60 protein-coding genes and 2 pseudogenes (2 of these 62 only partly in view) are annotated in these 55634 nt (G+C 59.9%); 14 read left to right on the forward strand and 48 right to left on the reverse strand.

Annotated elements, in window-relative coordinates; genetic code table 11:
• Together KZH41_RS00760 and KZH41_RS00765 are read left to right on the forward strand one after the other, a co-directional pair.
• Window positions 1-54, forward strand: partial view of a lysophospholipid acyltransferase family protein gene (locus KZH41_RS00760; RefSeq protein ID WP_094949045.1) — the final stretch only. It extends 567 nt beyond the left edge of the window; only the last 54 of its 621 coding nucleotides appear in the window; its start codon lies beyond the left edge, outside the window; its stop codon occupies window positions 52-54.
• 1 nt (window position 55) lies between these two features.
• Complete coding sequence (locus KZH41_RS00765) at window positions 56-988, forward strand: phosphatidate cytidylyltransferase (protein ID WP_094949046.1); 933 nt, start codon at window positions 56-58, stop codon at window positions 986-988.
• Between the two features lie 146 nt (window positions 989-1134).
• On the opposite strand, the gene KZH41_RS00770 is transcribed toward KZH41_RS00765, so the two are convergent.
• Window positions 1135-1617 (reverse strand): Lrp/AsnC family transcriptional regulator, encoded by a 483-nt coding sequence (locus KZH41_RS00770; RefSeq protein ID WP_016978705.1) that lies wholly within the window; start codon window positions 1615-1617, stop codon window positions 1135-1137.
• A 127-nt stretch (window positions 1618-1744) separates the two neighbouring features.
• Between KZH41_RS00770 and KZH41_RS00775 the strand changes: the two genes are divergently transcribed.
• The 3 genes from KZH41_RS00775 (at window position 1745) to pbpC (ending at window position 10537) form a co-directional block, all read left to right on the forward strand.
• Window positions 1745-2374, forward strand: coding sequence for a LysE family translocator (locus tag KZH41_RS00775; RefSeq protein WP_263274216.1), 630 nt, complete (start codon window positions 1745-1747; stop codon window positions 2372-2374).
• Window positions 2375-2451: 77 nt separating this feature from the next.
• Window positions 2452-8259, forward strand: coding sequence for an alpha-2-macroglobulin (locus tag KZH41_RS00780; protein ID WP_263274217.1), 5808 nt, complete (start codon window positions 2452-2454; stop codon window positions 8257-8259).
• On the forward strand, window positions 8240-10537 hold the full coding sequence (pbpC, locus tag KZH41_RS00785; protein ID WP_263274218.1) for a penicillin-binding protein 1C: 2298 nt from the start codon (window positions 8240-8242) through the stop codon (window positions 10535-10537). Before KZH41_RS00780 ends, pbpC begins: the two co-directional genes overlap by 20 nt.
• Window positions 10538-10897: 360 nt before the next feature.
• Here the strand turns inward: pbpC and KZH41_RS00790 are convergent, their stop codons facing one another.
• On the reverse strand, window positions 10898-12055 hold the full coding sequence (locus tag KZH41_RS00790) for a VopS family T3SS effector adenosine monophosphate-protein transferase (RefSeq protein ID WP_263274219.1): 1158 nt from the start codon (window positions 12053-12055) through the stop codon (window positions 10898-10900).
• Complete coding sequence (locus KZH41_RS00795) at window positions 12042-12488, reverse strand: CesT family type III secretion system chaperone (protein ID WP_176462887.1); 447 nt, start codon at window positions 12486-12488, stop codon at window positions 12042-12044. Before KZH41_RS00795 ends, KZH41_RS00790 begins: the two co-directional genes overlap by 14 nt.
• Window positions 12489-12706: 218 nt before the next feature.
• Between KZH41_RS00795 and KZH41_RS00800 the strand changes: the two are divergent.
• A pseudogene (locus KZH41_RS00800) lies at window positions 12707-13242 on the forward strand (IS21 family transposase); the annotation flags it as partial.
• Between the two features lie 83 nt (window positions 13243-13325).
• On the opposite strand, the gene KZH41_RS00805 reads toward KZH41_RS00800, so the two are convergent.
• The 28 genes from KZH41_RS00805 to sctW form a co-directional block, all read right to left on the reverse strand.
• Entirely contained in the window at window positions 13326-13982 is a 657-nt protein-coding gene (locus KZH41_RS00805) for an HrpE/YscL family type III secretion apparatus protein (protein WP_094949052.1), read from the reverse strand.
• Window positions 13961-14602: a Yop proteins translocation protein K gene (locus KZH41_RS00810; RefSeq protein ID WP_094949053.1), complete on the reverse strand. Its 642-nt coding sequence runs from the start codon at window positions 14600-14602 to the stop codon at window positions 13961-13963. The genes KZH41_RS00805 and KZH41_RS00810 overlap by 22 nt, the downstream gene beginning before the upstream one ends.
• Window positions 14602-15351, reverse strand: a complete 750-nt coding sequence (sctJ, locus tag KZH41_RS00815) for a type III secretion system inner membrane ring lipoprotein SctJ (protein WP_094949095.1) — start codon at window positions 15349-15351, stop codon at window positions 14602-14604. The genes KZH41_RS00810 and sctJ overlap by 1 nt, the downstream gene beginning before the upstream one ends.
• Window positions 15348-15686, reverse strand: coding sequence for a type III secretion system inner rod subunit SctI (gene sctI, locus KZH41_RS00820; RefSeq protein WP_094949054.1), 339 nt, complete (start codon window positions 15684-15686; stop codon window positions 15348-15350). Before sctI ends, sctJ begins: the two co-directional genes overlap by 4 nt.
• The gene (locus KZH41_RS00825) at window positions 15686-16267 is read right to left on the reverse strand and encodes a YopR/YscH family type III secretion effector (RefSeq protein WP_094949055.1); all 582 of its coding nucleotides are present in this window, start codon (window positions 16265-16267) and stop codon (window positions 15686-15688) included. The genes sctI and KZH41_RS00825 overlap by 1 nt, the downstream gene beginning before the upstream one ends.
• Window positions 16264-16617, reverse strand: a complete 354-nt coding sequence (locus tag KZH41_RS00830) for a YscG family type III secretion system chaperone (protein ID WP_317988375.1) — start codon at window positions 16615-16617, stop codon at window positions 16264-16266. The genes KZH41_RS00825 and KZH41_RS00830 overlap by 4 nt, the downstream gene beginning before the upstream one ends.
• The gene (gene sctF / locus KZH41_RS00835) at window positions 16617-16871 is read right to left on the reverse strand and encodes a type III secretion system needle filament subunit SctF (RefSeq protein ID WP_076963238.1); all 255 of its coding nucleotides are present in this window, start codon (window positions 16869-16871) and stop codon (window positions 16617-16619) included. Before sctF ends, KZH41_RS00830 begins: the two co-directional genes overlap by 1 nt.
• Window positions 16871-17077 carry an EscE/YscE/SsaE family type III secretion system needle protein co-chaperone gene (locus KZH41_RS00840; RefSeq protein WP_094949057.1) on the reverse strand — a complete coding sequence of 69 codons (207 nt, stop codon included), beginning with the start codon at window positions 17075-17077 and terminating at the stop codon, window positions 16871-16873. The genes sctF and KZH41_RS00840 overlap by 1 nt, the downstream gene beginning before the upstream one ends.
• A complete protein-coding gene (sctD, locus tag KZH41_RS00845; protein WP_242153624.1) occupies window positions 17040-18344 on the reverse strand; it encodes a type III secretion system inner membrane ring subunit SctD in 1305 nt (434 codons plus the stop codon). Before sctD ends, KZH41_RS00840 begins: the two co-directional genes overlap by 38 nt.
• A 1-nt stretch (window position 18345) precedes the next feature.
• A complete protein-coding gene (sctC, locus tag KZH41_RS00850; RefSeq protein ID WP_263274220.1) occupies window positions 18346-20175 on the reverse strand; it encodes a type III secretion system outer membrane ring subunit SctC in 1830 nt (609 codons plus the stop codon).
• Window positions 20163-20585 (reverse strand): YscB family type III secretion system chaperone, encoded by a 423-nt coding sequence (locus KZH41_RS00855; RefSeq protein WP_263274221.1) that lies wholly within the window; start codon window positions 20583-20585, stop codon window positions 20163-20165. Before KZH41_RS00855 ends, sctC begins: the two co-directional genes overlap by 13 nt.
• A 22-nt stretch (window positions 20586-20607) precedes the next feature.
• Entirely contained in the window at window positions 20608-21441 is an 834-nt protein-coding gene (locus KZH41_RS00860) for a T3SS regulon anti-activator ExsD domain-containing protein (protein WP_094949061.1), read from the reverse strand.
• Window positions 21442-21559: 118 nt separating this feature from the next.
• Entirely contained in the window at window positions 21560-22375 is an 816-nt protein-coding gene (locus KZH41_RS00865) for a helix-turn-helix transcriptional regulator (protein WP_094949062.1), read from the reverse strand.
• 257 nt (window positions 22376-22632) lie between these two features.
• The gene (locus tag KZH41_RS00870; protein WP_263274222.1) at window positions 22633-23049 is read right to left on the reverse strand and encodes a YscW family type III secretion system pilotin; all 417 of its coding nucleotides are present in this window, start codon (window positions 23047-23049) and stop codon (window positions 22633-22635) included.
• Complete coding sequence (locus KZH41_RS00875; RefSeq protein ID WP_094949064.1) at window positions 23046-23291, reverse strand: T3SS regulon translocated regulator ExsE family protein; 246 nt, start codon at window positions 23289-23291, stop codon at window positions 23046-23048. Before KZH41_RS00875 ends, KZH41_RS00870 begins: the two co-directional genes overlap by 4 nt.
• An 8-nt stretch (window positions 23292-23299) precedes the next feature.
• Window positions 23300-23743: a type III secretion system chaperone gene (locus KZH41_RS00880; RefSeq protein WP_242153631.1), complete on the reverse strand. Its 444-nt coding sequence runs from the start codon at window positions 23741-23743 to the stop codon at window positions 23300-23302.
• A 122-nt stretch (window positions 23744-23865) separates the two neighbouring features.
• Entirely contained in the window at window positions 23866-24756 is an 891-nt protein-coding gene (locus KZH41_RS00885) for a YopD family type III secretion system translocon subunit (RefSeq protein ID WP_318654895.1), read from the reverse strand.
• Between the two features lie 11 nt (window positions 24757-24767).
• Window positions 24768-25931, reverse strand: coding sequence for a type III secretion system translocon subunit SctE (gene sctE / locus KZH41_RS00890; protein ID WP_263274223.1), 1164 nt, complete (start codon window positions 25929-25931; stop codon window positions 24768-24770).
• A complete protein-coding gene (locus KZH41_RS00895; RefSeq protein ID WP_242153633.1) occupies window positions 25912-26418 on the reverse strand; it encodes a SycD/LcrH family type III secretion system chaperone in 507 nt (168 codons plus the stop codon). The genes sctE and KZH41_RS00895 overlap by 20 nt, the downstream gene beginning before the upstream one ends.
• Window positions 26419-26427: 9 nt before the next feature.
• Entirely contained in the window at window positions 26428-27360 is a 933-nt protein-coding gene (locus KZH41_RS00900) for a virulence-associated V antigen (RefSeq protein WP_094949068.1), read from the reverse strand.
• 9 nt (window positions 27361-27369) lie between these two features.
• Complete coding sequence (locus tag KZH41_RS00905; protein WP_094949069.1) at window positions 27370-27648, reverse strand: LcrG family type III secretion system chaperone; 279 nt, start codon at window positions 27646-27648, stop codon at window positions 27370-27372.
• Window positions 27649-27690: 42 nt separating this feature from the next.
• Window positions 27691-28125 carry an LcrR family type III secretion system chaperone gene (locus KZH41_RS00910; RefSeq protein WP_094949070.1) on the reverse strand — a complete coding sequence of 145 codons (435 nt, stop codon included), beginning with the start codon at window positions 28123-28125 and terminating at the stop codon, window positions 27691-27693.
• Window positions 28122-30248 (reverse strand): type III secretion system export apparatus subunit SctV, encoded by a 2127-nt coding sequence (gene sctV, locus KZH41_RS00915; protein WP_263274224.1) that lies wholly within the window; start codon window positions 30246-30248, stop codon window positions 28122-28124. The genes KZH41_RS00910 and sctV overlap by 4 nt, the downstream gene beginning before the upstream one ends.
• A complete protein-coding gene (locus KZH41_RS00920) occupies window positions 30232-30573 on the reverse strand; it encodes a type III secretion protein (RefSeq protein ID WP_094949072.1) in 342 nt (113 codons plus the stop codon). Before KZH41_RS00920 ends, sctV begins: the two co-directional genes overlap by 17 nt.
• Window positions 30574-30578: 5 nt before the next feature.
• Entirely contained in the window at window positions 30579-30944 is a 366-nt protein-coding gene (locus tag KZH41_RS00925) for a YscX family type III secretion protein (RefSeq protein WP_094949073.1), read from the reverse strand.
• Window positions 30941-31312: a type III secretion chaperone SycN gene (sycN, locus tag KZH41_RS00930; protein ID WP_094949074.1), complete on the reverse strand. Its 372-nt coding sequence runs from the start codon at window positions 31310-31312 to the stop codon at window positions 30941-30943. Before sycN ends, KZH41_RS00925 begins: the two co-directional genes overlap by 4 nt.
• Before the next feature lie 9 nt (window positions 31313-31321).
• Entirely contained in the window at window positions 31322-31597 is a 276-nt protein-coding gene (locus KZH41_RS00935; RefSeq protein WP_094949075.1) for a TyeA family type III secretion system gatekeeper subunit, read from the reverse strand.
• Entirely contained in the window at window positions 31578-32453 is an 876-nt protein-coding gene (gene sctW / locus KZH41_RS00940) for a type III secretion system gatekeeper subunit SctW (RefSeq protein WP_242153650.1), read from the reverse strand. Before sctW ends, KZH41_RS00935 begins: the two co-directional genes overlap by 20 nt.
• Window positions 32454-32645: 192 nt before the next feature.
• On the opposite strand from sctW, the gene sctN reads away from it, so the two are divergent.
• The 8 genes from sctN to sctU are packed head-to-tail and all read left to right on the forward strand — an operon-like array spanning window position 32646 to window position 39343.
• Window positions 32646-33968: a type III secretion system ATPase SctN gene (gene sctN / locus KZH41_RS00945; protein WP_094949077.1), complete on the forward strand. Its 1323-nt coding sequence runs from the start codon at window positions 32646-32648 to the stop codon at window positions 33966-33968.
• On the forward strand, window positions 33965-34432 hold the full coding sequence (gene sctO, locus KZH41_RS00950; protein ID WP_094949078.1) for a type III secretion system stalk subunit SctO: 468 nt from the start codon (window positions 33965-33967) through the stop codon (window positions 34430-34432). Before sctN ends, sctO begins: the two co-directional genes overlap by 4 nt.
• Window positions 34429-35655, forward strand: coding sequence for a type III secretion system needle length determinant (locus KZH41_RS00955; protein WP_263274225.1), 1227 nt, complete (start codon window positions 34429-34431; stop codon window positions 35653-35655). Before sctO ends, KZH41_RS00955 begins: the two co-directional genes overlap by 4 nt.
• Window positions 35652-36584 (forward strand): type III secretion system cytoplasmic ring protein SctQ, encoded by a 933-nt coding sequence (gene sctQ, locus KZH41_RS00960; protein WP_094949079.1) that lies wholly within the window; start codon window positions 35652-35654, stop codon window positions 36582-36584. Before KZH41_RS00955 ends, sctQ begins: the two co-directional genes overlap by 4 nt.
• Window positions 36581-37234: a type III secretion system export apparatus subunit SctR gene (gene sctR, locus KZH41_RS00965; RefSeq protein WP_094949080.1), complete on the forward strand. Its 654-nt coding sequence runs from the start codon at window positions 36581-36583 to the stop codon at window positions 37232-37234. Before sctQ ends, sctR begins: the two co-directional genes overlap by 4 nt.
• Window positions 37235-37236: 2 nt before the next feature.
• The gene (sctS, locus tag KZH41_RS00970; protein WP_076963264.1) at window positions 37237-37503 is read left to right on the forward strand and encodes a type III secretion system export apparatus subunit SctS; all 267 of its coding nucleotides are present in this window, start codon (window positions 37237-37239) and stop codon (window positions 37501-37503) included.
• Window positions 37500-38288 (forward strand): type III secretion system export apparatus subunit SctT, encoded by a 789-nt coding sequence (sctT, locus tag KZH41_RS00975; protein ID WP_094949081.1) that lies wholly within the window; start codon window positions 37500-37502, stop codon window positions 38286-38288. Before sctS ends, sctT begins: the two co-directional genes overlap by 4 nt.
• Complete coding sequence (gene sctU, locus KZH41_RS00980) at window positions 38285-39343, forward strand: type III secretion system export apparatus subunit SctU (RefSeq protein ID WP_094949082.1); 1059 nt, start codon at window positions 38285-38287, stop codon at window positions 39341-39343. The genes sctT and sctU overlap by 4 nt, the downstream gene beginning before the upstream one ends.
• 432 nt (window positions 39344-39775) lie before the next feature.
• Here the strand turns inward: sctU and KZH41_RS00985 are convergent.
• From KZH41_RS00985 to mnmG, 17 genes and pseudogenes are all read right to left on the reverse strand, one after another.
• Window positions 39776-39993 (reverse strand): annotated as a pseudogene (locus KZH41_RS00985) (transposase); the annotation flags it as partial.
• 71 nt (window positions 39994-40064) lie between these two features.
• Window positions 40065-41897, reverse strand: coding sequence for a glutamine--fructose-6-phosphate transaminase (isomerizing) (gene glmS, locus KZH41_RS00990; RefSeq protein ID WP_083356004.1), 1833 nt, complete (start codon window positions 41895-41897; stop codon window positions 40065-40067).
• Between the two features lie 10 nt (window positions 41898-41907).
• Window positions 41908-42675 carry a DeoR/GlpR family DNA-binding transcription regulator gene (locus tag KZH41_RS00995; RefSeq protein WP_049710825.1) on the reverse strand — a complete coding sequence of 256 codons (768 nt, stop codon included), beginning with the start codon at window positions 42673-42675 and terminating at the stop codon, window positions 41908-41910.
• 241 nt (window positions 42676-42916) lie between these two features.
• Window positions 42917-44284: a bifunctional UDP-N-acetylglucosamine diphosphorylase/glucosamine-1-phosphate N-acetyltransferase GlmU gene (glmU, locus tag KZH41_RS01000; protein ID WP_094949084.1), complete on the reverse strand. Its 1368-nt coding sequence runs from the start codon at window positions 44282-44284 to the stop codon at window positions 42917-42919.
• 122 nt (window positions 44285-44406) lie between these two features.
• Window positions 44407-44823, reverse strand: coding sequence for a F0F1 ATP synthase subunit epsilon (locus KZH41_RS01005; protein WP_094949085.1), 417 nt, complete (start codon window positions 44821-44823; stop codon window positions 44407-44409).
• 44 nt (window positions 44824-44867) lie between these two features.
• Window positions 44868-46247: a F0F1 ATP synthase subunit beta gene (gene atpD / locus KZH41_RS01010; protein ID WP_083356001.1), complete on the reverse strand. Its 1380-nt coding sequence runs from the start codon at window positions 46245-46247 to the stop codon at window positions 44868-44870.
• A 27-nt stretch (window positions 46248-46274) separates the two neighbouring features.
• Entirely contained in the window at window positions 46275-47135 is an 861-nt protein-coding gene (gene atpG, locus KZH41_RS01015; RefSeq protein WP_083356000.1) for a F0F1 ATP synthase subunit gamma, read from the reverse strand.
• Between the two features lie 50 nt (window positions 47136-47185).
• Entirely contained in the window at window positions 47186-48730 is a 1545-nt protein-coding gene (atpA, locus tag KZH41_RS01020; RefSeq protein WP_263274226.1) for a F0F1 ATP synthase subunit alpha, read from the reverse strand.
• A 21-nt stretch (window positions 48731-48751) separates the two neighbouring features.
• Window positions 48752-49288 carry a F0F1 ATP synthase subunit delta gene (locus tag KZH41_RS01025; RefSeq protein ID WP_003213551.1) on the reverse strand — a complete coding sequence of 179 codons (537 nt, stop codon included), beginning with the start codon at window positions 49286-49288 and terminating at the stop codon, window positions 48752-48754.
• 12 nt (window positions 49289-49300) lie between these two features.
• Window positions 49301-49771 carry a F0F1 ATP synthase subunit B gene (locus KZH41_RS01030; protein WP_017135122.1) on the reverse strand — a complete coding sequence of 157 codons (471 nt, stop codon included), beginning with the start codon at window positions 49769-49771 and terminating at the stop codon, window positions 49301-49303.
• Window positions 49772-49827: 56 nt separating this feature from the next.
• Complete coding sequence (atpE, locus tag KZH41_RS01035) at window positions 49828-50085, reverse strand: F0F1 ATP synthase subunit C (protein ID WP_002555987.1); 258 nt, start codon at window positions 50083-50085, stop codon at window positions 49828-49830.
• Between the two features lie 133 nt (window positions 50086-50218).
• Window positions 50219-51088 carry a F0F1 ATP synthase subunit A gene (gene atpB, locus KZH41_RS01040; protein WP_017736231.1) on the reverse strand — a complete coding sequence of 290 codons (870 nt, stop codon included), beginning with the start codon at window positions 51086-51088 and terminating at the stop codon, window positions 50219-50221.
• Between the two features lie 16 nt (window positions 51089-51104).
• Window positions 51105-51512, reverse strand: coding sequence for a F0F1 ATP synthase subunit I (locus KZH41_RS01045; RefSeq protein WP_010565865.1), 408 nt, complete (start codon window positions 51510-51512; stop codon window positions 51105-51107).
• A 148-nt stretch (window positions 51513-51660) separates the two neighbouring features.
• The gene (locus KZH41_RS01050; RefSeq protein WP_094949087.1) at window positions 51661-52533 is read right to left on the reverse strand and encodes a ParB/RepB/Spo0J family partition protein; all 873 of its coding nucleotides are present in this window, start codon (window positions 52531-52533) and stop codon (window positions 51661-51663) included.
• A 9-nt stretch (window positions 52534-52542) separates the two neighbouring features.
• Complete coding sequence (locus tag KZH41_RS01055; protein ID WP_094949088.1) at window positions 52543-53340, reverse strand: ParA family protein; 798 nt, start codon at window positions 53338-53340, stop codon at window positions 52543-52545.
• 18 nt (window positions 53341-53358) lie between these two features.
• Window positions 53359-54003 carry a 16S rRNA (guanine(527)-N(7))-methyltransferase RsmG gene (rsmG, locus tag KZH41_RS01060; RefSeq protein ID WP_094949089.1) on the reverse strand — a complete coding sequence of 215 codons (645 nt, stop codon included), beginning with the start codon at window positions 54001-54003 and terminating at the stop codon, window positions 53359-53361.
• A protein-coding gene (gene mnmG / locus KZH41_RS01065) for a tRNA uridine-5-carboxymethylaminomethyl(34) synthesis enzyme MnmG (protein WP_094949098.1) crosses the window boundary here: on the reverse strand, window positions 54000-55634 show its 3' portion. It continues 258 nt past the right edge of the window; 1635 of the gene's 1893 nt are visible here — the last part of the coding sequence; the start codon falls outside the window, past its right edge — the gene reads right to left on this strand; its stop codon occupies window positions 54000-54002. The genes rsmG and mnmG overlap by 4 nt, the downstream gene beginning before the upstream one ends.

Raw genomic sequence — 55634 nt, forward strand, 5'->3', positions numbered from 1 at the left:
TTCCTCGCCCGCACCCGCGACGCCCTGCTCGCCCTTGCCCCGGAGCATGTCTGACATGGATAGCCAAACCCTGATGTTGTTCGGCGGAATCGGCGCCATCCTGGTGCTCGCCTCGCTGATCGGCCTGATCCTCAAGCTGCGCACCCGTGGCACGCCGAATGCGGTAATCGACAACCTCAACGCCCGCATCAACGCCTGGTGGGTGATGGTGGTGGTGATTGGCATCGCCTTCTGGCTCGGCACCGGCGCGGTGATCCTGCTGTTCTACGCGGTGTCGTTCTACGCCCTGCGCGAGTTCCTCACCCTCACCCCAACCCGCCGCAGTGACTACCCGGCGCTGGTGGCCGCGTTCTACCTGGCGTTGCCGCTGCAATACCTGCTGATCTATGCCGACTGGTACGGGCTGTTCTCGATCTTCATCCCGGTGTACCTGTTCCTGCTGCTGCCGATCCTCGCTTCGCTGGGCGGCGACAGCACACACTTCCTGGAACGCGCATCGAAGGTGCAATGGGGCCTGATGATCGCAGTGTTCTGCGTGTCGTTCGTACCGGCCCTGCTGACCCTCGACATCCCTGGCTACGAAGGCCGCAACCTGTTGCTGATCGCCTACCTGGTGATCGTGGTGCAACTGTCGGACGTGCTGCAGTACGTGTGCGGCAAGCTGTTCGGCAAACACAAGATCGCGCCCAACCTGTCACCGTCCAAAACCGTCGAAGGCTTTGTTGGCGGGATTCTGCTGTCCTCCCTGATCGGCGCAGCGCTGTGGTGGACCACGCCGTTTAACCCGTGGCAGTCGTTCTTGATCGCGCTGCTGATCAACCTGCTCGGGTTTGCCGGCGGCATTGTGATGTCAGCCATCAAGCGCGACCGCGGCGTGAAGGATTGGGGGCATATGATCGAAGGGCACGGCGGCATGCTGGATCGGCTGGATTCAGTGTGTTTTGCCGCGCCGATTTTCTTTCACCTAGTGCGGTACTGGTGGACCTGAGAAATACACCCTCAAGCCCAAAGCGGATCAACTGTGGGAGCTGGCTTGCCTGCGATGGCGGTGGGTCAGCAACTCATCTGTTGACTGATACACCTCTATCGCAGGCAAGCCAGCTCCCACGGTTGTTTTGCGGTGTTTCCAAGTATTCAGCCTGGCAAATGCCCCAGGGGCAAGGCGCCTGGGGTTTTCACGGTCTGGATCGCGAAGTTGCTGCGGATATCCCTCACGCCCGGCAGCTTCAGCAGGCTCCCAGTAACAAACCGCTCATACCCACGCAAATCCGGCACCACCACCTGCAATAGAAAATCCGACTCGCCCGACACTAAAAAAGCCGAGATCACCTCGGGCAACGCCGTCACCGCCTCACGAAACGCATTCGCCTCGGTGTCGTTATGCCGTTCCACCTTCACGCCGACAAACACCATCATGCCCAAGCCGACTTCATCGCGATCCAGCGTCGCCTGATAGCCGCGAATCACCCCGGCCTCTTCCAACAGCCGCACGCGCCGCAAGCAAGGTGAGGCAGACAGGCCGATCTCATCAGCCAGTTGCACATTGCTCAGGCGCCCGTCCCGTTGCAGGGCTTCAAGAATCTTGCGGTCAAAGGCATCGAGTTTTAGATTTGGCATAAATGAATGGTCGCTGGCTTTATAAGTGGCAGATAGTGCCAAGACTAGACGCTTTTCTAGCTGACTACGCAAGCACCTGCCTCGCCCTCCCGCCCTAGAATTAGCCGACAATTGAAGGGGGTGAAACATGGCGCAGCTCTGGTTATTTTTGGTGGCGCTGTCGGTGGTGTATCTGCTGCCGGGGCCGGACATGATCTTGTTGCTGCAAACCGGCGCGCGCCAGGGCAAGGCATTGGCGCTGACCACGGCAATCGGTTTGGGACTAGCGCGGGCGTGCCACGTGGCGTTGGCAGGCATGGGGCTGGCGACCTTGTTCAAGGTGGCGCCATGGACCTTTGATGTGGTGCGCCTGGGTGGCGCGGCCTATCTGTTATGGCTGGGCGTGCAATGCCTGCGCACCAATATGCTGCCAGCGCTCGAAGCCTCTCACGGCGCCCCGCCAGCCCATGCCTGGCGCGCGGCCTTTCAACGCGGCCTGCTGACCAATCTGCTCAACCCCAAGGCCCTGTTGTTCTGCTCGGTGCTGCTGCCGCAATTCATCAACCCGCAAAGCGGCCCGGTGGCGGGGCAATTTGCGTTGCTGGGCGTGATCCTGGTGAGTGTCGGTTTCGTCTTCGATTGTTGCTACGCCCTGGCCGGCGCACGCATCGGCCGCTGGCTGGCACGTAATCGCTCGGCACAACGTATGCAGCAGTGGTTATTCGGCAGTCTGTTGATCGGTTTTGCGCTGCGTCTCACTTTTGTGCAGCACGCCTGAGCGCAGCGGTGTATCCACGTCATCTTTTGTATCAAAGACGCTGTAAGATACGCCGCACTTAGCCAGGGATGCTCACCATGTTCGATACGTTGAAAGCGATCAGCCGCCGTTTTCTCAGCCTGTTAACCACTGTGGTGAGTGCCCTGTTCGGCCAATGGCAACCGCCATCCTGGCTGCGCGCCATCGGCCATGGCCTGGCGAACCTGGGCCGCAAGGCTCGCGCTTACCCGCGTCAGGCTGGCGCTGGGGTGTTGGGGCTGGTGTTGCTGGCCGCCGCCGGCTTCTATGGCTGGCATTGGTATTCAAACCTGCCGCAGCCGCACACCGTGGGTTATTCGCTGCACAAACCTAACCTGACGGATTACACCCAGCAGCCGCCGGTTGTGGATAACTTGCAGGTGCGTTTCGCTGAATCCGTGGCCCCGTTGGCGGCGATTGGTAAACCGGTTACCGAAGGCATCACGCTCAAGCCCACTGTGGCGGGCGCCTGGCGCTGGTCCGACGACCGCACCTTACTGTTCGTGCCGGAAAAAGATTGGCCCATCGACACCCATTACACCCTCGACCTGACCAAGAAAAATCTCCTGGCCGACGGCGTGCTGCTCAGCCAGTACAGCAGCCAGTTTTCTACCCAGCCGTTCCGCGCCACCCTGGCCCATAACGAGCTGTACCAAGACCCGTCCAACCCAACGCTGAAACAGCTGGTGGCGACCTTCCACTTTTCCCACCCGGTGGACGAAGACAACCTGCGTAAGCGCGTGTCCGTGACCCTCGGCAAAGGCCTGGCTTACCGTGATGCGCAGCTGCCTAACCGCCCCGAAATCACCTTCGACGACACCAAGCTCAACGCCTACGTACGCTCCGCCGCCCTGGCCACGCCGCTGGAAAGCACACCGGTCAGCGCCAAGCTCGACGAAGGCATCAAGGCCCGTGATGGCGGCAATGCCAACAACGCGCCGCTGGTGGCGGAAGTCACTGTGCCCGGTCGCTATCGCCTGACCTTTACCGGCGCCGACGTCAGTTTTGTCGACAACGAACGCGGCGAGCCGGAGCCGGTGCTGATGTTCAGCAGTTCCAGCGCCGTAGCCGATGACACCATCGCCGGTAAGGTCCAGGCTTGGCTGCTGCCGGAAAAAGCCCAGGACGACACCCGCCCCTACACCAGCAACGACATCGACGACGCCCTGCTCGCCCGCAGCACCAAGGTCAACTTGACCCACGTGCCCAGCGTCGAGCCGCTGAACACCCTGCACGGCTTCAAGTTCAAGGCCCCAGCTGGCCGCGCGCTGTATGTGCGCGTGCCCGCGAACCTGGAAGCCATTGGCGGCTACCTGGCGAAAAACCCTACGGCCTCCTTGATCAGCATGCCCGCATATCCGCGTACCTTGCAGTTCTTGTCTGACGGCGCACTGCTCAGCCTCAACGGCGAAAAACGCCTGGGCTTCATGGCCCGTGGCGTGCCCGGCGCCCACGTCGAAATCGCTCGCCTGCTGCCCAACCAGTTGCAGCACCTGGTGGACCAGAGCAGCGGCAGCTTCGCTCGGCCGAACTTCGGCAACGAATACTTTGATCGGATGGTCGAGCGTCAGTCGCTGGATATTCCGCTGTCGTCTAATGACCCGGCGAAAACCGTTTATGACAACGTCGATCTGAGCCACTACCTCACCGCCAACGGCGGGCGTCGCGGCATTTTCGTACTCAAGCTGAGCCCTCAGGACGACCCGGCCGAGCGCACGTTTGAATACGACCGCAGCAGCACCAGCGATCTGCGTTTCATCGTGGTCACCGACCTCGGCATCATCGCCAAGCGCGCAAGCGACGGCAGCCATGATGTGTACGTGCAGTCGATCGGCAATGGTTCGCCGGTGGCGGATGCGCAAGTCGACATCATCGGCCGCAACGGTCTGGCGGTCAGCAGTGGCCGCACCGACACCGAAGGCCATGTGCATTTCGCCAAGCTGGATGAATTGCGCCGTGAGAAAACGCCGCTGATGTATGTGGTCACTCGCGGCAATGACCAGTCCTTCCTGCCGATTGCCCGTCAGTCTCAGCAGCTGGATTTGTCGCGTTTCGACGTAGGCGGTTTGGAAGAAGACGGTGCGATTGATCGCCTCAGCGCGTACCTGTTTACCGACCGTGGCCTGTATCGCCCGGGCGAGACGGCGCACGTGGGCATGATCGTACGCAGTGGCAACTGGAAAGGCGCCCTGCAAGGCCTGCCGGTGGAGCTGCAAATCACCGACCCACGCGGCCTGGAGGTAATTCGCCAGCCACTGAAGTTGTCCACCAGCGGTTTTGAAACCTTTGATTTCCCCAGCAGTGAAGTCGCCCCGGCTGGCGATTACACCGCCACCTTGCAATTGATTGGCGAGAAAAACACCCGCACCGACCTGGGCAGTGTCAGCTTCAAGGTCCGAGATTTCGAGCCGGACCGCATGAAGGTCAGCCTGAGCCTGCACGAAACGCCGGTGCCGGGCTGGATCCCACCGGACCAAGTGGTGGCTAAAGTCACCGCGATGCACCTGTTCGGCGCCCCGGCGGCCGGCCGCCGGGTCACGGCGAAGATGTCCCTGAGCCCGACGCTCGCGGCCTTCGACCGTTATCCCGATTACCGCTTCCGCCTCAACGACTCATTGGAAGACGCCAGCACCGAAGACCTCGCCGAAACCACCGTCGATGACAACGGCCAGGCCGTGCTTGACCTCAACCTGCAACGCTTCGCCAACAGCACCTATCGCCTGCAGGTCATGACCCAGGTATTCGAGGCCGAAGGTGGCCGTAACGTAGCGGCGCAAAGTGCGCTGCTGGTGTCGTCCGCGCCGTATCTGGTGGGTGTGAAAAGTCAGGATTCGCTGTCATACGTGGCCAAGGACGCCCCGCGTCAGGTGCAGTGGCTGGCCGTCGCGCCGGACCTTACGCCAGTGGCAGTGGATGGCCTGACCAGTGAAGTGGTCGAGCACCGTTATGTGTCGGTGCTGGTGAAACAGTCCAACGGCACCTACAAGTACGAATCGCGCATCAAAAACATCAGCCAGCCGGCCTCACCGCTGACGATGACCAAGGACGGCGCCAAGCAGACCCTGAACACCGGCACGCCGGGCGACTTCACCCTGCAACTCAAGGATGCCAACGGCAACCTGCTCAACCAGATCGACTACAGCGTAGCCGGGCGTGGCAACACTTCGCGCTCCCTGGAGCGTAACGCCGAGTTGCAACTGCGCCTGGATAAACGCAGCTATGCCACCGGTGATGAAATTGCGATCAGCATTCGCGCGCCTTACACCGGCGCCGGCTTGATCACCATCGAGCGCGATAAGGTCTACACCCAGCAGTGGTTCAAGGCCGACAGCACCAACAGCGTGCAACATATCCGCGTGCCTGCAGGCCTTGAGGGCAATGCCTACGTCAACGTGCAGTTTGTGCGGGACATCGGCTCGTCCGAGGTCTACATGAGCCCGCTGTCCTACGGCGTGGTGCCGTTCAGCATCAACCTGGATGCGCGGCGCATGGCGCTGAAGGTCGAAGGCCCGGCGAAGATCGAACCAGGACAAACCCTGGACATCAAGGTCACTGCCGACCGCCCAGGCCGCGCGGTGGTTTACGCGGTTGACGAAGGCATCTTGCAAGTGGCGCGCTACCAGACGCCGGACCCATTGGGCTTCTTCTTCCAGAAGCGCGCATTGGAAGTCGGCACCAGTCAGATTCTTGACCTGATCCTACCGGAATTCAGCCGCCTGCTCAGTGGGGCAGCGCCCGGTGGCGATACCGAAGGCGCCCTGGCCAACCACCTCAACCCATTCAAGCGTAAACATCAGCCACCGGTGGCGTGGTGGTCCGGGCTGGTGGACCTGCCGGCCGGTGAAACCGTGCTGCATTACCAAGTGCCGGACAGCTTCAACGGCAAGCTGCACCTGTTTGCGGTGGCAGTGGATGCCGACAGCGTGGGTGTCAGCGAGGCCAGCACCGACGTGCGTGGGCCGATCGTGATCACGCCGAACGTGCCGGCCTTTGTCGCGCCGGGGGATGTGTTCAATGTGAGCGCCGGGGTGTTCAGCAACCTCGACGCAGCGGCGGACGTGAAGTTTGAACTGCAGACCAGCGACGGCCTCAACGTGCAAGGCAACAAAGGCAGCACCTTGTCGTTGCAACCGCGCAAGGAAGGCACCGCTGAGTTCAAAATCAAGGTCGGCGAAACCCTCGGCTCGGCGGACCTGCGTTTTATCGCCGTGCTGCCCGATGGCAAACGCATCCAGGTCGGGGAAACCACCTCGATCCGCCCGCTGAGCGAACACCGCGTGGCCCTGAGCCTGGGTCGTTTCGACAGCGCCAGCAAAGAGCTCAAGCCAACGCGCGAACTGTTCAGCCAACTGCGTGATGTGCAGCTGGGCGTGGCGGCCTCGCCGCTGGTGTGGGCCAACGGCCTCAAGCATTACCTGGATGACTATGGCTACGCCTGCACCGAGCAATTGGTGTCCAAGGCCATGCCGGCGTTGATCTGGGGCGGCACGGCGCCAGAAGCCGAGCAAGCGTTCAGCAGCGCGGTGCGCATGTTGCGTCAACGCCAGAACCAAGCCGGCGGCTTTGGTTTGTGGGCGGCCAACCCGGATGTGGCGCCGTATGCCAGCCTGTACGCCACCGATTTCCTGATCGAAGCCAAGGAACGCGGGCTGCCAGTGCCGGAAGATTTGCTGGTGCGCTCCAATGCGTATCTGACGGACCTGGCCAACGGCCCGAGCGAAGGGCTGTCGGAATTGCGCAACCGTGCCTACGCCAGTTACCTGCTGAGCCGTCAGGGGATTCTCGTGAGCGGCGCCTTGAGCGATATCCGCGAGCGCTACGAGAGCTACTTCAAAGACACCTGGCAGAACGACCTGGGCGCCGCTTACCTGGCCGCCAGCTACAAACTGCTCAAGCAGGATCGCCAGGCCGATACGCTGTTCCGCAAAATCCCATGGCGCTCCCTTGTGGATAAGTGGGTCAGCGACGGCCTGTATTACGACCCGCTGGTGCACGACGCCGAACACTTGCACCTGCTGGCGCGGCATTTCCCAGAGTTGCTCGACGATGTACCGACAGCGCTGCTGGATAAACTCGGCAAACGCCTTAACGAGCAACGCTACAACTCGCTGTCGGCCGCCTTGCTGCTGCGTGCCCTGGACAACTATGGCCAGCGCGCGCAGAGCGACATGACCCTCAAGGCCACCGCCTGGCTGGGCGACAAGCAGCAGCAATTGCTGGAGATGGCCGGTCAGCCACCGCGCGCCGCCGTGCCGCGTGCCACGCAGAAGCTGGTGATGGAAAAAACCGACGGCCCGGCCGCGTTCTACATGCTCAGCGAAGCCGGTTTCGACAAGGGCGCCAAGCTCAAGCCGATCAACAATGGCCTGGAAATCATCCACGAATACCTCGACCTCAAGGGCGAGCCGGTGAGCAAAGTGGCGGTGGGCGATGAGTTCCTGGTGCGCCTGCGTCTGCGCGCCACCGACCGCGACCAAGTGCAGCAAGTGGCCGTGGTCGACCTGCTGCCCGGCGGCGTCGAGCCTGTGTATAACTTGCCGCCGGAACCAGAGGCCGCAAGCGCCGATGAAAGTGAAGGCGACGATTCGGAGTACGTGGAAACCGCCGACGGTGATGAAACTGACGCCTGGCAGGCGCCCATCGGCGAAACCGAGCTGAGCAACTGGCAGCCGGACTACGTGGATGTGCGGGATGATCGAGTGGTGTTGTACGGCACCGCGCTGCGCGATGTAAGTACTTTCGTCTACCGCGTGCGCGCCACCAACGCCGGCACCTTCAATACGCCACCGGCCTACGCCGAAGGGATGTACGAAACCACCCTGCAAGGGCGCGGCAAAGTAGGCCAGCTTGAAATTACCAAGCCTTAAACGCCTGACACCGCTGCTGGCAACGGCGGCGGTGCTGGTGGGGTTGCGGCTATGGCCACATGCTCCGCTGGAACAGGCCGTGACCTCGTCGCGGGTGGTGCTGGCCGACGACGGCGCGCTGCTGCGCATGACGTTGGCAACTGACGGCCAATACCGTTTATGGCTGCCGCTTGCGCGCATGTCGCCTTCACTGGTCGAAGCGTTGCTGCTCAAGGAAGACCGCAACTTCTACTGGCATCCGGGGATCAACCCCCCGGCGTTACTGCGGGCGGCCATGGCCACCTACAGCGGCGGCCAGCGCCAGGGCGGCTCAACCTTGAGCATGCAACTGGCGCGACGCTTGTGGGACTTGAACACCCGCCAGGTGCCGGGCAAGTTGCAGCAGATGGCCTTGGCGCTGTGGCTGGAGGCGCGTTACAGCAAGCACGACATCCTTGAGGCCTACCTGAACCTGGCGCCCATGGGCGGCAACATCGAAGGTGCCGAAGCGGCCAGCCGCATTTACTTTGGCAAGTCGGCGGCGCAGTTGTCGTTGTCTGAAGCGCTGGCGCTGGCGGTGATTCCCCAGCAGCCGGGGCGACGCGCGCGCTTTGGGCCGTCGCTGCAAAACGCGCGGCTGCGCTTGATGGCCGACTGGCGTGAAACTTATCCACAAGACCCGCGCAACGACAGTTTGCTCGACTTGCCGCTGGAAGCGCGCAACCGTCAGCAGATCCCGTTTCTGGCGCCGCACCTGAGCGAACAGTTGCTCGCGGCCCAGGCAGGTAACGAGCTCAACACCACCCTCAACCTGCCGCTTCAGCAATTGCTGGAGCGCTTGATTACCGGCTTTATCGCCGAGCGGCGCAGCACCGGTGTGGAAAACGCCACGGCGATCCTGATCGACAGCCGCGACCAGAGCGTCAAGGCGCTGGTGGGCTCGGCGGATTACTTATCCACAAGCATCCACGGGCAGGTCAACGGTGTTTTGGCGCGGCGCTCGCCGGGGTCGACCCTAAAACCGTTTCTATATGGGCTGGCGCTGGATCAGGGCGTGATTCACCCCATGAGCATTCTCAAGGATTTGCCGAGTAACTTCGGCTACTTCCAGCCGGAAAATTTCGACGGCAGTTTTATCGGCCCGCTGACGGCGCGGGATGCCTTGATCCGGAGTCGCAATATCCCGGCGGTGTGGCTCGCCAGCCAGGTCAAGTCGCCTTCGCTGTATGGCTTGTTGCAACGCGCCGGCATCAAAGGCCTGCGCGGCGAGAGCCATTACGGCCTGGCCTTGGCGCTGGGCGGCGGCGAGATGACGCCGGAAGAGCTGGCGCAGCTGTATGTGATGCTGGCCGGCGATGGGCATTTGCGGCCACTGCGCTATTTGCAGGAACAGCCGCAATCTACCGGCCCCCAATTGCTCACACCGCAAGCCGCGTTTATGGTGCGCGACATGCTGCGCCGCAACCCACGGCCGGATGGTTTGCCGGGCCGCCATTGGCGCACCGCGTGGAAAACCGGCACCTCCTGGGGCTTTCACGATGCCTGGAGCGCAGGCCTGGTCGGCCCCTACGTGCTGGTGGTGTGGGTCGGTAACTTTGATGGTCGACCGAACCCTGCGTTTATTGGCGCCAAGACCGCCGCGCCGTTGTTCTTCCGCATCGCCGACGCCCTGCCCCTGGCACTGCCCACGGTGGTGATCAAACCCGACAAGCCACCCGCCGGGCTGGTGCGCATCGACGTCTGCGCCGCCTCCGGTGAGCTGCCCAACCGCTGGTGCCCGCAAACCCGCAAGACCTGGTATGTACCGGGCGTCTCGCCGATTCGTGTGTCCAACCTGCACCGCCCAGTGCTGATCGACACGCGCACCGGCAAAGCCGCGTGCCCGCCCTTCGATGCGCAATACACCCGCGAAGAAGTCTTCGAATTCTGGCCCAGCGACGTACAGCGCCTGTACCGAGCGGCAGGCCTGCCCCGGCGCACGCCGCCCAATGTGATGAAGAACTGCCAACCCAACCGCATCAGCGATCAGAGCGAAGCGCCGCAGATTCGCTCGCCGTTAACTCAAGTGAGCTATCAGTTGCGCCTGTCCCAGCCGCAGGAAAGCATCCCGCTGAATGCCAACGCGGCCAGCGATGCGACGATGCTGTATTGGTTTGCCGACCAAACGCTGATCGGCCAAGGCCCGCCGCAAACCACGCTGAACTGGCGGCCGGGCAAGTCGGGGGAATACCGGTTGCGGGTCAGTGATGATCAGGGGCGTAGTGCGAGCCGGGGGTTGAAGGTGGAGTTTGTGCCGTGATCAGACATCCCTTTCGCACAGCTCAGTAAAAACGTCGATGAAGATCCGGAAATATCATCTGCGCAAACCAGACAGGAAGCCCAAGGAAGATTGAGCGCGATTTTGCTGACGGTGCTTCAACTACCCTCAAACAGCCTGTAAGTTACGCGGTGAGGCTTTCCCCCCAATCAAGCGATTAGCGGGGGGCTCCGTTCTTCAGCATCCGACAAAAAAATCTGGGGTTTGGGCATACAACCCCAGACTTACAATGCAAACCTGCGTCGCTGCGCTCCGACTGCCCGGCCGGATGGCGTGGAATGCGCAATCTGACGCTGTTCGTTACCTACGACGAAGATCCCCCCACGCTCACGCACGTCTAAATCAGCTTAAACCGCTAAGCAAGTTCTCTGTCTCAACAGCCATCGGTGTAAATTGTTGCGCACGCAGCTCAGTAAGGGCATACAGCAACCTCCCCATACGACCATTGCCATCGATAAACCCATGGAAGCCCACCACAGCTGCGAACAACTGCTTGCCAACTTGCTCATGATCCTTGTCCAGTGTTTTGAGGTGCTGATCCAACATTGCTGCCCCCGTAATACTGGAGAGCAAACGGCCACCGCTGATAGCCGGGCCACGATAGGACCTGTCGATATCAGGTACCAGCCGTTGATGTAGTTCTTTAAGAACAGTCGCGTCTGTCAGGTCCTTGCCATTGGATCTGTACTCACGCAGCAACGCCGTAAAGTTTTCCCATTCATTGCCACCCGAGGTCGACGCTTTAAGGATCCAGGCAGCCGCGCGATCCACATCTTCGGTGTAACCTTTCGGGTTATAGAACGATTCACTTAGGACACTGTTGTACGGCGCACTGCCAAGATCTTGCTGCAACACTGATTGCTGATGTTGTTGTGCCAGGCCCAGGTTCTTCAGCTCGACCATGAGTATCGGCTCCAGGCCGCCCACCACCGAGGCGGACGAACCTGAAGTACGCAAACTTTCGAGACTGGCAAATGGCAGTTGCTTGTTCACCAGCGCTCGGGTGACCGACGGTCCCACTAGCGCCTCCAAGGCTTGGCCAGATGCAGTATTAACCAGCGCTTCCGCCAGCGCGCGCTCAAAGAGTTGTTTGACTTCGCCACTGGAAACTCCATTCAACGACTTGTCATCTGTTCGACCCAGGCGATCCAGTACTTGCTCGGGGCTTTGCAAGCCAGCATCTTTGAACAGCATCCGTGCATGCTCAACCGATGAGATAGATTGCAGACGTTGCTGCAACGCGCCAGCATGTGAAGTAAACAAAGACCGGGTCAACCCTTGGGCAACGGAAGCGCTGGAACCGGTCGTGAACAGCTTGCTAACGCCCTCAATAAAACGAGCCACTATGCTGTCTTTAGGCTGAGTACGCAGAACTTGCTGCAAATCGCTTTGAATATGGTACTCACGACCACCAACTTTCAACACACCTTGCTGCTGGATAGCGTCTTTGACGGATTCAGGTGCTCTTTGCAACGCGGCAACGTTGTTAAACGTGATCATACTTAACCCCTTGAAAACTGGATGCTGAATCAACAGGCATCGCCAACTGCTGCGAAAAAGTGTCAGCCCATTCGATAAAAGAACCCAGGCTTGTTTCTAACTCGTGAACATTGAGCCCTTCCAGGCTGAATGCCTGAAATCCGATAAGCCCCAAATCAGGGTCCCACCCGACACCTGGAGCCGATCCCATCAGCGGATTGAGTGCTGTCGACATCAACATATTCAATGTTTTCCGGGAAGGATTGTCGGGTAGCTCATAGCCGAGCGGTCCAAACAGTATCAATTGGTTAAACGCACACGCGTGTCGTAACGACAACACCTGCCGATGACTCACCACCAGCGTGCACAAACGTTCATCATTGAATTCAAGCCCAGCGATACCCAATACAGCACCCAACTCCTGGAGCAAGGCATCTACGTAACTGGTACTCATGACCACACACTTCCCCGTTCGCTTGTCAGTATTTGAGAGAACTAATCGTATCATCGCCTCCAAACCCTGACTTTTAGTAAACGCACCTGATTTTGTAGATATCTGTTGTCTCTGACCGAAAACTGACCCAGTAAAGGCTGTTCTGCCGACTGAAAACTGACCCAGGTGTTCAACTGCTTCTGCTCACTTTTTGAGCAGGAGAACACAGGGTGATCAGCATGGAAATATTGGGGAAAATCCGGCGGATGTACTTCCGCGACAAGCTCTCGCTGCACCAGATAGCCAAGCGTACCGGGCTGTCGAGAAACACCATCCGCAAATGGGTCAGAGCGCCCGAAGCCAATCAGCCGGCGTACCAGCGGTGCGCGACCTTCAACAAACTCAGCCCATTCCACGACACGCTGGAACAGGCGCTGAAAGCCGATTCGTTCCGGGCAAAGCACAACCGCAGAAGCGCCAAAGCACTTTTCGAGCAGATCAAGGCTGAGGGTTATGACGGCGGCTATAGCCAGCTCACGGCGTTTGTACGCTCGTGGCGAGGTGAGCAAGGCAAGTCTTTACGCGCTTTTGTACCGCTGACGTTTGCGCTCGGTGAAGCTTTTCAATTTGACTGGAGCGAAGAAGGGCTGCTGATCGGAGGCCTGTTTCGACGCATCCAGGTCTCCCACATTAAGCTGTGCGCCAGTCGCGCATTCGGGTTGGTTCGTACCCTAGCCAAGGTCACGAGATGCTCTTCGATGCCCATACCCGCAGCACCAACAGCGTTCCTTACAGTCCGCCTGCCGTTTTGGTTCAAGCCTATCAGTACATTTGGCTTGTAAATGATGACGGCGTTTATCAGAAGTTCACATAAGTTGGTCGTATTCGTTCATCCCTACCCTGCATCCATGTTTGCTTCAGGGCCTCTTCCAGGGCGCCCAACTGGCCGTCGACACTCGCGTCGATGATGCCGATCTCGGTTTCCAGGATGCAGCCGCCCTGGTCGAGCCGCGCATCGGCGATGACCTCGATATAGCCCACTTCCGGATAGTCCTTGAGGACCAGGGAAATCTGCTCGCGCACCTCAAGCACCTGATCCGGCTGCACGTGCAGGATCACCTGTTTCTGGTTGCTGACCAGTGACAGCGCCTGCTGCGTCACTTGTAACGTCAGCTCGATGTTGTCGTAGTGCTGGAGAATTTTGCGCACTGCTTGCAGCACCACGTCGCTCATCTGCTGCTCGACGTCGCGGTAATACTGATGACACTGCAACAGCGTTTCCTGAATCAACGTGGCCTGACGCTTGCGCGCCTCCTCGATGCCAGCCTGCCAGCCCAACGCCTTCTGTTGCTCGTAGACATCGTGGGCGGCTTGCTCGATTTCCTCGGCACGCTTGCGGGCTACTTCGACCAGTTCTCCCGCCGTCAGATAGTCCTGATAGTCGGCACTGCGCAGTAGGACCTGGTCCGGCGCCAATCGGACGTCGGAGGCTTTTATTTCAATAAATGGAAGCATTGCGGGCTCACTTGTCGGGCGATTTTCAGGCACAACGCCTGGGCCAATGGACGCTGGCTGCTACTGACCGTCCACTGCGCCGGGGGCTCGGATAGCCGGGGTTCGCAAAGCGCCAGGCGCAAGGCGAGGCGGCGGGCAAATCCCGATGGCGTGTCACCGCAGGCCAGCAGCCAGAACGCCAGCGCACGTTGGCGCAAGCAATCAACGAGTTCACCCTCAGGTAACGGTTGCTGCCAGCCGTCCGGCCAGGCGCCGATGATCAGCTCCAGTTGTTCCAGGCAGTAACGATGCCCGGCCTCGCCAATCGCGGCGTGAACCCGTCGCAGGTTTGTCGCGTCCAGCACCTGGCGAATGGCATGGCCATGCAGCAACGCGCCCAGGTAACCGAGTGTCTTCTCCAGCGCGGCCTGCTCAAAGAACGCCAAGCCACCGAGTGTCGGCGGCAGCTCATACTCGATGTCCAGCTTGCACTCACCCAACAGCCAGGCATTGATCCCGCTGTGCCGACGCCAATGGCCCAGCGTGTCGGCCAGCCCCGCCAGCGAGAGCGGGACGTGCGTAGGGTGAATGTAACGGGCCGGGCAAAACCTCAATTGGTACGGCGTCAGCAACAACGTCATCACGAAAGCCTGCTGCGCTGCCACAAGTACTGGCCGAGGTTGCTGACCAACAGCAACGCGAACAGCAACCCGAACAACCCCAGCAACCGGCCACGGGATTCTTCGGTCACCTGAATCGAGAACACCGTGTCATAACGCGGGGCCAGCGGGACCTGCCGGACATCGGCCGAAGGCACCAGCACCACGCTGATGCGGTCGTAACTCAGGCCTTCGATGCCGTTGTTCACCAGTTGCTTGATTTGCGGAATGTAAGCGTCGAGCTGGATATCCGCCGCGTGTTTGATAAACACCGACGCCGAGGCCGGCGAAGATTTCTTGCCCAGACCGTCGCGGTCTTCGGGCAACACCACATGAACGCGGGCCACCAGCACGCCGTCGATTTCCGACAGGGTCCGGGAGATTTCCTGGGCCTTGGCGTAATTGAGCCTGGCTCGCTCCTCCACCGGCGAGGAGATCAACCCTTCTTTGGGGAACACATCCTTGAGCGTGGAAAAGCTTTCACGCGGATAGCCTTTGCGCTTGAGCGCATCAATGGCCTCGGCGATATCAGATTCCTCGACCAGTAATTTGATCTTGCCGTCCTTGTCAGGCTGCTTGGCCGCCCAGATCCCTTCGGTGCGCAGCAACGCGAGCATTTCGTTGCCTTCTTTCTGGCTGATGCCGGCATAGAGTTCGACCTTGCAACCGGCGAGCAGCAACACGGTCAACAACATCAGGATTCGATTGAGTCTCTTCACGCAGCACCTTATTGGGTTTTCATCAGCGTTTCGACGTTCTGACTCATGCGCCCGACCGTCTTGGCTATCAGTTCCTCCTGCATGCTGATGCGCATCAACGACCACTGCATCTGCATCAGGCTGCCGGGGTCATCGCCGGGGGTCGAAAGCTCGACCTCAAGGTCATGCTTGGCCTGGGAAAAACGTTCTTTGATCTGTCCGATTTCATTGAGCAGGTTGCCCCCAAGGCTCTCGGAACCCTTGCCCATCGCCTGCTCGAAATCGGCGATTTGCCCGGCGCTGGCCTGGGGCGCCTTGAGCTCATCGAGACTGGTGACAGCGGCCTGACTTATCTGACTAACGTCCATCACGACTCCAAATCGGGTGAGTGGGTGAAGCGCATCAAGTTTTCGATCATTGCGTTCGTGGGGATCAGGATCTGCAACTCGCGGCGCACGATGCTCGCCAGGTAATCACTGCCCTCAACCCCTTTGATCTCGCCCAGCACGTTGAGCAACAGTGTTTCCTGTTGCTTGCCAAACGGTGCCTGCTCCCTGAGCAAGTCCTTAAGCGCCAGACGATCCGGCTCAAGCCCCAGCTGTTGCTCCGGGAAGCGCACCAGCAAGCGGTCCGACAGGCCTTGCATCAGCCAGTTGCGCAACTCGTCACGACGCCCTTCGGCCGAATCCGGCAAGTCCTGGCGATACCACTTCCAGACGTTTTCACGCTGTTGGCGCGGGTCCATGCCCGCCAGGGCCGTTGTCAGGTCCGCACCTTGCAACCAGAGCTGCAACGGTGCGTCGGTCGGTGCCGACTTGGACGACACCGGAGGGCTTTTCATCGCCGCGTCGAAGGCTTGCGCCTGACCGGGCTCGACCGGCGCCATGGGCCGTGCATCCCGTCCATGATGGAGCGGCAGCTGCGAAGGCGACGAGTCGATCCGGTTCATGGCCCCTCCGGGTCACGCATGCCGTGGGCAAACTGCACCAGCCGAGGGTCCTCGCTCGCGGCCAGTTCGGCCAGGCGCCGATCCAGCGCCGTACCGAGCCCCAGCCGCCATTCACATAACGCCAGCCAGGGTGCAAGTGCCGGCCACGGTTTGCCTTCACCCAACACCAACGCCTGTTGGTAATGCCCCTGGTTCATCAGGCTGGAAAGCCGGATCAGGCACGCGGCTTCCTCCTGACCCTCGACCTGTTCAAGCCAGTTCGCAATCTGCTGGGCTTCTTCGTGGCAGTGATGGCCGCTACCGGCCAGGGCTAGTTCTGCCATCAGCCCTTTCAATGAACTGTCCATCATCAGATTTTCTGCAGGATGCCCTGCATCAGGTCTCTCATCGAGCGGGTGACAGTCGAGTTGATGTTGTAGATCACCGACCACTTGTTGAGCTTGTGTTGCAGTTCGGCCAACAGCGCCGGGTTGTCTGCGGAGTCCTTGAGGGCCGCAATGGCGTCACCGACTTCCTTGTTGGCGTTGTTGGCTTGGTCCTTGAGGTTTTCCGCGACTTTGTCGAGGGTGTTGACGCTGCTGTCATTGGTAAAAATCGATGCCATCACGAAGCTCCCTTAAGGGTGTTGAGAATGCTGATGGAGGCCTCGACTGCCTGGGCTTCCATCTGCCATTGCCGGTACTGTTGCGGATCACCGCCGCCCATCAAGCGGCGTTTGCCGCTGGCCTGGGCCTGTTCCAGTTGCGCACGCAGCTGCCGTTCAAAGTCAACGTCAGCGGCGTACAGACGCTCCTCCAAAGCCGTCATCATTGAGTGGCTCTCCCTTGAGATTGATGATGAATTGTTGTTTTCCGCGGCTGACGATCACGGCGTCGGCATTGATTGCCAGCACCCTCACGCCTTGCGGGGTCGAAGCGTCGACCGGGTACTTCTGGCCGTCCCCCAGCACCACATAAGGCACCTTGCCCAAAGACACCGAACGCACCACGAACTCCAGGTCATCGGTGCTGCCGCGCTTGTTGCGGCTCACCAGATCCAGCGCCGGGCGAGTGCCGAACTCCTGTCGGAATTCGCGCTGTAACTTGTAGAACTCGTTGAGCTGAGCCTCATCCAGTTGCCCGCGCAACTCGATGCGCTCGCCTTTGTCCTGGTAGGCCAGCACGGCTTCAAGCCCGAAATCGGTGAGCATCTGGTCGAGCCGCTTGAGGTGCGAGCCGGCCAGCCGAACGCGGTTTTCCACGCCCAGCAACCCCGGCACATCGGCCTTGAGCAGGCTTTCGATCTGTAACCAGTGTTCATCCTCCAGCGCCAGTTCGCCGGTGAGACGAATCCAGCCGGGTTGGTCCGCAGTGGCGGTGCGCACCTGGCGATAACCGAATTTCTGCAGGATGAATTCCACCCCCTGACGAATCTCTTCCATGCTGCGAACGTCGAGCCGATACGTCAGGCCGCTGCGCTCCAGGTACTGCTGCAACGCCAGCCGCGTGCGGTTGTCTTCCAGGTAACCGGTGAGCGGAACATTGCCGTTGGCCTGACGCTCACCGACCTGCACATACTGGAACTGACGATCACGCAGAAAACTGCGCAAGGCCACGACCGGGTCTTCGCCGGTCATGCCGCCACTGCCGCCCGACCAAGGGGCGCCGAGCAAACCGACGACACCGACCAGCAACAGCACGCTGACCCCGAGCATCAGTCGCCCACCCCAATGGGCCCGGGGCACCGCCGTGCGACGCTCCTGAGGGCTGGCGGCCAGCGGCAATTGTTCGGAAAACTGTCGCTCCTGAGCACAATAGGCCCACAGCAGCGGCCCGCAGGCCTGCCGGACCAGCGCCTGCAACGTGCTGCCGCCGGCCAGCGGCTGGCCTTCCTGCAGCGGCTGATTACCCTCGGCCCATTCCAGCAGGCGCACGCCCTGCGGGTCGACATCCAGCACCAGGTGAACCGGCGCAATACCTTCATCGACCAGCACCAGATCAGCTTGCAACGGGTCGCAGCCGATGACCACTCGCCCTTCGGCCAGCGGCACTTCGACCCCTTGATTGAGGCCACTGTAAAAGCGGACTTTCCAACTCATGTCAGGGCTTCTTCGGCGCGCGAACGCACTGGTCAACGCCTTCGACGCAGGCACCTTCGGAAATGCGCCAGCCGTTAGTGTCATTGCCCAGGCTGCAGGCAGTCAGCGAAGAGTCCTTGCCGGTTTGCGCCAGTATTTGCTGGAGCTCGCGGGCCTGGCCCAGCACCTGGCACTGTGAAGTGCCGAGCATTTTCTGCAACGAAAGGCTCTGGTTCGACAGTTCATCCACCTGGAGCAATCCATCCATGTAGCCACGCTTGCTGCCCAACGCCACGAAATGGCCGACGCCGTTGTCGATCAGCCGCGGCTCGATCAGAAACAGCCGCACCGAGCGGCGGGTGAAGTTGGACTTGAACCGGAACAGCGCGCCCAGGTACGGAATGTCACCGAGCAACGGCACCTTGCGCATGGACTCGTTGAGTTCGTCGCGGTAGATACCGCCGATCAACAGGCTCTGGCCATGCCCCACGCGCGCCACGGTATCGACCACGGTGCGGGCGATGGTGGGAATTCCGTCCACCCCGGTGCTGTTGGGTTTCTGGTTGCCGTCCTCGATGTGCAGGCTGAGGCTAATTTCCGGCTTGTCGCCCAACTGGATGACACGGGGCGTCAGTTTCAGCATGGTGCCGTAGGTGATGGGTTTGAGTTCAGCCACCCGCTCACCGACGACTTTGACGTAATAGGTTTCGCTGTGGTCGATCACCGCGAGGGTGTTTTCCTGGGTCAGCACGGTCGGCCGCGAGCCGACCTGGGCGCGGCCCTGGCTCTGCAGCAAGGTGATTCGGGCCAACAGGTAATCCAGGCCGCGACTGTCCACCAGACTGGCGCCGGCCTCTCGCGTGGTACCGGGGCTGGAGTTGCCCTGGCCACCGAGGTTCTGGCTGGTGGTGCGGATGTCGATCAGCTGGCGCGGGCCGACGCTGATGCCGACGCGCCAATCCACCCCCAGCTCGGCCAGGTTTTCGGCGTTGATGTCCACAATCGACAACCCGACTTCGATCCGCGCCGACGGACGATCCAGCGCGGTGATCAAGCGCCGGTACATCGGCATGCGGTCCTTGGTATCGCGCACGATGATGGCATTGAGCGAGGGCTCTGCCTGGACCACCGCACGCCCGGACTGCGCCGGTAGCCGTGGACTGTCCTGCCCGCCATCGACCGACACCACATTGGCATCACCCAGCACCCGGGCCAGGATCGTCGCCACGCCCGGCGCGTCGATGTCGTCTTCGCGGTACTTGATCCGCCGATCCTCGGCGACCGCGTACTTGAGCGGAAAGATCTCCACGGCCAGGTCGCCGGTCTTTTCACTGCGCAGCGCGTGTTGCTGCTCAAGGGCCATGGCGGTTTGCTCCACCAGGTCCAGGTAGCGCGAAGGGCCGGAGACATACACCAGCCGCCCGCTCATGTCCGGTCGCCAGCCAAAACGCGGCTCCCAGACACCTGCCGCTTCCAGCGCCTGCCTCAACTCGGTTTCGCCGACCTGCTCCAGCTTGACCAGCCGCGACTGCATTTCGGTGGACTTGAACACATAAAGAACCGCACCGTCGTAGTACCAGATGAGGTTGTAGAGCGAGGCCATCAGTAGCAGAAAGGACTGGGGGTCCTTGAGGTCGAAACGCCCGCTGACCTGGTCATTGACCTTGTCACTGACAATCACCGAGCCGTCGTAGTTGGCACCGAAATTGGCCAGCACATCACGCAGGTTCTCGCCTTGGGCGACGTAGTCGTAGGGGATGGTCGGCCAGTCCAGATCCTGGCTTTGAGCGGTCCCGGTCAGCGCTAACGCAAAGACCAGGCTCAAGCACCGCGAAACACTCAGGGACGCCATAAAGTTTGTTTCCACTGCGGTTCCAGGCCTGCACGCAGCAGCCCTGGCTTGATCGTTTCCAGAATCCCGACCTGAGCGGCCAGCGCCCGCTCAAGTTCGTCGAGTTCAAGGGCGCCCAGTTCCAGGCGCGCCTCAAGTACCAGGTTTGACTGTTCATCCGTCGCCAACGCCTGGGGATGACGCCGACTCCAGCTGGTGACCTGGCCCAGCAGGTTCAGCAACACTTCGCGATCCGTCGAGGATTGGCCCTGAACCTGCCAGTTCAGCGGGCTGGACAACACAAGGTCAGTACCCTGGCGCTGTAAAAACAGGCTATGGCCGTCGATCCACAGGTGATAGCGACCTGTTTGATCGGCCACAAAAGGCCCTTGGCCCGTTCGTGCGGCCAATCCAGTCAGTAAATGTTCCATGATTCCTCGGCGTATCCGGCAGTCAGGGACTCTGCCAATAAAAGTGGTCGCGGGCCTGGCACAGACTGCGTTCATGCAACCAGTGTTGTACGGCGTCCGCGGCGTGCGCGTCCTCGTCAAGTTTGGCCAGCGGCTCCCACAGGGAGGCCAGCACCACCGGCACAGGCGCAAAGCCGTCGAGCTTGCCGTCGGCCAGCAACACGGCCATGCCCTGATGCCAATTGGGCCAGGCTTCTCTGGCCTGCTCGGAGATGGCGCTCAGTTTGCGGACCATGTGCGCGGTGTCCGCTTCAGTCTTTGCCTGACAGCTGGCGATGTTGGCCAACTCCTGCTGCACCAACTGCGAATCGGCTTCGCCCACCTGGCGCCAGAACTCGGCCTTGATCCGCAATTGGCGGGCCTGGGTTTCGTACTCGATCAGCGCAGAACGCCAGTTGGGGATCGCTTCGTCGAACAGGCTTTCCCACCAGCTGTAAACGGGCAGCAGGACCCAGTCGATCATGGCCTGGGGCGAGGCCAGGTTGATTCGGTCGCCCAGCCAGTTGCACCAGTCGTTGCCCTGGGCAGCGGCCTGGCGCAGCACCAATTGAAGATCCCCGCGCTCAAGCGCCATTCCGCGAGCCAGGCGCTGTTGCAGCCAGCTGGACTGGAACAGCTGTTCCACTTGCACACGCGGCAGCAGGCGCTGCAACAAGGTCAACTGTCGCGCGCTGATGATTCCCGATTCACGATACAAACTGCCTGATATACACCCTGCGGCTCTGCCCCGAGAGCGGGCATCCTGACCCACTACGGACACCCGACGGCCAGCAAAAATGCCTGCTTGAGGGGTTTGATTATGGTCTTCCTGGCTCATTCTCTGCCTTGACTATCTCGTTTCGTAGCACACCCGTCAGCGTCTTTCACTGCGACCAATCTTACTGAGGGGCAACGGACCAAACTTGCAAAAAACGTCATTTTTTTTTAGTCCGACGCTATTCTTTTCCTTGTCTGGAACGGCTGGGCGTACACCCGAAACGGCGACGATAGCTCTGGGTAAAGTAGGACTGACTGGAAAAGCCGCTTTCCATCGCGATGTCCACGATGCTCATCTCACTGTTAAGCAGTAAATGGTGGGCATACAGGATACGCCGCTCGCTGATCCACGCACGGGGAGAAACGCCGTAGACCGAGCCAAACAACTCTTTGAACGTCGTCAATCCCATGCCGAACTCTCGAGAAAACTCGCTGAGTCGCCATTCCTTGAGATAGTGCTGCTCCATGAACGCCTGCAATCGCTCGACATGCCGGCTGCCCTGCTGGCGCAACACCGACATCAGCGCCGGCCCCTGGGGGCTGAAGGCAAACAACATCAACAACTCTTCGACCCGCAACAACGCCAGCATGGGTGGGTGCTCATGCACCAGCAACCCTTCGAGCCCCTTGACGCAACTGGCCAACAACGGCGTACTGGCGAACGCGATGAGGCTGACCCCAGGCTCCTCCCAACGCTCCACCTCGCTCAATAGTGCACCGAAACGCTGAATGAAGTTTTGTAAAAAACCAACCGATAATGGGATCCAAAGCAAACGACAATCATGTTCGCCCGTACTCACGACATAGTTACCTCTGCGAGCAAACATTAGTTCACCCGGCATGAGACAAAGTGTCGCATTACAATCCTGAACCGTGAGCTGTCCCTCGATAAGGATATAAATCCCTTCTTCGCAGTTCGATACAAACTCAAACGTTGGGATAGACCATCGGCACAGCTTTATCTGTTTCCGGCCAAGTGTGCTGGCACCTTGCATATTATAGTGACCCCGAACCTGCACATACCGTTTGTACGCCGCCAAAGCAGGCACCGTACGAAAACGCACCCTCTACGTACTACTACGTGACGCTATGAACGATGATTAATTCAATGACAGTTATCATGAACGAGAATGATCGACCCGAAATTAGGTTAATTACTCTTATTTAATGAAACCCTCGATATTTTTATATAGCCGTTCAAGTATCGGAACGCTCACCGAATTCAGTAAGCCCAACATTGATACAAAGTATTTCAGAGGTGTTCCGACGTCGCCGAAACAGTGCAGTTTGGATAACAGGACAACTGTCCCAGACGCACATTCATATCGTTACCGGGTACCGCAGGTTGCCAACTGCGAGCCTGGACAGGACCGTTGTCGGACCAGGCCAACTCGCTACGCAGCAACAGCCCCTCACCAGCCACCTGCACTGGCGTCAAACGAAAAGCAAAGTGCAACGGCAACGCCGTCACCCGATAGCGGGCCTGGGCAACCAGCCGCGGCTGCCCCTCGGTCAAGGCATAGAGCCGCACACTGACAAAGGCAGGGCGCGTGACCGGCGATGGCGTACGCACCAGCCCCCTGACATCAATCTTGTTTACAGGCGTTGGCGTCACACTGACACAGCCGACCACGGCCAAAAAAACGCTGCAAAGCAGCGCTCTCATCATGGTCGACGAACCTGACGCTCATAAAGAGGCGCGCTGTCGCCATCGACCAAGCGCTGCAACTGTCGCTCACTCTGTTGATCCGCACCGACCTGCGTCGCCAGCCAGCGACCCAGCTCAGCGACACTGGCAACCCCTTCCTGGCGACTGGGCACCTGACTGAGCGAGCGTCCGGCAAAACTTCCAGGCACTTGCTCACGGTCGATCGTGGCTGCTGGTGAAATGCCAGCGCTGTCTATCTTCATGGCTCTGCTTAAACCCTCATACCGGCGGGTCTGGATGTCGCCTGGGCGGCACTGTCATGTTCTGGCAGCAATTGCTGCCAGAACTCGGCGTGATCGAGCAAGTTGGCCAAGGTGGTTTCGAAGCTTTCCAGGGTCAACTCGGCCGCTGGAATCTGCGCGTACAACTGCACCAGGCCCGATTCCTCGTCAAAACCAAAATGCAGGTCGAAGCGATACCAGCGTCGATTAAAACTCGCCAGTTGCCGGAATATTCCGTCACCGAAGGTTTCGATTCCCGCCACATCCGCTTCCATGACCAGTCGCTCACGTCCGGCCAGCAATACCAGCGTCACGCCCAACTGATCATCAAACAGCAGGCTTGCGACCCCCTCTTCATCCAGCGACAAAGCGGGAAGGCCACTGCGATTGGCAAATTCGGCAAGCAGCCGATTGACCCTGATACTCAAATCCATGCATGTCTCCTCGAGCTAGGCGAATGCTAGCACCCGGCCATGCTGGGGTTTTGTCACTGACGGGCTTTTCTTTTAAGAAAAAAGCCACATCGCTGCGGCTTTTTTCCTACAACAAAATCACATCAGGCGACGCCGGCGGCAGCACGCCACGCCTGGTTGTGGTTCTGGGTGTACTGCTGGAGCAACTGCAACAGCTCTTTCATGAAGTTGGCGTTGTAGCTCAACTGATCTTCAACCTTTTGCTTTTCGCTCTGGGCAACCGACGCGTTGACTTCATCTTCCTTGGCATCGGCCTGGATCGCCGTTTGCTTGACTTGCACCGAGGTGTTAGCCATTTGCCCAAGTGCCTGACTCACACCGTTGATGCTTTGCAGCTTGGCATTACGGTTATCCAACCCTCGCCCGATCTTGCTCAGCGCACCGCTGTCCGCAGACTGATCCAAGGCCCAGACCTTACCGATTTCGGTGCGGTCCGCGCCGGAGGTTTTGCCCAGCGACTGCATCTTGGCGTCGATCAGTTCGTTGCGCCCGGCGATGTTGTTTTCCAGCAGTTTTTCCTGCTTGACCGCCTTGCCGTTCTTGATCGCGCCGATGGCACCGGTCACGGCCGAAGCCAAGGCCATTGCCCCGGAAATCACCGCCATGGCGATCATCAACTTGGAGCCGCTGCGCATTTCGTCCACCTGGGATTTCTGCGCGCTGATGACGGAAGTGTTCTCGCTGTCACGCTGCATGATGCCCAGCTCGCGAGCCTTCTGCGCGATGCGAAACAGCAGCACCATCAGCTCCACGCTACCATTGAGCTCACTGCTGACCTTGCTCAAGCCTTCCGGCTTGAACCTCTGACTTGGCTCAATCAGGTCGACACCCGAGCTCTTTTTCGATTCGCCAAGTGGCGCCGCACCCGCGCTGTGGACCGTTTCGGTACGCGCAGTCGTTTGGTTTTTTTCCAGCGCCTGGGTGTTGCCGATCTGGCTCAGCCCCTGAGCGCCATAGCCTGTTTCAATCATCATTGATGTGCTCCTCAGATAGCCGCAGGACGGCTGGATAGGTTATGCAGGCTGTCGCCCTTGGCATTGATCATCTGGAATATCAGTTCCATGATCTGCAAAAACGACTCGACCATGCGGCTGAGCTCTTCCTTGAGCTTGTCCAGGACATTCTGGAACTGGGTGAGCTCGGAACGCGCCTCCAGGACATCCGCCTGCTTGTCCGCGGCCTTGGCTTGCAGCACCGAGTTCGCGGTTTGGGCGAAACCGTTGGCGACATCCAGAGTCACGTCGGAAATCTGCACCCCAAGCTTGACGCCATGGGAGATCGACTGGCTCGCTGCGCTACCGAACTTGGCGCCCAACTCCGTCACCTTGGCGGCGACACTGGCGGTGAGCTCGGCGGCCTTGCCACCGATTTTCGCCCCCAACTTGGCGACCGCCCCTACGGCAGTCCCCCCAAAACTGGCTACCGCAGCGATCACGGCGATGGTGATTTCAATCCCCATCAGAGCCGGTCCGAGCTTTTCCATGACTTCTTTGCTGATCAATCCGTGCTTCGCCGCTTGTTGCACCGACTGGGAGACGATACCCATGACACCACCGGCGATCATCAATGCACCCGCGACCGCACCCACGCCCGTCGCAACCATGATTGCGCCGACGATGATCGACGCAATGGCACTGACCCAGCCAAAAATCTTGCCCACAAGACCGGACTTCTGGGCTTCTTTTGCAGCCTCGGTCGACTCTTTGATCTTCTTCTGGTTTTCGTCCATCTTTTGCAGGTTTTGCTCACGCGCCCGAGTGATTTCTTCGAGCTTGAGCTTCTTCTGCGTGGACTCCAGTTCGCCGGTCAGCTTGGCCAACTCGATCTCGAAATCCTCGACCGAACTGAGCCGCGCCACCCCAAGCCTTGTGGTTTCGGCGATGAAACGCTGGGCCAGCACACTGTCCTGACGCACGGACTGCACCAGGCGGTTGATGTCTGCCCGAGTGCTGGCCTCCAGACGCTGCTGGCTGGCCGGCAGCGGCGCTGTCAGTTGCACCCCCTGAGACGGGGCGGCCGGTCGGCCATCCGCCTCGACCCGGGTGACCGTGAGCGCGTCCCCCCGGTCATTGCGTGGGCGGACCACCGGGTCGTTCGCAAAAACGTTCCCCGTGGTCAGCGCAACGCGATCAAACGTTATCGGATTCATTGTGTTGATCCTTTCTTGCTAATACGGCTTCCAACATGGCGCCGGCACGTTCGGCCAAAACCGAGTGCGCCGGCTGTGCTGCGGCCAAGGCCTGAGCCGAGTAGAAGCCACTCTCGGCCCCGTCGAGATCACCCAGTTGCAGGTGACACTCGCCAGCATGAAACGGAAACCTGGGCTCGTTGATGTCGATCAGCGCGCCATAACTGAAGCTCTGCAATGCCTGCTCAAACTGCCCCATGGACTGCCGGCACGCCCCCAACCCCAGGAAGAACCGAACGTCGTAGTGATCGAGCATGCACAGCGATTGAAAAATCTTGTGGGCGTCATCCCACTTGCCGGCCTGGTATTGATTGAATGCCAGGGAATAGAGCTGCTCCAGGCTGTCGCTGGAGATGTTCTTGAGCATGGCCAGCGTGCCGCCATCGCGCAAAAACGCCTCCAGTTCCTTCTCGTACTCCTCAGACACATCATGTTCTTGCTGGCTCATCAACCGTTCCTATATGGCATTTAAAATGTCGCGCATCATGCTGTCGTACTTCTGAACGAAGCGGTTCAAGGCCTCGATGGCCGAGTTGTAGCGAGAGCTGACATCGTTCAACAGCGTGGTTTTTTCACTGACTTTGTCGTTGATCGGACGGGAGCGGTCGCCCACCGTCGTGGCGAAGTTGGCGATGGGGTTGTTCTCGTCCTTGAACTCGTACTTGTTGAGCAAGTCGCTGTCCTTCATCGCACCGCTTTCCTTGGGTGCCCCCTTCAAAAACGCCTTGATGCTCAGCGGATTGCCCGCGCTGTAGGTGTTGAGCCCGGTCAACAACTTGTACTCCGAGCTGGCCTGCCAGCTCTTGTCGTCGGGGTAGCCATACAAGGTGCGGTCAAACAGATTGAGCCCCGGTTCGATCTCGATCTCTTTTTCAGCCGCCAGCTTCACGTTGATCTGCGACTGGATCTTGCTGTAGATGTTGAGCTCGGCGGTCAGTGCCTTGAGGTCGTCACGCAGCCCCGTGCGCTTGTCGTCCTGAATCAACAGGACCTCTTCGTAAATACCCCGGACGTCATCGTCGATCCGGTCACCGGTCAGCCCGAAATGCGCCTTGGCCAGGAACTCTTTCAACGGCCACGGCTGCCCCGGCTTCGCATCGGCGTACTGGCTGATCAGTTGTTTGGCTGACTCGATCCCGGACTTGACCTGCAGCTCATACAGCCCGCCCGTGGTGTTCGGGGTGGGCGGCAGAAAATAAGCCAGCAGCTTTTCGACCTGGGCGGGCAACAAGGTCTGCGTACCATGGGTAAACGTGATGTTGTGCTTTTTGATCAACGCCTGAAGTTCTGCCAGGGCAGGGGTCCCGCTGCCGCGCAGCTGGTCTTCGGGAAGCGTCTGCAATTCGTTCAGAAAAGCCGACAAGTCTTGCCGGTAAAGCCTGATATCCATAAGGGTTCCTTACACCAGAAGTCCACGCATTGACGCCGGACGACGCAGTCGTTTTCCTTCATCGGCAACCGGTGGACGGTTGATCCGCATCCGTTGCACTTCCTGCAACAGTTCCTGTTCCGCCACCTGGACCAGCGCCTGATCCCGTGACCGAAAGACCTGGTCACAGACCTCATCGGGCAAGCCCAGACCCTCCCACATTTCCGTGAGCAAGCGCGCGCGATGCTCATTGTCTTCAATGGCCTGCTCGGCAGCCTGGAGGGTTTTGGCGTAGGTTTCGTCGTACATGTCCATGGCTCCTATAGTAGGGACAGGGCGCCTGGCTTCCTGTCAGGTACGGTCGATTTTTTGTCGTTTTCTCATTGATTGCAGCGAACACACCCGCCCGGCCTCCAGCTCGAACCAGCCGGACTGCGGTTCGGCGGCGCCGGTCCAGTGGCGATAGAAACGCTCCATCCGGGCGCCCTCCAGCGGGCTCCCCGCCATCGCCTGCACCTTGCCGTACAAACAGGCCTGCGGCCCCAGCACTGCGAGGACCGCCTCGGCCAGCACATACAGCGCCGCAAAGGAGTTGCCCAGGCCAAGACGCCCGTCGGCACGGCGCAGCATGACGATCCAGACCCGCGCGCCTTCACAGCGCCAGGCCAGCTCGCAGCCGCCATGCACGAACTTCCAGCCCAGCGGCAACGCGCTCTGGCGCAGAAAATGCGGATGGATGTCATAACCCCGCGCTTGCAGCCAATCGGTCAATGGGTCGCGAGTCATAACGAAACCCGGCCCAACGGCTGAATGTTGATCTGCTGGGTCAGCTCCTGATACGAGAGCACCGGCAAGCCGTAGTAGTCGCCTTCGATCAGCTTGCGCACGTAGCGGCGGATGTCCATCGAGACGATCAGCACCGGCTTGCTCTGCATCTGCGAGAGGTCGCCGACGGTCTGCCGGACTTGTTCAAGAAAGGATTGGGTGACGGCCGGGTCCAGCGCCAGATAGCTGCCGGCACTGGTCTGGCGAATCCCGCCACGGATCTGCTCTTCCACCAGTTGGTCCAGCAGATAGGCCGGCAGGATGTTGTTGCCGCTCGAATATTTGTAGCAGATGTAGCGCTTGAGGCTGCTGCGGATGTACTCGGTCAGTTGCACCACGTCCTTCTCTTTCTGACCCCACTCCACCATGGCCTCCAGAATCGCCCGCAGGTTGCGGATCGAGATATCCTCGCCCACCAGGCGCTGGAGAATTTCGGTCATGCGCTGCAACGGAATGATGCGCTGGGCTTCTTTCACCAGTTCCGAGTAGCTGTGCTCCATCTGCTCCAGCAGGTAACGGGTTTCCTGGATGCCGATGAAATCCTCGGCGTACTCGCGCAGAACGTGGGACAGGTGCCAGGTCAACACCTGGTCCATGCTCAGGAACGCACAACCGGATCGCTCCAGCCGCCCTTCGTGCTCGGCGCCGACCCACAACGTCGGTTGGCCCGGCAGCACCGGCTCGCCTTCTTCGAATGGCACACCAATCAGTTCCAGCTGGCTGGCCCGCTCCTGCACCAGCAACCGCGCACTGCGCAGGCGCCCACGGGCCACCGGTACCTCTTGCAACTGAATCAGGTACTCGCCGTCCTTCAAACCTTCATTAAAGCGCAGGTGAATACCCGGAAACGGCACGCCAAAGTCCAGGTAAAGAGCACGCCGCACCCGCACCAGCTCATCATTGAGGGCAAACGCCTCCAGCTCCTGCTGCATGCTCGCGTCCACATCGATCAGCAGGGGCACGGTCATGGCGAACTCTTCCTTGTCCCCCAGCCGCGTGCCCTTGGGCTTGCCGCCCGATGGCTTGGCTTTGGGCTTGGCCGAAGAAGCAGCACCGGCGCCTTGCGCCAACAAGGTCGGCAAATCCCTGGGGTTGTCCTCGGCTGCCAGCCCGCGCTGGCGCAACAGCATGAAGTAACCACCCCCGCCCACCAGCGCCGCCAGCAGCATGAAGGTCACGGTCGGAAACCCCGGAATCAGCCCGAACAACACCAGCAGCACGCCACCGATCAGCAACGCCTTGGGCTGCGCCACCACTTGGTCGCCGATGTCATTGCCCAGGTCCGAGGTGCCATCCGAGGAGTCCCGGGTCACGATGATACCGGCCGTGATGGCGATCAACAGGGCCGGCACCTGGCTGACCATACCATCGCCGATGGTCAGCACCGAATAGAGCTGCAAGGCATCGCCGGCGCTCAGGCCCTTCTGGGTCACGCCGATGGTGATACCCGCCAGAATGTTGATGAAGATGATGATCAGGCCCGCGATCGCATCGCCTTTGACGAACTTCATCGCGCCGTCCATCGAGCCGAACATCTGGCTCTCTTTCTCGATCACCGCCCGCCGGTCGCGCGCCTCGTTGACGTCGATGACGCCGGCCCGCATGTCGCCGTCGATACTCATCTGCTTGCCGGGCATGGCGTCCAGGGAAAACCGCGCACTCACTTCGGCGACGCGCTCGGCGCCTTTGGTGATCACCAGGAACTGCACGATGGTGATGATCAGGAAGATGATGCAACCCACCACCAGATTACCGCCCACGACAAAATTGCCGAACGTGTAGACGATCTGGCCGGCGTCGGCCTCCAGCAAAATCATCCGCGTGGTACTGACCGACAACGCCAGCCGGAACAACGTGGTAATCAACAACACCGCCGGGAACACCGAGAACTGCAACGGCGAACTGATGTAGACCGACATCATCATCAACACCACCGACACCGTGATGTTGATCGCAATCAGGATGTCCAGCAGGAACGGCGGCAGCGGCAGGATCATCATGAACACAACGGCCAGCAGCATCACTGCCAGCATGATGTCCTGGCGTTCGCCCACCTGCCTCAGAAAATTAGAGAGTTCCTTCATGGGACTCCCGCTGGCTCAAAAATCGTTCGTAAGCAACGCGTGCATCAGCGATTCGCCCCTGTAACTGGCACGCACGGCTGACACAGCCCCACAGCGCAAGGTCTTCCTCGCCTTCAGCCAGCAACCGGTCGCAATGCCCCTCGGCCAGCTCGCCCTCTTCCAGTTGCAACAACGCCACCACCAACGCACGTCGCGCCTGGCGATGGGCCGGTTCAACGACCAGCAGGGCTTCAAGGAATATCCGCGCACGACCTGGCTGGCCGCACTGCAGCTGTAGCCAGCCGAGCAGTAGCAGCAGGCTTTGCTGTACCGGTTTCAACATCATGGGGGTCATACCTTGTGCAGCAAATGGAGGGCCATCTGCAGCAGATACTCATCTTCGCTGCGCGCTTGCAGCAGCGCCGATACCGCCTGAAACTCGGGCGCATCGGATGAAGAGACCTGCTGCTTGAGGTCTGTCAGGGCCTGGCGAAATGCCTGTGGCCGGAGCAACTCGTGAAAGCCCTCGTGGGGACAGGCAAACGCCAGCAGCCGACGCCCGGCGAGGTCCGCCGGGTAGAGATTGTCGAGGTGAGCCTCGATAGAGTGGCCGTCGGGCGGCAGCACATAGCGCTCGGGCAAGCCCGATGCCTGATGCTGATCACCGACCTCGGTCAGGTGCTCGATGCCGATGTGCGGGGCGCTGATCCGACTCACTGCTCAAGCACCGCATGACGCGCCGAGCTCAAGGTACGGAACGCCTGGTGCAACACCGGGGCGGTGACGCGCCGCTCATCCAGGGTGATCAACAGCAACAGCCGCGTGTCGGCCGCCCACCCGCAACGCAACGGCAACTCCGGCCCGGTGCGGCTGAACGTCAGCGCCAGGGCTCGAATCACGCCTTGGTGAATCTCGTGCCATTCCAGGTCCACGGCCAGCCAAAGCGTCAGTTTGCGATCATGCTGTTCGAGTTGCAGCGTGCCGGTTTCCTCGAACTCCAACTGAATCAGCGCCCCGGCCGGAGCCGGTACGGCCACCCCCAGGTCCTGACAAAACTGAGCCAGTGCTTGGTCAATCCAGTGCATGTCGTTTACTCATTGTGCTTGCCATTCGTCTTCTTCCTGGTCGATGGCCAGGTCCAGCGCGAGCTGACAGGCATTGAGCAGGTTCTGACGCTGCTCCTCATCGGTGAAAATTTCCGTGGGGATCAGCCGGATCAGACGCTTGATCTCGCGAAAGAAATGGATCTGGCGCGCAGCGTCCTTGATCGCCAGCGGCACGATCAGTCGCTGCACGTCCTGAACATTCGCCCAGCGTTTGTCGATCAGGCCGATCAGCCCGCCCATCAGGTCAGAAGGCCCGTATGCCATGGCCTCGTTCCCCCGTTACCAGCGCCTGCCACAGTGCATTGACCTGGTCCGACATGCCCGTCAGCACGCGCAACTTGTGCATATCGCTCATGACCCGTTCGAGCTTGATCGGGTCGAGCCGGGTCTGCTGACTGTCCAGGTCGGCGCTCAAGGCTTTCATCAGGAATCCCGTCACGCCTTCAAGCGTCGAACTGCCGAAGCGCGCATGAATGTCGTTCCAGGCAGCGGCCAGGCCGCGATAGTCCATGACGGCATCGCGGTAGGTGTCACGCAGTGACTGGATGTCGCCGACTCCCTGCTCTGCCGCTTCCTTGGCCAGCGGCCCGATCTGCAAGCCCAGTTCAATGGCGTGGCCATGTTCCTGGGCCATTTCCAGCAGCGCCTGGTCAATCAGCTCGACCATCGCCCGGGCGTCGGTCTTGCCGGCCAGTTCCTGGCGCGCATGCGAGAGGGCAACAAACTGGTGGCTGATCTCGCGGGAGAACCCTTTGAGGTACGCCTTGAGCTGCGCCAGGTTGTTCAGCTGTCCACTGCCGAGGTGCGCGACCAGGGCTTCGAGTTTTTGCTGGGACTCCAGGTCCGGGACTTTCTTGAGGTACTCCTCCAGCATCTCGAGGATTTCACTCAGCCGCGCCTGGCCATCGCTGACACTGCGCTTGGCCAGCGACTTCTCGACCCGCTCGGAGAACACGAAGGTCAGCTCCTCAGCGGAGTCGGCCATGGACTGGCTGGTGGAAATGTACTGCACACGTTCGCCCTGGAAACTGCCGGTCAACCGGCTGTCGCGCGCAATGGTCGGTTCGGTCTGTCGATCCGGCAACGACGCCGCAGGGACGACACTCTGAATATTGGCCATAGGGGCACTCACTTGCAGGCAACGGTGGTGTGGGGGCCATTGTAGAAATTCGTCCGCCGGGGGCTCTGCCAAAATCGGTCGCATTTTTTTAGGCCTTGCGCCAACCAATTTCTAAAAACTTGCGACCGGGACTGAAATTACCCAAGCGGGCCTTTATCTATAGTGGCCACCAGTCCCATACCCAAGCCGACCATGCACCTCTCACTCGAACACATCACCGGCCAGATGCAGCAGGCCATCGATAAATGTCGGCTGATCCAGATTCGCGGCCGGGTCACCCAGGTCACCGGCACACTGCTCAAAGCGGTGGTGCCGGGTGTGCGCGTGGGTGAACTGTGCCAACTGCGCAACCCGGATCATTCGCTGTCGCTGATGGCCGAAGTCATTGGCTTTCAGCAGCACCAGGCACTCTTGACCCCGCTGGGTGAAATGCTCGGCATTTCCTCGAACACCGAAGTCAGCCCGACCGGCACCATGCATCAGGTCGGCGTGGGCGATCACTTGCTGGGCCAGGTGCTTGACGGCCTCGGCCAGCCGCTCAACGGCATCAGCCTGGGTGAACCCGCGGCCTGGTATCCGGTGTACCGCGATGCACCCGACCCCATGAGCCGTAACCTGATCGAGCGGCCAATTTCCCTCGGCGTGCGCACCATCGACGGTCTGCTGACCTGCGGTGAAGGCCAGCGCATGGGGATATTCGCGGCGGCCGGCGGCGGTAAAAGTACGTTGCTGGCGACCCTGATGCGCAGTGCGGACGTCGACGTCATCGTGCTGGCGCTGGTGGGTGAGCGGGGGCGTGAAGTCCGCGAGTTCATCGAGTCCGACCTCGGGGAACAAGGCCTCAAACGCTCGGTGCTGGTGGTCGCCACTTCGGACCGCCCGGCCATGGAGCGCGCCAAGGCCGGGTTTGTCGCCACCACGATTGCCGAGTACTTCCGCGACCAGGGCAAACGCGTCCTGCTGCTGATGGACTCCGTCACGCGGTTTGCCAGGGCCCAGCGCGAGATTGGCCTGGCTGCGGGCGAACCGCCGACCCGACGCGGCTATCCGCCCTCCGTATTCGCCGCCCTGCCCCGGTTGATGGAGCGCGCCGGCCAATCGGACAAAGGCTCCATCACCGCGCTGTACACAGTGCTGGTCGAAGGCGACGACATGACCGAGCCGGTGGCGGATGAAACCCGCTCGATCCTGGACGGGCACATCATCCTGTCGCGCAAGCTGGCCGCGTCCAACCATTACCCGGCCATTGACGTGCTGCGTTCGGTCAGCCGGGTGATGAACCAGATTGTGACCCCCGAACACCGCAACGCCGCCGGCCAGTTACGCGAGTGGCTGGCCCGGTACGAAGAAGTCGAGTTGCTGCTCAAGATCGGCGAATACCAGAAAGGCCAGGACCCCGTGGCCGACCGCGCCATCGAAAAAATGGACGCGATCCGTGCCTGGTTGCGCCAGGGCACGCATGAGCCCAGCGATCTGCCGCGCTGCCTTGAACAACTCGCGAGCCTGACCCGATGACCCTGCCCACCTTGCTGCGCATCAAGAGCCTGCGCGTGGAGCGCGCCGAACAGGCGCTGCAACGCCAGGAGCTGCGGGTCGCCGAGGCACACCGTGCCCATGAAGCCGCGAGCGCTGAACACCAGGCGTACCGGCAGTGGCGCCAGGCGGAAGAAAGCCGTTTGTTCGACCTCTGCAAGGCTGAGCCCATGAACCGTAAAAAGCTTGAGCAATGGCAGCAACAGGTGGCCCGCCTGCGGGAAAAGGAAGCAGCGCTGGAACAGACCATTGCCGAACACGCCCAGAGCCTGACCCAGGAGCGCGAACGCCTTCGCCTGAACCGGCGTCAGTTGCTGGAGGCTCAGCAGCAGGTCGAAAAATTCAACGAGTTGAACCGTCACGCCCTCGCCGAGGAGCGGATGTTGCTTGAGTTCAAAGAAGAACAGGAGCTCGAAGAGTTCCGTCGTGTCGAGGCCGTTTCATGAGCAGAATATCCCCACCAGACATCACACAAGATGTCCTTGCACGTTCACCGGCCCCGGCACGCGTGGCCGCCGACAAAACCAGCCAGGCTGAGTTCGAACGGGCGCTGAACAGCAAACCTGATGCGGGCGAGAAGCGCCGCACCGACGCTTGGCGCAAGCTCGACACCCGTGAGCCGGGCAAAACGCCTCGGGACACTTCGCGCCCACTGGACGATGACGCCGAGCAGGCTGAACCCTCCACGGCCATAGACCGCGAACCCATCCGTAGGCCGCACCTCCCTGGCACCGCGCCAGAAACCGCCACGCCTGATGAGCAGGCCACAAACGACGAGCCCGTTGCACGCCCGGCCCCCGAACAACTATCCACAACCCAACCTCCCACAGGCATTGTCGTGGTGCCACTGCCGTCAAACGACCGTCCAAAACCCGGAACAAGCCACCGCGACAGCAGCGCGCCAGAAACCGCCACGCCTGATGAACAGGCCACAAACGACGAGCCCGCCGAACAGCCCGAGACCGGCAAACCCGATGAGCCCGTTGCACGCCCGGCACCCGAACAACCATCCACGCCCCAACCTCCCACAGGCATTGTCGTGGTGCCACTGCCGTCAAACGACCGTCCAAAACCCGGAACAAGCCACCGCGACAGCAGCGCGGCGACCGTGAATAACCCGGAACAGCATCTGCCCATCATGCTGGGCGCGCCTGCCATCGGTTTAGCCCCCGAAACGCCCTCGGACCAACACAACTCCTCCGGCGAGCATGACGAGCAGCCTCCCTTCGGTTCACTGGTCGAAGACCCGAAGCCGTCGGCAAGCACCGGCCAAACCCCGGGTGACAAGCTGCTCGCACGCCTGTTGAACACCACCGAGCAACCGGCGTTCAGCAAGGACCTCGGCAAACTGGTGCAGACGCTGCAACTGCACATCCAGGCCGGCGTTTCCCGCGATGGCAGCACCACGCTGCTTCAGGTGAACCTGGCGCAATTGGGCCAGGTCGATGTCCAGCTCGCCCATTCACACGGCCACTTGCACGTCGAAATCCAGGCCAGCCCCGGCAGCCTGCTGCAACTGCAACTCGCCCGCGGCGACCTGATGGAACGCCTGCAACGGCTGAACCCCGGGCAACCGATCCAATTGACCTTTACCCAGCAACAACACGGGGGCGACCAGGGTTCACGGCAGCGGCGGCACGTGTATGACGAGTGGGAGCAAGACTCATGAGCAGCCTGATGCTGCCCCGCGTCGAGGCGTCGGAACTGGCCCTGCAACAAAAAATCAGTCGTTGCCGCAGTCGCTACCCGCTCGCGAACGGTGAAGCCCGGCTGACGATCCTGCCGCAACCCGACGCGCTGGACGTGCTGTTGAATGTTCACTGGCAAGGCCTGGCACTGCGCTGGCGGTGCCACAGCGCAACCCTGGCCGGATGGCTTGAGCCCCACCTGCAAGAAGCGGCGTTCAGCAGCCTGCCGGCGACGCTGCAACTGGCGTTGCTGGAGCTGGAAAGTGCCGTGTTGCCGGGGCTCATCTGGAAAAGCATTCAACCGTGCCGCCCCGAGCCTGGCGCGGGGACGCCCACACTGGCGTTGACGCTGTCACGCGGCGCGCAACGCCTGGTTATCTGGCTCGACGGTGACCCGAGTGCGCTGCTCGCTTTCACGCCTGCTCGCCCCTTGGCAGAACTGACGGCGGTTGCGCTGCGACTTTCGCTGCAATGGGGCCCGGTCTGCCTGCTCCCCGCGCAGCTGCACTCACTGGCCACGGGTGACCTTCTATTGCTGCCGGCACGCCACGACGCCGCCAGCCCTTTGCTCGGTGTGGTCGAAGACCGCCCCTGGGCACGATTTCGCCACCACGACTCTCAACTGGAACTGCTCGCCATGCACAACGATGCCCCCCTCGAAACCACCCACGATCTGGCCAGTCTTGATCAGCTCCCGGTCCAGGTCAGCTTCGAAGTGGGACGTCAGACTCTCGACCTGCACACCCTCGCCGCCCTGCAACCGGGGTCGTTGATCGACCTGGCCACCCCGCTCGAAGGCGAGGTGCGGATTCTGGTCAACCAGCGCTGCCTGGGCGTGGGTGAGCTGGTGAGTATTCAGGACCGCCTCGGCGTGCGCGTCACCCGCCTGTTGCAGGACCTGCCCGCATGATTCAACTGCCTGACGAACTCAGCCTGATCTTCGGGCTGGCGCTGCTGGCGTTGCTGCCATTCATTGCAGTCATGGCCACCTCATTCATCAAGATGACCGTGGTGTTTTCGCTGCTGCGCAACGCCTTGGGCGTGCAGCAAATTCCGCCGAACATGGCGATGTACGGGCTGGCAATTATCTTGAGCCTGTACGTGATGGCGCCCGTCGGCTTCGCCACCCGCGACTACCTGCGCACCCATGACGTCAGCCTGAGCAAGACCGAGTCGGTGGAGCAGTTCCTCGACGAGGGCATGGAGCCGTACCGGGCCTTTTTGAAGAAACAGATCCAGGCCCGCGAACACGCGTTCTTCGTCGACAGCACCCGGCAGGTCTGGCCGAGCGAGTACGCAGACCGGCTCGAGCCCGACAGCCTGCTGATCCTGCTGCCGGCCTTCACGGTCAGTGAGCTGACCCGCGCCTTCGAAATCGGCTTTCTGATCTACCTGCCCTTCATCGCTATCGACCTGATCATCTCGAATATCCTGCTGGCGATGGGGATGATGATGGTCTCGCCGATGACCATTTCCCTGCCGTTCAAACTGCTGCTGTTTGTCCTGCTCGACGGCTGGGCGCGGCTGACCCACGGCCTTGTCATCAGTTACGGAGGCTGAGGGTGAACAACGCCGAGATCCTCCACTTCACCAGCCAGAGCCTGTGGCTGGTGCTGATCCTGTCCATGCCCACCGTGCTCATGGCCGCCGCCGTCGGCACCCTGGTGTCGCTGGTGCAGGCGCTGACCCAGATCCAGGAACAGACCCTGGGTTTCGTTGCCAAGCTGATCGCCGTGGTCATCACCCTGTTCGCCACGGCGGGCTGGATGGGTAACGAACTCTATGCCTTTGCAGAACTGACCTTGCTCAAGATTCCCCTCGTGCGATGAGCATTCAGGACCTGCAACAGCTCATGCTGGCGTACACCCTGCTGCTGCCCAGAATCATCAGCTGTTTTGTGGTCATGCCGATCCTGAGCAAACAAATGCTCGGTGGCGGCCTGATTCGTAACGGCGTGGCCTGCTCGCTGGCGCTGTTTGCCTACCCGACTGTCGCCGGCACGCTGCCCATGACGCTCGACGGCATAGACCTGGCCATGCTGATCGGCAAAGAGGTGTTGCTCGGCCTGTTGATCGGGTTTGTCGCAACGATTCCGTTCTGGGCCATCGAGGCGACCGGTTTCATCATCGACAACCAACGCGGTGCCTCCATTGCCTCCACGCTCAACCCGACACTGGGCAGCCAGACCAGCCCCACCGGCCTGTTGCTGACGCAAACCCTGATCACCCTGTTTTTCTCCGGGGGCGCGTTTCTGACGCTGATCGGTGCGTTGTTCCAGAGCTACGTCAGTTGGCCGGTCGCAACCTTCTTCCCCTACATAGGCAGCCAGTGGGTGGACTTTTTCTACGGTCAGTTCGGGCAACTGCTGCGCCTGTGCCTGCTGCTGGCAGCGCCCCTGTTAATCGCCATGTTCCTGGCCGAATTCGGCCTGGCCCTGATCAGCCGCTTCGCCCCGTCCCTGAACGTGTTCATCCTCGCGATGCCGATCAAGAGCATCGTCGCCAGCCTGCTGTTGGTGATTTACCTGAACGTGTTGATGGAACACGCCTATGACAGCCTGCTGCTCGCACTCGACCCGCTGAGTCAGTTGCGCCCGGTACTGGAGACGCCATGAGCGCCGAAAAAACCGAACAGCCCACACCAAAGAAACTTCGCGATGCACGCACCAAGGGCCAGGTGGTCAAAAGCAAGGAAGTGGTGTCCACCGCGCTGATCCTGTCGCTGATCGTCACGCTCATGAGTTTTTCCGACTACTACATGGAACACCTGGGGCAACTGATGCTGATGCCCGAGACGTACCTGAACCTGCCTTTCGGGCTGGCCTTGCAATTGATGGTGGAAAACCTGTTCCAGGAGATGGTCTACCTCTGCCTGCCGCTGTTGGTCGTCGCGGCACTGGTGGTCATCGTGGCGCACCTGGCCCAGTACGGTTTCCTGCTCAGCGGCGAGTCGATCAAGCCCGACCTGAAAAAGATCAACCCGGTGGAAGGCGCCAAGAAGATTTTCTCCATCCGCAGCCTGGTGGACTTCCTCAAGTCGATCATTAAAGTGGCCCTGTTGTCGTTGCTGGTGTGGACAACCCTGACCGGCAACCTGGATTCCCTGATCAGGCTGCCCGGCTGCGGCATGGGCTGCATCGCGCCGGTAATCGGCCTGTTGCTTGAGCAGTTACTGCTGGTGTGCGGCGTGGGGTTCGTGCTGATCTCGGCGCTCGACTATGCCTTCGAGCGATACCAGCACAGCAAGCAATTGCGCATGAGCAAGGACGAGATCAAACGCGAGTACAAAGAGATGGAAGGCAGCCCGGAGATCAAAAGCAAACGGCGTCAGTTTCACCAGGAATTGCAGTCGAGCAACCTGCGCGCCGACGTCAAACGCTCCTCGGTGATTATCGCCAACCCCACCCACATCGCAATTGGTATTCGTTACGTGAAGGGCGAGACGCCGCTGCCGGTCGTCACCTTGAAACACACCGAGGCACTAGCCCTGCAAGTGCGGCGCATCGCCGAGGAAGAGAACATTCCCGTATTGCAACGCGTGCCTCTGGCGCGGGCGCTATATCAGGACAGCCATGTCGACCAGTACATTCCCGCCGATCTGATCCAGACCACCGCCGAAGTCCTGCGCTGGCTCGACACCCAACAACAGACACCGCCCCCGGCCCTGTGAAAGACCTTCGACTTCCTCGGACTTTTTTGCGCCTTCGGAAATCGTCATGCCGATCCTGCTGTCAACACTGGCAAACTTGCTCCAGTTGCTCGCCAGGTAGAAGTTGAAACATCACTTTACGCGAAAGCAGGCAGACGTCCTCATGGTCTCTTCTCACAAGTGAGTGTGTAGAACCCTTTCAACGGAAGAAGAGCAAATGAGCGCAGCATCACGGACGAATACGAGCCAAACGGGTGTTGAGCGAAATGATTTGACTGCACGCTACAGGGCTGAGTGCACCCAGGTCGTAGAGCGTCTTGACACTCGCCGCCTAAGCGGGGTTACGAAACAACCGTTGTCCAGAGAAGTCCGTGTGGTACGTAGTGTTTCTAGTCCAATGGGTGGAGGAGTGCCAGGAAGGTGTTTTTTAATATCGATCCCTCCCGCTCAGACTTCCAGCTGTTGGATTTCATGCTGTTTCGGTGTTAGCGCTTTGCTCTGCGGGGTAGCGCCTTGGCGCTCCTGCTGATCTTGGTCAACCCACCCGTATAGAACCGACTCGCCGACGCCGAGTGACGACTGGCTACGATGAAGCTGGAGTTTTGCTTAAGCACGAGGTCGGCAGCCTCGTGTTTGAATTCAGCAGAAATGGAACGGCGTTGTTTGGTCATTTGACACCTCGATAGATGCATTTTCCACCTATCGAGGTGTCCGGTTTCATTCGACCACTACAGGTGCCGTATTACTCCACCGTCACCGACTTCGCCAAGTTACGCGGCTGGTCAACGTCGGTGCCCTTGAGCACAGCCACGTAGTACGACAGCAGCTGCAGCGGGATGGTGTAGAGGATCGGCGACAGGGTGTCGTGGATGTGCGGCATGTTGATGACGTGGGTACCTTCGCCATTGGTCATGCCGGCTTTTTCGTCGGCGAACACGATCAGTTGGCCGCCACGGGCGCGCACTTCCTGCAGGTTGGATTTGAGCTTTTCCAGCAGTTCGTTGTTTGGCGCGACGGTGACCACAGGCATGTCGTCATCCACCAGGGCCAGTGGGCCGTGTTTCAGTTCACCGGCTGGGTAGGCTTCGGCGTGGATGTACGAGATTTCCTTGAGTTTCAGCGAGCCCTCCATCGCGACTGGGTATTGCGCGCCACGGCCGAGGAACAGGGTGTGGTTTTTGTCGGCGAACAGTTCGGCGACTTTTTCCACGGTGCTGTCCATGGCCAGGGCTTCGCCCAGGCGGGTCGGCAGGCGGCGCAGTTCTTCCACCAGCGTGGCTTCAACACCTTCGGCGAGGGTGCCGCGCACCTGGCCCAGGGACAGGGTCAGCAACAACAAGCCAACCAGTTGGGTGGTGAAGGCTTTGGTGGAGGCTACGCCAATTTCGCGACCGGCTTGGGTTAGCAGGGTCAGGTCGGATTCGCGCACCAGGGAGCTGATACTGACGTTGCAGATCGCCAGGCTGGCGAGGAAGCCCAACTCTTTAGCGTTGCGCAGCGCAGCCAGGGTGTCGGCGGTTTCGCCGGACTGGGAGATGGTCACGAACAGGGTGTCGGGCTGCACCACCACTTTGCGGTAGCGGAATTCGCTGGCGACTTCGACCTGGCACGGGATGCCGGCCAGTTCTTCCAGCCAGTAACGCGCAACCATGCCGGCGTGGTAGCTGGTGCCGCAGGCGACGATCTGCACATTGCGCACTTTGGCGAACAGCTCGGCGGCTTGCGGGCCGAAGGCGTTGACCAGCACTTGGTTCTGGCTCAGGCGGCCTTCCAGGGTGCGTTGCACCACGGACGGTTGCTCGTGGATTTCCTTGAGCATGAAGTGGCGGAACTCGCCTTTGTCAGCGGCTTCGGCACCGTCGCGGTATTGCACGGCTTCGCGCTCTACGGAGTTACCGTTAACGTCCCAGATCGCCACGCTTTCGCGGCGAATGTCGGCGATGTCGCCTTCTTCCAGGTACATGAAGCGGTCGGTGACCTGGCGCAGCGCCAGTTGGTCGGAGGCGAGGAAGTTTTCCCCCAGGCCCAGGCCGATCACCAACGGGCTGCCACTGCGCGCGGCAACCACGCGGTCAGGTTGGCTGGCGCTGACCACGGCCAGGCCGTAGGCGCCATGCAGTTCCTTGACGGTGGCTTTGAGGGCGACGGTCAGGTCGCCGAGGTCTTTGAGCTTGTGATTCAGCAGGTGGGCGATGACTTCGGTGTCGGTGTCCGAGGTGAACACGTAGCCCAGGCCTTTGAGCTGCTCGCGCAACACTTCGTGGTTTTCGATGATGCCGTTGTGCACCACCGCCAGGTCCCCGGAGAAATGCGGGTGGGCGTTGCGCTCGCACGGCGCACCGTGGGTGGCCCAGCGGGTGTGGGCGATGCCGAGGCGGCCGACCAGCGGCTCGCCGAGCAGCGCTTGCTCCAGCTCACTGACCTTGCCCGGGCGGCGCATGCGCTCAAGCTTGCCGGCATTGGTGAAGACGGCCACACCGGCGCTGTCGTAGCCGCGGTATTCGAGGCGCTTGAGGCCTTCAAGCAGGATGGCGGTGACGTTGCGTTCAGCGACTGCGCCTACAATTCCACACATGGTGTTTCTCCTAGATGATTGCCGCGCATATCAGCGTAATGCCGCGGGCTTGGATCTGGTCGCGGGCCTCAAGCGGCAGGCGATCATCGGTAATAAGGGTATGGACGCTGCTCCAGGGCAGTTCCAGGTTGGGAATCTTGCGGCCGATCTTGTCGGATTCGACCATCACCACCACTTCACGGGCGACCTCGGCCATCACGCGGCTCAGGCCCAGCAATTCATTGAAGGTGGTGGTGCCGCGCTGCAGATCGATGCCGTCGGCGCCGATAAACAGTTGATCAAAGTCGTAGGAGCGCAGCACTTGCTCGGCGACCTGGCCCTGGAACGAGTCGGAATGCGGGTCCCAGGTGCCGCCAGTCATGAGCAGCACCGGTTCATGCTCCAGCTCGCTCAAGGCGCGGGCTACGTGCAGGGAGTTGGTCATCACCACCAGGCCAGGCTGATGGCCCAGCTCGGGGATCATGGCGGCGGTGGTGCTGCCGCTGTCGATGATGATGCGTGCGTGTTCACGCAAACGCATTACGGCCGCACGTGCGATGGCGCGCTTGTAGGCCGAGATGGGTTGGGCGGCGTCGCCCACCAGCTCCTGGGGCATGGTGATGGCGCCACCGTAGCGGCGCAGCAGCAGGCCGTTGCTTTCCAGCGCGGCCAAGTCCTTGCGGATGGTCACTTCCGAAGTTTCGAAACGCTTGGCCAATTCGTCCACGCTGACTTCGCCCTGTTCATTGAGCAAGGTCAGGATGTTGTGGCGTCGTTGGGGAGTATTTCGTTTCGACATGGTGATGGTAAGTTTCGTTTCGAAAGATAACGAAGGCAATCAAAACCTATTGGTGAAAGATCGTCAAGCGCAGGACTGCAAATTTTTGCAGGGTGCTCGAAGACACCCTCAAACAAATGTGGGAGCTGGCTTGCCTGCGATAGCGGATTGTCAGGCGACATCCATGTTGAATGTCAGACAGCTATCGCAGGCAAGCCAGCTCCCACAGGGAATAGCATCAACTGGTCGGGTTGTGGATAACTCAGGTCTTCTTGATTTTGACCGGGCGTTTCCAACCGTCGATGTTGCGCTGACGGGCGCGGGCCACCGCCAGTTGAGACTTATCCACATCCTGATTGATGGTGGACCCCGCAGCGGTGTTGGATCCGTCGCCGATGGTGACGGGTGCAATCAGCGAGTTATTCGAGCCGATGAATACGTCCTCACCGATCGTCGTCTGATACTTGTTCGCGCCATCGTAGTTGCAGGTGATCGCACCCGCACCGATGTTGCTGCGAGCACCGATGACCGCATCACCGAGATAAGCCAAGTGGCCTGCCTTGGCATCGTCGCCCATGCGCGCATTTTTCAGTTCAACGAAGTTACCCACATGTGCCCTGGCGCCCAGCACGCTGCCGGGACGCAAGCGCGCAAACGGGCCGGCATCGCTGCCCTCGCCCATCACTGCACCGTCGATATGGCTGTTGGCTTTGATCACCACGCCTTTGCGCAGGGTGCTGTCCTTGATCACGCAGTTCGGGCCAATCACCACGTCGTCTTCGATGATCACGCGGCCTTCGAGGATCACGTTGATGTCGATCAGCACGTCGCGGCCTACAGTGACTTCGCCGCGCACATCGAAACGTGCCGGGTCGCGCAAGGTTACGCCTTGGGCCATGAGGCGGCGGCCTTCGCGCAGTTGGTAGTGGCGCTCAAGCTCCGCAAGCTGCTTGCGGTCATTGGCGCCCTGCACTTCCATCGGGTCATGGGGCTGCTCGGTGGCGACCAGCAGGCCATCACTCACGGCCATCTCGATCACGTCGGTGAGGTAGTACTCGCCCTGGACGTTGTTGTTGGACAGGCGGCTCATCCAGTCAGCAAGATTATTGGCAGGGACGGCGAGAATCCCGGTGTTGCCTTCGGTAATCGCGCGCTGCGCTGGCGTGGCATCTTTGTGTTCGACGATGGCCGCAACCTTGCCGTCGGCGGTGCGCACGATGCGGCCATAGCCGGTGGGGTCATCCAGCTCAACGGTCAGCAGGCCCATCTGGCCGGGTACTACCTGCTTGAGCAGGCGTTGCAGGGTTTCCACTTCGATCAACGGCACGTCGCCGTAAAGGATCAGCACGGTGTCGGCGGTGATGAACGGCACGGCTTGCGCGGTGGCGTGGCCGGTGCCGAGTTGTTTGTCCTGCAAAACGAAATTCAGGTCATCTGCGGCCAGGCGTTCACGCACCACATCGGCGCCGTGGCCGATCACCACGTGAATCCGCTGCGGGTCCAGTTGCCGGGCGCTGTGGATAACATGGCCGAGCATGGAATTGCCCGCGACCGGGTGCAGCACTTTGGGCAGGGCCGAACGCATGCGGGTGCCCTGACCTGCGGCGAGAATGACGATTTCGAGAGACATGAATGGCTACCAATCCTGGGCGGTCCGGCTTCAGACCAGAGAAGTGTTTTGCTAAAAAAGAAAAAGGGTAGCCGAGGCTACCCTTTTTAATCAATCGCGCATAAGCATGACGGCGTGGCCGCTTACTTCTTGCGCAACTGCTGGAGCGTGCGCAGCTGAGCTGCAGCCTCGGCCAGACGTACAGCAGCAGCGCTGTAGTCGAAGTCCGCGCCCTTTTCGTTCAGGGCCTTCTCGGCAGCCTTGACGGCTTCCTGAGCGGAGGCTTCATCCAGGTCGCCAGCACGTTGCACGGTGTCGGCAAGTACCTTGACCATGTTCGGCTGAACCTCGAGGAAACCACCAGAGATGTAAAACACCTCACGTTCCCCGCCTTGCTTGGTCAGAGTGATCGGACCTGGCTTCAAGCTGGTGATCAGCGGAGCATGACCCATGGCGATACCAAGATCGCCGAGGTCGCCGTGCGCTGTTACAAACTCTACCAGACCGGAGAAAATTTCCCCTTCCGCGCTGACGATATCGCAATGGACTGTCATAGCCATCTGATTGCCTCAACCTGATGAGCGCCCGTTGCCGGGCGCCGGGATTACAGTTTCTTGGCTTTCTCGATCGCTTCTTCGATGCCGCCGACCATGTAGAACGCTTGTTCTGGCAGGTGGTCGTAGTCACCGTTGAGGATGCCTTTGAAGCCAGCAATGGTGTCTTTCAGGGAAACGTATTTACCCGAGGCACCGGTGAAGACTTCAGCCACGAAGAACGGCTGCGACAAGAAGCGCTGGATCTTACGAGCGCGGGATACCAACTGCTTGTCGGTTTCCGACAGCTCGTCCATACCCAGGATCGCAATGATGTCCTTCAGTTCTTTGTAACGCTGCAGCACGTACTGAACGCCGCGAGCGGTGTCGTAGTGCTCCTGGCCGATCACGTTCGGGTCCAGCTGGCGCGAAGTCGAGTCGAGTGGATCGACCGCTGGGTAGATACCCAGGGAAGCGATGTCACGGGACAGAACGACGGTGGCGTCCAAGTGGGCGAAGGTGGTCGCAGGCGATGGGTCAGTCAAGTCATCCGCAGGTACGTATACCGCTTGGATCGAGGTGATCGAACCTTCTTTGGTCGAAGTGATACGTTCTTGCAGAACGCCCATCTCTTCAGCCAGGGTCGGCTGGTAACCTACTGCCGAAGGCATACGGCCCAGCAGTGCGGATACTTCAGTACCGGCCAAGGTGTAACGGTAGATGTTGTCGACGAACAACAGAACGTCGTTACCTTCGTCACGGAACTTCTCGGCCATGGTCAGGCCGGTCAGTGCTACGCGCAGACGGTTACCCGGCGGCTCGTTCATCTGACCGTAAACCAGTGCCACTTTGTCCAGAACGTTGGAGTCCTTCATCTCGTGGTAGAAGTCGTTACCCTCACGAGTACGCTCACCCACACCGGCGAACACGGAATAACCGCTGTGCTCGATGGCGATGTTACGGATCAGTTCCATCATGTTTACGGTTTTGCCTACACCGGCACCACCGAACAGACCGACTTTACCGCCTTTGGCGAACGGGCAAACCAAGTCGATAACCTTGATGCCGGTTTCCAGCAGATCGTTGCCACCAGCTTGTTCGGCGAACGAAGGTGCTGGGCGGTGAATGCCCCAGCGCTCTTCGGTGTCGATTGGGCCAGCTTCGTCGATTGGGTTACCGAGTACGTCCATGATCCGGCCCAGGGTCGCTTTACCGACCGGTACGGAGATGGCAGCGCCAGTGTCCAGAACATCCAGACCGCGCTTCAAGCCTTCGGTGGAACCCATTGCAATGGTACGAACCACGCCGTCGCCCAGCTGCTGCTGAACTTCCAGAGTGGTGCCTGCATCGCTTTGTACTTTCAAAGCGTTGTAGATGCTCGGTACGCTGTCGCGTGGAAATTCCACGTCGATGACGGCGCCGATGATTTGAACGATACGTCCGCTACTCATAGCTGGATCCTCTGAATATTTGAACCGTTAAACCGCGGCAGCGCCGCCGACGATTTCCGAGATCTCTTGGGTGATCGCAGCCTGACGCGCCTTGTTGTAGATCAGCTGCAAATCGCTGATCAGATCACCGGCGTTATCGGTAGCGTTTTTCATCGCGATCATCCGCGCCGCTTGTTCAGCTGCGTTGTTCTCGACCACCGCCTGGTACACCTGCGACTCCACGTAGCGCACCATCAAGCCATCAAGCAGCTCTTTGGCGTCTGGTTCGTAGAGGTAGTCCCAGTGGTGCTTGAGTTCCTGATCCGGAGTCGCCACCAGTGGAATCAATTGCTCCACGGTTGGCTGCTGGGTCATGGTGTTGATGAACTTGTTGGATACCACGGACAGGCGGTCAATCCGGCCTTCCAGGTACGCATCCAGCATCACCTTCACACTGCCGATCAAATCATTGATCGACGGCTCTTCACCCAGGTGGCTGATAGCTGCAACGACGTTACCGCCGAAGTTACGGAAAAAGGCCGCACCCTTGCTACCAACAACACACAGATCGATCTCGACGCCGTTTTCGCGGTTTACCGCCATGTCCTTGACCAGGGCCTTGAACAGGTTGGTATTCAGACCACCGCACAAACCACGGTCACTGCTCACTACCACATAACCCACACGCTTAACGTCGCGGTCGATCATGAACGGGTGGCGGTATTCCGGGTTGGCGTTGGCCAAATGCCCAATTACCTGGCGGATACGATCCGCATAAGGACGGCTAGCAGCCATGCGCATTTGTGCCTTGCGCATTTTGCTGACCGCCACTTTTTCCATGGCGCTGGTAATCTTTTGCGTGCTTTTGATGCTCGCAATCTTACTGCGAATCTCTTTTGCGCCTGCCATGTAACACCTATCAGGTTAGCAAGCGGGAGCCTTGCGGCTCCCGCTGCGGCTTACCAGGTTTGGGTGGCCTTGAACTTCTCGATACCGGCTTTCATGCCAGCATCGATATCGTCATTGAAGTCACCCTTCACGTTGATCTTCGCCATCAATTCGGCGTGATCGCGGTTGAAGTAAGCAATCAGCGCTTGTTCAAAGCTGCCGACCTTGGTGATTTCAACGTCGGTCAGGAACCCACGCTCAGCGGCATACAGCGACAACGCCATGTCAGCGATCGACATTGGGGCGTATTGCTTCTGCTTCATCAGCTCGGTAACGCGCTGACCATGCTCAAGTTGCTTACGGGTCGCTTCGTCCAGGTCAGAAGCGAACTGGGCGAATGCCGCCAGTTCACGGTACTGAGCCAGAGCGGTACGGATACCACCGGAGAGCTTCTTGATGATCTTGGTCTGAGCGGCACCACCCACACGGGATACCGAAACACCGGCGTTCACTGCAGGACGGATCCCGGAGTTAAACATGGCCGATTCCAGGAAGATCTGACCGTCGGTGATGGAAATCACGTTGGTCGGAACGAACGCGGAAACGTCGCCAGCCTGGGTTTCGATGATCGGCAGTGCGGTCAGGGAACCGGTTTTGCCGGTCACTGCGCCGTTGGTGAACTTCTCTACGTACTCTTCGGATACGCGGGATGCGCGCTCCAGCAGACGGGAGTGGAGATAGAACACGTCGCCTGGGTAAGCTTCACGGCCTGGTGGACGGCGCAGCAGCAGGGAAATCTGGCGGTAAGCCACTGCTTGCTTGGACAGATCGTCATAAACGATCAGCGCGTCTTCACCGCGGTCGCGGAAGAATTCACCCATGGTGCAACCGGAGTACGGTGCCAGGAATTGCAGCGCAGGAGATTCCGAAGCACTGGCAGCCACGATGATCGTGTTGGCCAGGGCGCCGTTTTCTTCCAGCTTGCGAACCACGTTGGCGATGGTCGATTGTTTCTGACCGATTGCAACGTAGACGCAGAAAATGCCGCTGTTCTTCTGGTTGATGATCGCGTCGATCGCCAGAGCGGTTTTACCGATCTGACGGTCACCGATGATCAGCTCACGCTGGCCACGGCCGACTGGGATCATGGCATCGACAGCCTTGTAGCCAGTCTGTACAGGCTGGTCTACCGACTTACGCCAGATCACGCCTGGAGCAACTTTCTCGACCGCATCGGTCTCGGTGTTGTTCAGCGGACCTTTGCCGTCAACTGGGTTACCCAGTGCGTCGACTACGCGGCCCAGCAGTTCCTTACCAACCGGAACCTCCAGGATGCGGCCGGTGCACTTGGCGCTCATGCCTTCAGCCAGACTGGTGTACGCGCCCAATACAACGGCACCTACGGAGTCTTGCTCCAGGTTGAGAGCCATACCGTAGACGCCGCCCGGAAACTCGATCATCTCGCCGTACATTACTTCGGCCAGACCGTGAATCCGCACGATGCCGTCAGATACGCTGACGACTGTGCCTTCGTTACGGGCTTGGGAGGTCACATCGAGCTTGTCGATGCGGCCCTTGATAATTTCACTTATTTCGGAAGGATTGAGTTGCTGCATTGCTCTGCTGCCCCTTCAAACTCAAGATTTCAATGCTTCGGCAAGATTCGCGAGTTTGCCGCGAATCGAGCCATCGATAACCAGGTCGCCGGCGCGAATGATGACACCACCAATCAGGGTGGCATCCTCCGCAACTTGCAGGCGCACTTCCCGGTCGAGTCGTGCACTGAGAACCTTGGCGAGTTTGTCTTGCTGTTCTTGGTTCAATGCGAAAGCACTGGTCACTTCAACGTCTACCGACTTCTCTTGCTCGGCCTTGTACAGGTCGAACAGAGCGGCGATCTCCGGCAAAAGCGGGAGACGGTCGTTTTCGGCAACGACGTGGATGAAGTTCTGCACTTTCACATCAAACTTGTCGCCGCACACGTCAATAAACGTGGCGGCCTTGTCTGCGCTCGTCAGTCGCGGGGCCTTGAGCACGCGCTGCATGGTGTCGTCTTGCGACACTGCTGCAGCCAGGCCGAGCATGGCTGACCAAGAGGCCAGCTGCTGGTGGGCCTGGGCGTGCTCGAAGGCTGCCTTAGCGTAAGGTCGGGCCAACGTGGTCAATTCTGCCATGATCGCCCTCGCTTAAATTTCAGCAGCCAGTTTGTTTACCAGCTCCGCGTGCGCGTTTTGATCGATTGTGGCACCCAGGATCTTCTCAGCACCGCCGACGGCCAGAGCACCCAGTTGGGCACGCAGCGCATCTTTGACACTGTTCAGTTCCTGCTCGATCTCGGCCTGAGCCTGAACCTTCACACGGTCAGCGTCGATACGGGCTTTTTCAACAGCCTCTTCAACGATCTGATTACCGCGTTTCTTGGCTTGCTCAATGATTTCAGCTGCCTGTGCCTTAGCATCGCGCAGTTGATGGCCCGCTTTCTCTTGGGCCAACTCCAGGTCGCGAGCTGCACGGGTGGCAGCGTCCAGTCCATCCGCGATCTTCTTTTGACGTTCATGCAAAGCTGCGATGACCGGAGGCCATACGAACTTCATGCAGAAAACGACAAAAATCAAGAACGCTAAGGACTGACCAATAATGGTTGCATTAATGTTCACGCCAATACCTCGCTCGTTCGTTGCACAACACACCAATCACTCGAAAAAACGAGTGATTAACCGGCGAGTTGACCAACGAAGGGGTTCGCGAAGGTGAAGAACAGAGCGATACCAACACCGATCATGGTCACGGCGTCGAGCAGGCCGGCAACGATGAACATTTTAACTTGCAGCATTGGCACCATTTCTGGCTGACGCGCTGCGCCTTCCAGGAACTTGCCGCCGAGCAGGCCGAAACCAATGGCAGTACCCAGGGCGCCCAGGCCGATCAACAGTGCAACAGCGATAGCGGTTAGACCAACTACAGTTTCCATCTTTCCTCCCGACTTTTACGTCGTATGGTTTAGGTTTTTTAGATTTTAAAGCGGTAAAACAAATCGTTTCATAGCCCTGTTGGGCCACCTTCCCGTGTTACCGGGAAGGACATCAGACTAGTCGAGACTGGTCTTAATGGTTCTCTTCGTGCGCCATCGACAGGTAGACGATGGTCAGCATCATGAAGATGAAGGCCTGCAGGGTGATGATCAGGATGTGGAACACAGCCCACGCCCACTGCAGAACAATGCCCAGGCCGCTAAGCCAGAGCAGGCCGCTGCCGAACATCACAGCGATCAGAATGAACACCAGCTCGCCGGCATACATGTTGCCGAACAGTCGCAGGGCCAGGGAAATTGGCTTGGCGATCAGGGTCACGAATTCCAGCAGGAAGTTCACCGGGATCAGCAGGGCTTGAACAAAGATGTTCTTGCTGCCGAACGGGTGCAGGGTCAGTTCGCCGATGAAACCGCCGATGCCCTTGATCTTGATGCTGTAGAAAATGATCAACGCGAACACCGACAGGGCCATGCCCAGGGTAGCGTTCGGGTCAGTGGTCGATACGGCACGGAATGGAATGTGCGGGTCGCCGGAAATCGCCATGGCCAACTGAGGAATCCAGTCCACCGGGATCAGGTCGACGGCGTTCATCAGGAACACCCAGACGAAGATGGTCAGTGCCAGCGGCGCAATCACCGGGCTGCGGCCATGGAAGCTGTCTTTCACGCTGCCATCGACGAATTCGACCAATACTTCAACGAAGTTCTGCAAAGCACCTGGCTGACCGGAAGTCGCCTTCTTTGCCGCCATACGGAAAATCAGGACGAAGATCAGACCCAATGCGACCGACCAGCCCAGAGTATCCAGGTGGAAAGCCCAGAAGCCCATTTCTTTGGCTTCTGCTGCGGAGTGGGCGAAGCCCCAGCCGCCGTTGGGAAGCTGACCGAAGGTCAGGTTCTGCAAGTGGTGCTGGATATAGCCCGAAGCGGTTGTTTCTGCCATGGTTGCCTCAAACGCCCTAAGGTTTCGAAAGTCTTGTTTTCATTAGCAGGGGAGCGAACCAGCTGACCAGTTGGGTCAACACGAAGACGCCGAATACAGCCAGCGGCGCCAATGGCTTCACACCTGCAAAGGTCAGTGCAAACAGCACTGCCGTCAAAATCAGTTTCCCTGCTTCGCCGGCATAAAAAGACCGGACGATAGCCTGGGCTGCTCGGGCGCCGGAAAACCGAAAGGCCCTATGAGCAAAATACATATTGGGCAGCAAGGCTATCAGGCCTCCGCAGAGTCCTGAATATCCGGCTACGACTCCATGCCAATACCAAAGCGCCAATGCGGCGATCAGCAAAATAACAAATTGAGCCAATAAAACCGGGAAAACGGCCAAGCGATGGAACGGCAACGTGTTTGGCGTGCGGGTTTCCATCACTCTTGCTCCTCAATGGTCGGCTGCCGAGAATCAATAACTTGGCATAATTTGTGCCGACAAAATGCGCGCAGAGTATAGGGGCGGTTCTGCCCCTATTCAACTGTCAGGTAGTGTTTTCCGATCACACGCTACATAAGCAAATGTTTCAGCGGATGTGGGCAAGGACGCCCTGAAGCTCATCGAGTGAGTTATATCCGATGACTAATTGCCCCTTGCCTTTCTTGCCGTGGCGAATTTGCACCGCAGAGCCCAGGCGCTCAGCCAGGCGCTGCTCGAGGCGCGCGATGTCCGGATCAGGTTTGGCGGTTTCGACCGGTGCAGGTTTACCGCTGAGCCACTGGCGAACTAAAGCCTCAGTCTGACGAACGGTAAGGCCTCGTGCGACAACGTGTCGCGCCCCTTCAACCTGTTGATTTTCCGGCAAACCGAGCAAAGCACGGGCATGACCCATTTCCAGGTCGCCATGGGACAGCATGGTCTTGATGACTTCCGGCAGCGCAATCAGGCGCAACAAGTTGGACACGGTCACGCGGGACTTGCCCACTGCATCCGCGACTTCCTGCTGAGTCAGTTTGAATTCCTGCTGCAAACGCTGCAGGGCGATCGCTTCCTCGATTGGATTGAGGTCTTCACGCTGGATGTTCTCGATCAACGCCATGGCGATGGCGGTTTCGTCCGGCACATCGCGCACCATCGCCGGGATGGTGTCCTTGCCGGCCTGTTGGCTGGCACGCCAGCGGCGTTCACCGGCGATGATTTCAAAGCGACCACCGCCAATCGGGCGGACCACGATCGGCTGCATCACGCCCTGGGCCTTGATCGAATTGGCCAGTTCTTCCAGCGCCTGGGGGTCCATGTCCCGGCGTGGCTGGTATTTGCCGCGCTGGATCAGGTCCAGCGGCAGGTGTTGCAGCTCGCGCTCGTCGGCCTGCACCGCTTGCTCTTCAAGCGAAGTGACAGTCGGACCACTCAGCAGTGCATCCAGTCCACGTCCGAGACCTCGTTTCTTGACGGCCATGGGGGTTCCTTAAGTTGGCTGGGCTGCAGCGGTGCGTGAGTTACGGCGTTGACGGCGAACCATCTCGCCAGCCAGCGCCAGGTAGGCAATGGCTCCACGCGATGATTTGTCGTACGCCAGCGCGGGCATGCCATAGCTTGGCGCTTCGGCCAAACGGATGTTGCGTGGGATCACGGTGTCGTAAAGCTGCTCGCCAAAGTGTTCCTTGAGCTGCGCCGACACATCGTTCATCAGGCTCAGGCGCGGGTCGTACATGGTCCGCAGCAGGCCTTCGATTTTCAGGTTGGGGTTGAGCAACTCAGCGATACGCTTGATGTTATCCACAAGGTCGCTCAAGCCTTCGAGCGCGAAGTACTCGCACTGCATGGGGATAATCACCCCATCTGCCGCGACCAAAGCGTTCAACGTGAGCATCGACAGCGACGGAGGGCAGTCGATCAAAATGTAATCGTAGTTCTCGCGGATCGGCGCCAGGGCGCTGCGCAGACGGCTTTCTTTCATCTGCATTTCCAGCAGCACCACTTCCGCCGCGGTCAAATCGCGGTTGGCCGGCAGCAGTTGATAACCGCCGTGCTCGGAGTAGTGCATGGCCTGGGCCAGGTCGCACTCGCCAATCAGCAAGTCATAGACCGAGTTTTCCAGGCCGTGTTTATCCACACCGCTACCCATGGTGGCGTTGCCCTGTGGATCGAGATCGATCAACAGCACCCGGCGCTTGGTCGCGACCAGGGATGCTGCGAGGTTGATGCAGGTGGTGGTTTTGCCCACGCCACCTTTCTGGTTCGCTATCGCGAATACCTTAGCCATTCTTGCTTGTGTTCCCAATCATGCCGTGCGGCGCAGTATCAGCAGATGGCGTTGGCCTTGGCAACCGGGTACGGCCAAGGCGTGTTCGCTATCGAGGTGGAAGTCTGCCGGCAATGCTAACAGCTCGTCGCTTGGATGAACGCCCTTCATTGCCAGCCAACGGGTGTCGCGGTCGCCTAAGTGGCGGGTCCAGTTGCTGAAGTTCTCCATGCTGCTGAATGCCCGGGAAACAATTCCGTTGAAGGGCTGCTGCGGCGTGAAGGCTTCGACGCGACTGTGGATAACTTGAAGGTTATCCAGCTTGAGTTCGAGTTTGACCTGGGTCAGGAAGCGGGTTTTCTTGCCGTTGCTGTCCAGGCACGTGACTTGCGACTCTGGAAACAGGATGGCCAACGGGATGCCAGGCATGCCGCCGCCACTGCCAACGTCCAGCCAGCGGCCGTTTTCGATAAACGGCATCACGCTCAGGCTGTCGAGCAAATGACGCGAGACCATTTCGTTCGGGTCGCGCACCGCCGTCAGGTTGTAAGCCTTGTTCCATTTGATCAACAGGGCCAGGTAGCCCAGCAGCAACTCATGCTGGGCATCGGTCAAGTGCACACCCAACTGGCGTGCACCTGTGGATAACTCTTCGGCGTGTTGCGAGGTGACCAACGAACTCAAGCGCTTTGCTCCAACTGACGGCCCGCGCCGCGTTTTTTCAAATGAATCATCAACAGCGAAATGGCTGCCGGGGTGACGCCGGGAATACGTGAAGCCTGGCCGAGTGTCTCCGGCCGAGTTATCCCCAGCTTGCTTTGGATTTCTTTCGACAGCCCGGAAATCCCGGTGTAGTCGATATCCACAGGCAGCTTGGTGTCCTCACTGGCGCGCAGGCGAGCGATCTCATCCTGTTGGCGGTCAATGTAACCGGCGTATTTGGTCTTGATTTCAACTTGCTCGGCGACCTGTGGGTCTTCTGCGCCGTGGCCAGTCACTTCGACCAAACCAGCGTAGTCGATTTCCGGACGGGACAGCAGGTTTAGCAAGTTGTATTCGTGGGTCAGCGGCGTGCCGAATTTTTCGGCAATCGCGTCGCCCTGCTCGGTGCCCGGGCGAACCCAGGTACTTTTCAAGCGCTGCTCTTCCAGCGTGATGCTTTCGCGTTTTTTGCAGAAAGCGGCCCAGCGTGCGTCATCGACCAAGCCCAGCTCGCGACCTTTTTCGGTCAGGCGTAGATCGGCGTTGTCTTCACGCAGGATCAGGCGATATTCCGCTCGGGAGGTGAACATCCGGTACGGTTCCTGGGTGCCCAGGGTAATCAGGTCGTCAACCAACACGCCGATGTACGCCTCATCGCGACGCGGGCACCAGCTGTCTTTGCCCTGTGCACGCAGTGCCGCGTTGGTCCCGGCCAGCAAACCTTGGGCGCCGGCTTCTTCGTAACCGGTGGTGCCGTTGATTTGCCCAGCGAAGAACAGGCCGCCGATCACTTTGGTTTCCAGGCTGTACTTGAGGTCACGCGGGTCGAAGTAGTCGTACTCGATGGCGTAGCCAGGGCGAACGATGTGCGCGTTTTCCATACCGCGAATCGACTGCACGATCTGGATTTGCACGTCGAACGGCAGGGACGTGGAAATTCCGTTCGGGTACAGCTCGTGAGTGGTCAAGCCTTCGGGTTCGATGAAGACCTGGTGGCTTTCCTTGTCGGCAAAGCGGTGGATCTTGTCTTCAATCGATGGGCAGTAACGCGGGCCAATGCCTTCGATCACCCCGGAATACATCGGCGAACGGTCGAGGTTCGCGGCAATGATTTCGTGGGTTCGGGCGTTGGTGTGGGTAATCCAGCAGCTCACCTGTTTGGGGTGCTGCTCTTTGGAACCCATGAACGACATCACCGGGATCGGTGTATCGCCGGCTTGTTCGGTCATCACCGAGAAATCCACAGAACGCCCGTCGATACGCGGCGGGGTCCCGGTTTTCAGGCGGCCGACGCGCAGCGGCAATTCACGCAGGCGTTTTGCCAGGGCAATCGACGGCGGGTCACCAGCGCGGCCACCGGAATAGTTCTGCATACCGATGTGGATAAGTCCGCCGAGGAACGTACCGGTGGTCAACACCACGGATTCTGCGAGAAAACGCAGGCCCATTTGGGTGACTACACCGCGTACCTGATCCTGTTCGACGATCAGGTCATCCGCTGCTTGCTGAAATATCCACAGGTTCGGCTGGTTTTCCAGGGTTTCACGTACCGCGGCCTTGTACAGGATGCGGTCTGCCTGTGCCCGAGTAGCCCGTACGGCCGGGCCTTTGCG

This window comes from Pseudomonas sp. YeP6b, assembly GCF_025642995.1.
Taxonomy (GTDB): Bacteria; Pseudomonadota; Gammaproteobacteria; order Pseudomonadales; family Pseudomonadaceae; genus Aquipseudomonas.

Bases quoted from the DNA above. Each gene is read 5' to 3' on its own strand.
- KZH41_RS00765 (WP_094949046.1), top strand. From the start codon at position 56: ATGGATAGCCAAACCCTGATGTTGTTCGGCGGAATCGGCGCCATCCTG.
- KZH41_RS00810 (WP_094949053.1), bottom strand. From the start codon at position 14,602: ATGACGTTGTTGCTGACGCCGTACCAATTGAGGTTTTGCCCGGCCCGT.
- sctQ (WP_094949079.1), top strand. From the start codon at position 35,652: ATGAGCAGCCTGATGCTGCCCCGCGTCGAGGCGTCGGAACTGGCCCTG.
- sctI (WP_094949054.1), bottom strand. From the start codon at position 15,686: ATGGACGTTAGTCAGATAAGTCAGGCCGCTGTCACCAGTCTCGATGAG.
- KZH41_RS00840 (WP_094949057.1), bottom strand. From the start codon at position 17,077: ATGATGACGGCTTTGGAGGAGCGTCTGTACGCCGCTGACGTTGACTTT.
- KZH41_RS00885 (WP_318654895.1), bottom strand. From the start codon at position 24,756: ATGATGATTGAAACAGGCTATGGCGCTCAGGGGCTGAGCCAGATCGGC.
- sctW (WP_242153650.1), bottom strand. From the start codon at position 32,453: ATGGCCAATATTCAGAGTGTCGTCCCTGCGGCGTCGTTGCCGGATCGA.
- KZH41_RS00955 (WP_263274225.1), top strand. From the start codon at position 34,429: ATGAGCAGAATATCCCCACCAGACATCACACAAGATGTCCTTGCACGT.
- KZH41_RS00910 (WP_094949070.1), bottom strand. From the start codon at position 28,125: ATGACTCGCGACCCATTGACCGATTGGCTGCAAGCGCGGGGTTATGAC.
- sctT (WP_094949081.1), top strand. From the start codon at position 37,500: ATGAGCATTCAGGACCTGCAACAGCTCATGCTGGCGTACACCCTGCTG.
- sctV (WP_263274224.1), bottom strand. From the start codon at position 30,248: ATGAAGGAACTCTCTAATTTTCTGAGGCAGGTGGGCGAACGCCAGGAC.
- KZH41_RS00865 (WP_094949062.1), bottom strand. From the start codon at position 22,375: ATGCAAGGTGCCAGCACACTTGGCCGGAAACAGATAAAGCTGTGCCGA.
- sctU (WP_094949082.1), top strand. From the start codon at position 38,285: ATGAGCGCCGAAAAAACCGAACAGCCCACACCAAAGAAACTTCGCGAT.
- sctF (WP_076963238.1), bottom strand. From the start codon at position 16,871: ATGGCATCGATTTTTACCAATGACAGCAGCGTCAACACCCTCGACAAA.
- atpD (WP_083356001.1), bottom strand. From the start codon at position 46,247: ATGAGTAGCGGACGTATCGTTCAAATCATCGGCGCCGTCATCGACGTG.
- KZH41_RS00880 (WP_242153631.1), bottom strand. From the start codon at position 23,743: ATGGATTTGAGTATCAGGGTCAATCGGCTGCTTGCCGAATTTGCCAAT.
- atpG (WP_083356000.1), bottom strand. From the start codon at position 47,135: ATGGCAGGCGCAAAAGAGATTCGCAGTAAGATTGCGAGCATCAAAAGC.
- atpA (WP_263274226.1), bottom strand. From the start codon at position 48,730: ATGCAGCAACTCAATCCTTCCGAAATAAGTGAAATTATCAAGGGCCGC.
- sycN (WP_094949074.1), bottom strand. From the start codon at position 31,312: ATGCACTGGATTGACCAAGCACTGGCTCAGTTTTGTCAGGACCTGGGG.
- glmU (WP_094949084.1), bottom strand. From the start codon at position 44,284: ATGTCTCTCGAAATCGTCATTCTCGCCGCAGGTCAGGGCACCCGCATG.
- sctC (WP_263274220.1), bottom strand. From the start codon at position 20,175: ATGGCGTCCCTGAGTGTTTCGCGGTGCTTGAGCCTGGTCTTTGCGTTA.
- sctD (WP_242153624.1), bottom strand. From the start codon at position 18,344: ATGAGTTGGAAAGTCCGCTTTTACAGTGGCCTCAATCAAGGGGTCGAA.
- KZH41_RS00875 (WP_094949064.1), bottom strand. From the start codon at position 23,291: ATGAAGATAGACAGCGCTGGCATTTCACCAGCAGCCACGATCGACCGT.
- KZH41_RS00805 (WP_094949052.1), bottom strand. From the start codon at position 13,982: ATGCTTCCATTTATTGAAATAAAAGCCTCCGACGTCCGATTGGCGCCG.
- KZH41_RS00870 (WP_263274222.1), bottom strand. From the start codon at position 23,049: ATGATGAGAGCGCTGCTTTGCAGCGTTTTTTTGGCCGTGGTCGGCTGT.
- KZH41_RS00905 (WP_094949069.1), bottom strand. From the start codon at position 27,648: ATGTACGACGAAACCTACGCCAAAACCCTCCAGGCTGCCGAGCAGGCC.
- KZH41_RS00900 (WP_094949068.1), bottom strand. From the start codon at position 27,360: ATGGATATCAGGCTTTACCGGCAAGACTTGTCGGCTTTTCTGAACGAA.
- atpB (WP_017736231.1), bottom strand. From the start codon at position 51,088: ATGGCAGAAACAACCGCTTCGGGCTATATCCAGCACCACTTGCAGAAC.
- KZH41_RS00780 (WP_263274217.1), top strand. From the start codon at position 2,452: ATGTTCGATACGTTGAAAGCGATCAGCCGCCGTTTTCTCAGCCTGTTA.
- KZH41_RS00830 (WP_317988375.1), bottom strand. From the start codon at position 16,617: ATGATGGACAGTTCATTGAAAGGGCTGATGGCAGAACTAGCCCTGGCC.
- KZH41_RS01050 (WP_094949087.1), bottom strand. From the start codon at position 52,533: ATGGCCGTCAAGAAACGAGGTCTCGGACGTGGACTGGATGCACTGCTG.
- sctR (WP_094949080.1), top strand. From the start codon at position 36,581: ATGATTCAACTGCCTGACGAACTCAGCCTGATCTTCGGGCTGGCGCTG.
- KZH41_RS01045 (WP_010565865.1), bottom strand. From the start codon at position 51,512: ATGGAAACCCGCACGCCAAACACGTTGCCGTTCCATCGCTTGGCCGTT.
- KZH41_RS00995 (WP_049710825.1), bottom strand. From the start codon at position 42,675: ATGTCGAAACGAAATACTCCCCAACGACGCCACAACATCCTGACCTTG.
- KZH41_RS00775 (WP_263274216.1), top strand. From the start codon at position 1,745: ATGGCGCAGCTCTGGTTATTTTTGGTGGCGCTGTCGGTGGTGTATCTG.
- KZH41_RS00920 (WP_094949072.1), bottom strand. From the start codon at position 30,573: ATGATGTTGAAACCGGTACAGCAAAGCCTGCTGCTACTGCTCGGCTGG.
- KZH41_RS00935 (WP_094949075.1), bottom strand. From the start codon at position 31,597: ATGGCATACGGGCCTTCTGACCTGATGGGCGGGCTGATCGGCCTGATC.
- KZH41_RS00770 (WP_016978705.1), bottom strand. From the start codon at position 1,617: ATGCCAAATCTAAAACTCGATGCCTTTGACCGCAAGATTCTTGAAGCC.
- sctO (WP_094949078.1), top strand. From the start codon at position 33,965: ATGACCCTGCCCACCTTGCTGCGCATCAAGAGCCTGCGCGTGGAGCGC.
- KZH41_RS00790 (WP_263274219.1), bottom strand. From the start codon at position 12,055: ATGATCACGTTTAACAACGTTGCCGCGTTGCAAAGAGCACCTGAATCC.
- KZH41_RS00895 (WP_242153633.1), bottom strand. From the start codon at position 26,418: ATGAGCCAGCAAGAACATGATGTGTCTGAGGAGTACGAGAAGGAACTG.
- KZH41_RS00825 (WP_094949055.1), bottom strand. From the start codon at position 16,267: ATGAACCGGATCGACTCGTCGCCTTCGCAGCTGCCGCTCCATCATGGA.
- KZH41_RS00855 (WP_263274221.1), bottom strand. From the start codon at position 20,585: ATGGAACATTTACTGACTGGATTGGCCGCACGAACGGGCCAAGGGCCT.
- KZH41_RS01005 (WP_094949085.1), bottom strand. From the start codon at position 44,823: ATGGCTATGACAGTCCATTGCGATATCGTCAGCGCGGAAGGGGAAATT.
- KZH41_RS00860 (WP_094949061.1), bottom strand. From the start codon at position 21,441: ATGAGCCAGGAAGACCATAATCAAACCCCTCAAGCAGGCATTTTTGCT.
- atpE (WP_002555987.1), bottom strand. From the start codon at position 50,085: ATGGAAACTGTAGTTGGTCTAACCGCTATCGCTGTTGCACTGTTGATC.
- KZH41_RS01055 (WP_094949088.1), bottom strand. From the start codon at position 53,340: ATGGCTAAGGTATTCGCGATAGCGAACCAGAAAGGTGGCGTGGGCAAA.
- KZH41_RS01025 (WP_003213551.1), bottom strand. From the start codon at position 49,288: ATGGCAGAATTGACCACGTTGGCCCGACCTTACGCTAAGGCAGCCTTC.
- KZH41_RS00795 (WP_176462887.1), bottom strand. From the start codon at position 12,488: ATGAGTACCAGTTACGTAGATGCCTTGCTCCAGGAGTTGGGTGCTGTA.
- sctE (WP_263274223.1), bottom strand. From the start codon at position 25,931: ATGAATCCGATAACGTTTGATCGCGTTGCGCTGACCACGGGGAACGTT.
- glmS (WP_083356004.1), bottom strand. From the start codon at position 41,897: ATGTGTGGAATTGTAGGCGCAGTCGCTGAACGCAACGTCACCGCCATC.
- sctN (WP_094949077.1), top strand. From the start codon at position 32,646: ATGCACCTCTCACTCGAACACATCACCGGCCAGATGCAGCAGGCCATC.